Origin of the sequence: Enterobacter sp. 22499 (genome assembly GCF_052044815.1) — a bacterium.
Lineage (GTDB): Bacteria > Pseudomonadota > Gammaproteobacteria > Enterobacterales > Enterobacteriaceae > Enterobacter > Enterobacter bugandensis.
This window is the reverse complement of the sequence record NZ_JBQENR010000001.1, coordinates 847,037-903,788: the sequence shown is the minus strand read 5'-3', so window position 1 is coordinate 903,788 and position 56,752 is coordinate 847,037. Positions and strand designations below refer to the sequence as shown.

At 55.5% G+C, this 56,752-nt stretch carries 52 protein-coding genes, 2 tRNA genes and 1 pseudogene (2 of these 55 cut by a window edge); 20 read left to right on the top strand and 35 right to left on the bottom strand.

All coding sequences use genetic code 11. The features are described 5' to 3' along the window. The 4 genes from ACTJI7_RS04510 to pncB all read right to left on the bottom strand — a co-directional run. Positions 1-665: the 5' portion of an amino acid aminotransferase gene (locus ACTJI7_RS04510; protein WP_126345203.1), read on the bottom strand. The gene continues 526 nt to the left of window position 1, outside the view; 665 of the gene's 1,191 nt are visible here — the first part of the coding sequence; it begins with the start codon at positions 663-665; the stop codon falls past the left edge of the window. Positions 666-849: 184 nt separating this feature from the next. Beyond that, a complete protein-coding gene (locus tag ACTJI7_RS04505) occupies positions 850-1,956 on the bottom strand; it encodes a porin (RefSeq protein ID WP_028012583.1) in 1,107 nt (368 codons plus the stop codon). Between the two features lie 605 nt (positions 1,957-2,561). After that, positions 2,562-3,962: an asparagine--tRNA ligase gene (asnS, locus tag ACTJI7_RS04500; RefSeq protein ID WP_028012584.1), complete on the bottom strand. Its 1,401-nt coding sequence runs from the start codon at positions 3,960-3,962 to the stop codon at positions 2,562-2,564. A gap of 167 nt (positions 3,963-4,129) precedes the next feature. Further along, positions 4,130-5,332, bottom strand: a complete 1,203-nt coding sequence (gene pncB / locus ACTJI7_RS04495) for a nicotinate phosphoribosyltransferase (RefSeq protein ID WP_045630030.1) — start codon at positions 5,330-5,332, stop codon at positions 4,130-4,132. Positions 5,333-5,586: 254 nt separating this feature from the next. Here pncB and pepN point away from each other — a divergent pair, with 254 nt between their 5' ends. Further along, complete coding sequence (gene pepN, locus ACTJI7_RS04490; RefSeq protein WP_048960456.1) at positions 5,587-8,199, top strand: aminopeptidase N; 2,613 nt, start codon at positions 5,587-5,589, stop codon at positions 8,197-8,199. Positions 8,200-8,299: 100 nt separating this feature from the next. On the opposite strand, the gene ssuB is transcribed toward pepN, so the two are convergent. The 5 genes from ssuB to ssuE are packed head-to-tail and all read right to left on the bottom strand — an operon-like array spanning position 8,300 to position 12,540. After that, a complete protein-coding gene (ssuB, locus tag ACTJI7_RS04485) occupies positions 8,300-9,070 on the bottom strand; it encodes an aliphatic sulfonates ABC transporter ATP-binding protein (RefSeq protein ID WP_041910612.1) in 771 nt (256 codons plus the stop codon). Next, a complete protein-coding gene (ssuC, locus tag ACTJI7_RS04480; RefSeq protein WP_028012588.1) occupies positions 9,067-9,858 on the bottom strand; it encodes an aliphatic sulfonate ABC transporter permease SsuC in 792 nt (263 codons plus the stop codon). Before ssuC ends, ssuB begins: the two co-directional genes overlap by 4 nt. A 9-nt stretch (positions 9,859-9,867) precedes the next feature. Next, positions 9,868-11,013 (bottom strand): FMNH2-dependent alkanesulfonate monooxygenase, encoded by a 1,146-nt coding sequence (ssuD, locus tag ACTJI7_RS04475; RefSeq protein WP_028012589.1) that lies wholly within the window; start codon positions 11,011-11,013, stop codon positions 9,868-9,870. Beyond that, positions 11,010-11,972, bottom strand: a complete 963-nt coding sequence (locus tag ACTJI7_RS04470) for a sulfonate ABC transporter substrate-binding protein (protein WP_063154547.1) — start codon at positions 11,970-11,972, stop codon at positions 11,010-11,012. The genes ssuD and ACTJI7_RS04470 overlap by 4 nt, the downstream gene beginning before the upstream one ends. After that, positions 11,965-12,540 (bottom strand): NADPH-dependent FMN reductase, encoded by a 576-nt coding sequence (gene ssuE, locus ACTJI7_RS04465; protein ID WP_028012591.1) that lies wholly within the window; start codon positions 12,538-12,540, stop codon positions 11,965-11,967. Before ssuE ends, ACTJI7_RS04470 begins: the two co-directional genes overlap by 8 nt. A gap of 249 nt (positions 12,541-12,789) precedes the next feature. Here ssuE and pyrD point away from each other — a divergent pair, with 249 nt between their 5' ends. Then, positions 12,790-13,800: a quinone-dependent dihydroorotate dehydrogenase gene (pyrD, locus tag ACTJI7_RS04460; protein ID WP_045261711.1), complete on the top strand. Its 1,011-nt coding sequence runs from the start codon at positions 12,790-12,792 to the stop codon at positions 13,798-13,800. A 165-nt stretch (positions 13,801-13,965) separates the two neighbouring features. Further along, a complete protein-coding gene (gene zapC, locus ACTJI7_RS04455; protein WP_028012593.1) occupies positions 13,966-14,508 on the top strand; it encodes a cell division protein ZapC in 543 nt (180 codons plus the stop codon). Here the strand turns inward: zapC and ACTJI7_RS04450 are convergent. Beyond that, on the bottom strand, positions 14,505-15,614 hold the full coding sequence (locus ACTJI7_RS04450; protein WP_063154545.1) for a YcbX family protein: 1,110 nt from the start codon (positions 15,612-15,614) through the stop codon (positions 14,505-14,507). The genes zapC and ACTJI7_RS04450 overlap by 4 nt on opposite strands. Before the next feature lie 98 nt (positions 15,615-15,712). Between ACTJI7_RS04450 and rlmKL the strand changes: the two genes are divergently transcribed. From rlmKL to rmf, 6 genes are all read left to right on the top strand, one after another. Continuing rightward, positions 15,713-17,821, top strand: a complete 2,109-nt coding sequence (gene rlmKL / locus ACTJI7_RS04445) for a bifunctional 23S rRNA (guanine(2069)-N(7))-methyltransferase RlmK/23S rRNA (guanine(2445)-N(2))-methyltransferase RlmL (protein WP_440669765.1) — start codon at positions 15,713-15,715, stop codon at positions 17,819-17,821. Positions 17,822-17,833: 12 nt separating this feature from the next. After that, positions 17,834-19,741, top strand: a complete 1,908-nt coding sequence (locus ACTJI7_RS04440; RefSeq protein WP_028012596.1) for an ABC transporter ATP-binding protein — start codon at positions 17,834-17,836, stop codon at positions 19,739-19,741. Between the two features lie 12 nt (positions 19,742-19,753). Further along, positions 19,754-21,007, top strand: a complete 1,254-nt coding sequence (pqiA, locus tag ACTJI7_RS04435; protein ID WP_440669763.1) for a membrane integrity-associated transporter subunit PqiA — start codon at positions 19,754-19,756, stop codon at positions 21,005-21,007. 4 nt (positions 21,008-21,011) lie between these two features. Next, a complete protein-coding gene (gene pqiB, locus ACTJI7_RS04430; protein ID WP_028012598.1) occupies positions 21,012-22,652 on the top strand; it encodes an intermembrane transport protein PqiB in 1,641 nt (546 codons plus the stop codon). Beyond that, the gene (gene pqiC / locus ACTJI7_RS04425) at positions 22,649-23,215 is read left to right on the top strand and encodes a membrane integrity-associated transporter subunit PqiC (RefSeq protein WP_028012599.1); all 567 of its coding nucleotides are present in this window, start codon (positions 22,649-22,651) and stop codon (positions 23,213-23,215) included. The genes pqiB and pqiC overlap by 4 nt, the downstream gene beginning before the upstream one ends. A gap of 256 nt (positions 23,216-23,471) precedes the next feature. Further along, positions 23,472-23,639, top strand: a complete 168-nt coding sequence (rmf, locus tag ACTJI7_RS04420) for a ribosome modulation factor (protein ID WP_013097261.1) — start codon at positions 23,472-23,474, stop codon at positions 23,637-23,639. Between the two features lie 71 nt (positions 23,640-23,710). On the opposite strand, the gene fabA is transcribed toward rmf, so the two are convergent. Both fabA and ACTJI7_RS04410 read right to left on the bottom strand, forming a co-directional pair. Further along, positions 23,711-24,229 carry a bifunctional 3-hydroxydecanoyl-ACP dehydratase/trans-2-decenoyl-ACP isomerase gene (gene fabA, locus ACTJI7_RS04415; protein WP_000227926.1) on the bottom strand — a complete coding sequence of 173 codons (519 nt, stop codon included), beginning with the start codon at positions 24,227-24,229 and terminating at the stop codon, positions 23,711-23,713. A 68-nt stretch (positions 24,230-24,297) separates the two neighbouring features. Beyond that, positions 24,298-26,058 carry an AAA family ATPase gene (locus ACTJI7_RS04410; RefSeq protein WP_440669760.1) on the bottom strand — a complete coding sequence of 587 codons (1,761 nt, stop codon included), beginning with the start codon at positions 26,056-26,058 and terminating at the stop codon, positions 24,298-24,300. Between the two features lie 185 nt (positions 26,059-26,243). On the opposite strand from ACTJI7_RS04410, the gene matP reads away from it, so the two are divergent. Further along, positions 26,244-26,696: a macrodomain Ter protein MatP gene (matP, locus tag ACTJI7_RS04405; RefSeq protein ID WP_023332611.1), complete on the top strand. Its 453-nt coding sequence runs from the start codon at positions 26,244-26,246 to the stop codon at positions 26,694-26,696. A gap of 63 nt (positions 26,697-26,759) precedes the next feature. Here matP and ompA read toward each other — a convergent pair whose 3' ends face one another. Together ompA and sulA are read right to left on the bottom strand one after the other, a co-directional pair. Beyond that, positions 26,760-27,815, bottom strand: a complete 1,056-nt coding sequence (gene ompA / locus ACTJI7_RS04400; protein WP_108780329.1) for a porin OmpA — start codon at positions 27,813-27,815, stop codon at positions 26,760-26,762. 354 nt (positions 27,816-28,169) lie between these two features. Continuing rightward, the gene (gene sulA / locus ACTJI7_RS04395; RefSeq protein ID WP_041910604.1) at positions 28,170-28,679 is read right to left on the bottom strand and encodes an SOS-induced cell division inhibitor SulA; all 510 of its coding nucleotides are present in this window, start codon (positions 28,677-28,679) and stop codon (positions 28,170-28,172) included. A 217-nt stretch (positions 28,680-28,896) separates the two neighbouring features. On the opposite strand from sulA, the gene ACTJI7_RS04390 reads away from it, so the two are divergent. Next, positions 28,897-29,523, top strand: a complete 627-nt coding sequence (locus ACTJI7_RS04390) for a TfoX/Sxy family DNA transformation protein (protein ID WP_041910603.1) — start codon at positions 28,897-28,899, stop codon at positions 29,521-29,523. Here the strand turns inward: ACTJI7_RS04390 and yccS are convergent. Continuing rightward, entirely contained in the window at positions 29,480-31,642 is a 2,163-nt protein-coding gene (gene yccS, locus ACTJI7_RS04385) for a YccS family putative transporter (RefSeq protein WP_045261705.1), read from the bottom strand. The genes ACTJI7_RS04390 and yccS overlap by 44 nt on opposite strands. A gap of 19 nt (positions 31,643-31,661) precedes the next feature. Further along, complete coding sequence (locus tag ACTJI7_RS04380) at positions 31,662-32,108, bottom strand: YccF domain-containing protein (RefSeq protein WP_041910601.1); 447 nt, start codon at positions 32,106-32,108, stop codon at positions 31,662-31,664. A gap of 123 nt (positions 32,109-32,231) precedes the next feature. On the opposite strand from ACTJI7_RS04380, the gene helD reads away from it, so the two are divergent. Further along, the gene (gene helD / locus ACTJI7_RS04375; RefSeq protein ID WP_045261704.1) at positions 32,232-34,286 is read left to right on the top strand and encodes a DNA helicase IV; all 2,055 of its coding nucleotides are present in this window, start codon (positions 32,232-32,234) and stop codon (positions 34,284-34,286) included. A 60-nt stretch (positions 34,287-34,346) separates the two neighbouring features. Here the strand turns inward: helD and mgsA are convergent, their stop codons facing one another. After that, positions 34,347-34,805, bottom strand: coding sequence for a methylglyoxal synthase (mgsA, locus tag ACTJI7_RS04370; RefSeq protein ID WP_041912035.1), 459 nt, complete (start codon positions 34,803-34,805; stop codon positions 34,347-34,349). A gap of 80 nt (positions 34,806-34,885) precedes the next feature. Then, positions 34,886-35,548, bottom strand: a complete 663-nt coding sequence (gene csgI, locus ACTJI7_RS04365; RefSeq protein ID WP_041910599.1) for a curli synthesis inhibitor — start codon at positions 35,546-35,548, stop codon at positions 34,886-34,888. A gap of 173 nt (positions 35,549-35,721) precedes the next feature. Between csgI and ACTJI7_RS04360 the strand changes: the two genes are divergently transcribed. Next, positions 35,722-36,135 carry a CoA-binding protein gene (locus tag ACTJI7_RS04360; RefSeq protein WP_049136534.1) on the top strand — a complete coding sequence of 138 codons (414 nt, stop codon included), beginning with the start codon at positions 35,722-35,724 and terminating at the stop codon, positions 36,133-36,135. Between the two features lie 38 nt (positions 36,136-36,173). On the opposite strand, the gene hspQ is transcribed toward ACTJI7_RS04360, so the two are convergent. Both hspQ and rlmI read right to left on the bottom strand, forming a co-directional pair. Next, positions 36,174-36,491, bottom strand: a complete 318-nt coding sequence (hspQ, locus tag ACTJI7_RS04355; protein WP_008499919.1) for a heat shock protein HspQ — start codon at positions 36,489-36,491, stop codon at positions 36,174-36,176. A gap of 60 nt (positions 36,492-36,551) precedes the next feature. Then, positions 36,552-37,742: a 23S rRNA (cytosine(1962)-C(5))-methyltransferase RlmI gene (gene rlmI, locus ACTJI7_RS04350; protein WP_047364236.1), complete on the bottom strand. Its 1,191-nt coding sequence runs from the start codon at positions 37,740-37,742 to the stop codon at positions 36,552-36,554. 22 nt (positions 37,743-37,764) lie between these two features. Between rlmI and ACTJI7_RS04345 the strand changes: the two are divergent. Further along, positions 37,765-37,996: pseudogene (locus tag ACTJI7_RS04345) on the top strand (helix-turn-helix transcriptional regulator); the annotation flags it as partial. Positions 37,997-38,007: 11 nt separating this feature from the next. Then, positions 38,008-38,289, top strand: coding sequence for an acylphosphatase (gene yccX / locus ACTJI7_RS04340; protein WP_028012610.1), 282 nt, complete (start codon positions 38,008-38,010; stop codon positions 38,287-38,289). Here yccX and tusE read toward each other — a convergent pair. The 6 genes from tusE to ACTJI7_RS04310 form a co-directional block, all read right to left on the bottom strand. Continuing rightward, on the bottom strand, positions 38,286-38,615 hold the full coding sequence (gene tusE, locus ACTJI7_RS04335) for a sulfurtransferase TusE (RefSeq protein WP_028012611.1): 330 nt from the start codon (positions 38,613-38,615) through the stop codon (positions 38,286-38,288). The genes yccX and tusE overlap by 4 nt on opposite strands. 69 nt (positions 38,616-38,684) lie before the next feature. Continuing rightward, on the bottom strand, positions 38,685-39,236 hold the full coding sequence (locus ACTJI7_RS04330) for a LuxR C-terminal-related transcriptional regulator (protein ID WP_063154542.1): 552 nt from the start codon (positions 39,234-39,236) through the stop codon (positions 38,685-38,687). 10 nt (positions 39,237-39,246) lie between these two features. Next, entirely contained in the window at positions 39,247-40,404 is a 1,158-nt protein-coding gene (locus tag ACTJI7_RS04325) for a CfaE/CblD family pilus tip adhesin (RefSeq protein ID WP_063154540.1), read from the bottom strand. Position 40,405: 1 nt separating this feature from the next. Beyond that, a complete protein-coding gene (locus ACTJI7_RS04320) occupies positions 40,406-43,123 on the bottom strand; it encodes a TcfC E-set like domain-containing protein (protein WP_063154538.1) in 2,718 nt (905 codons plus the stop codon). A gap of 72 nt (positions 43,124-43,195) precedes the next feature. Continuing rightward, entirely contained in the window at positions 43,196-43,702 is a 507-nt protein-coding gene (locus ACTJI7_RS04315) for a CS1 type fimbrial major subunit (protein WP_028012615.1), read from the bottom strand. A 75-nt stretch (positions 43,703-43,777) separates the two neighbouring features. Next, the gene (locus tag ACTJI7_RS04310) at positions 43,778-44,563 is read right to left on the bottom strand and encodes a fimbrial protein (protein ID WP_237764629.1); all 786 of its coding nucleotides are present in this window, start codon (positions 44,561-44,563) and stop codon (positions 43,778-43,780) included. A 265-nt stretch (positions 44,564-44,828) separates the two neighbouring features. On the opposite strand from ACTJI7_RS04310, the gene ACTJI7_RS04305 reads away from it, so the two are divergent. Beyond that, on the top strand, positions 44,829-45,590 hold the full coding sequence (locus ACTJI7_RS04305; protein ID WP_063154537.1) for a winged helix-turn-helix domain-containing protein: 762 nt from the start codon (positions 44,829-44,831) through the stop codon (positions 45,588-45,590). Further along, positions 45,587-46,063: a hypothetical protein gene (locus ACTJI7_RS04300; RefSeq protein ID WP_063154535.1), complete on the top strand. Its 477-nt coding sequence runs from the start codon at positions 45,587-45,589 to the stop codon at positions 46,061-46,063. Before ACTJI7_RS04305 ends, ACTJI7_RS04300 begins: the two co-directional genes overlap by 4 nt. 56 nt (positions 46,064-46,119) lie before the next feature. Here ACTJI7_RS04300 and yccA read toward each other — a convergent pair whose 3' ends face one another. Beyond that, complete coding sequence (yccA, locus tag ACTJI7_RS04295) at positions 46,120-46,779, bottom strand: FtsH protease modulator YccA (protein WP_013097244.1); 660 nt, start codon at positions 46,777-46,779, stop codon at positions 46,120-46,122. 269 nt (positions 46,780-47,048) lie between these two features. Between yccA and ACTJI7_RS04290 the strand changes: the two genes are divergently transcribed. Together ACTJI7_RS04290 and ACTJI7_RS04285 are read left to right on the top strand one after the other, a co-directional pair. Beyond that, a complete protein-coding gene (locus tag ACTJI7_RS04290; protein ID WP_182034691.1) occupies positions 47,049-48,677 on the top strand; it encodes an ABC transporter substrate-binding protein in 1,629 nt (542 codons plus the stop codon). A 144-nt stretch (positions 48,678-48,821) separates the two neighbouring features. Next, positions 48,822-48,909: transfer RNA gene (locus ACTJI7_RS04285), tRNA-Ser, on the top strand. A gap of 67 nt (positions 48,910-48,976) precedes the next feature. Here ACTJI7_RS04285 and ACTJI7_RS04280 read toward each other — a convergent pair. From ACTJI7_RS04280 to ACTJI7_RS04260, 5 genes are all read right to left on the bottom strand, one after another. After that, on the bottom strand, positions 48,977-49,813 hold the full coding sequence (locus ACTJI7_RS04280) for an alpha/beta fold hydrolase (protein WP_440669754.1): 837 nt from the start codon (positions 49,811-49,813) through the stop codon (positions 48,977-48,979). Positions 49,814-50,038: 225 nt separating this feature from the next. After that, positions 50,039-50,257, bottom strand: coding sequence for an acyl carrier protein (locus tag ACTJI7_RS04275; RefSeq protein ID WP_028012621.1), 219 nt, complete (start codon positions 50,255-50,257; stop codon positions 50,039-50,041). A 17-nt stretch (positions 50,258-50,274) separates the two neighbouring features. Continuing rightward, positions 50,275-51,708 carry an AMP-binding protein gene (locus ACTJI7_RS04270; protein ID WP_126817640.1) on the bottom strand — a complete coding sequence of 478 codons (1,434 nt, stop codon included), beginning with the start codon at positions 51,706-51,708 and terminating at the stop codon, positions 50,275-50,277. Continuing rightward, positions 51,705-52,823 carry an MBOAT family O-acyltransferase gene (locus tag ACTJI7_RS04265; protein WP_045630046.1) on the bottom strand — a complete coding sequence of 373 codons (1,119 nt, stop codon included), beginning with the start codon at positions 52,821-52,823 and terminating at the stop codon, positions 51,705-51,707. The genes ACTJI7_RS04270 and ACTJI7_RS04265 overlap by 4 nt, the downstream gene beginning before the upstream one ends. Before the next feature lie 128 nt (positions 52,824-52,951). Continuing rightward, positions 52,952-54,088 (bottom strand): D-alanyl-lipoteichoic acid biosynthesis protein DltD, encoded by a 1,137-nt coding sequence (locus tag ACTJI7_RS04260; protein ID WP_440669752.1) that lies wholly within the window; start codon positions 54,086-54,088, stop codon positions 52,952-52,954. 279 nt (positions 54,089-54,367) lie between these two features. Here ACTJI7_RS04260 and ACTJI7_RS04255 point away from each other — a divergent pair. After that, a tRNA-Ser gene (locus tag ACTJI7_RS04255) sits at positions 54,368-54,455 on the top strand. 44 nt (positions 54,456-54,499) lie between these two features. Here ACTJI7_RS04255 and ACTJI7_RS04250 read toward each other — a convergent pair. The 3 genes in view from ACTJI7_RS04250 to hpxO are tightly spaced (at most 15 nt apart) and all read right to left on the bottom strand, a layout consistent with a single transcriptional unit that may run on beyond the window. After that, positions 54,500-55,435 (bottom strand): PDR/VanB family oxidoreductase, encoded by a 936-nt coding sequence (locus ACTJI7_RS04250; protein WP_440669750.1) that lies wholly within the window; start codon positions 55,433-55,435, stop codon positions 54,500-54,502. Between the two features lie 11 nt (positions 55,436-55,446). Then, complete coding sequence (gene hpxD / locus ACTJI7_RS04245; RefSeq protein WP_440669748.1) at positions 55,447-56,481, bottom strand: molybdenum cofactor-independent xanthine hydroxylase subunit HpxD; 1,035 nt, start codon at positions 56,479-56,481, stop codon at positions 55,447-55,449. A gap of 15 nt (positions 56,482-56,496) precedes the next feature. Beyond that, positions 56,497-56,752: the final stretch of an FAD-dependent urate hydroxylase HpxO gene (gene hpxO, locus ACTJI7_RS04240; protein WP_236307364.1), read on the bottom strand. 899 nt of this gene lie beyond the right edge of the window; 256 of the gene's 1,155 nt are visible here — the last part of the coding sequence; its start codon lies beyond the right edge, outside the window; it ends in the stop codon at positions 56,497-56,499.

Sequence of the window (56,752 nt, the reverse complement as noted above, 5' to 3'; positions counted from 1 at the left end):
TCCAGGCCGCGGGCGAAGCCCTGGTAAGCAAAGTCAAACAGCGGCAGCCAGCCTTTTTCTACGGACAGCTTCGCCAGGTGTTCCCACTGCTCAAGCGTTGGATCGATACCGGTTGGGTTGTGGCAGCAGCCGTGGAACAGCACCACGTCACCCACCTGCGCTTCGCTCAGGCTTGAGAGCAGGCCGTCAAAGTCGAGAGCGTGGTTTGCCGCATCGTAGTAAGCATATTCGCGCACTTCCAGGCCCGCAGAGTTAAAGACGCTCTTGTGGTTCGGCCAGCTTGGATTGCTCACCCATACGCGCTTAACAGAGGTGTTTTTCGCAAGGAAATCCGCCGCCACGCGCAGCGCGCCGGTACCGCCAGGGGTCTGTGCTGTGCGGGCACGTTTGTCACTCACAATTGCGCTGCCTTTACCGAACAGCAGCTCCTGGGTGCAGCGACCAAATTCAGGGATACCATCAATACCGAGGTAGTTTTTGGTGGTTTCATTTTCCAGCAGATACTGCTCAGCTTTCTTAACGCTGGTCAGTACCGGAGTTTTGCCGGTTTCATCTTTATATACACCAATACCCAGGTTGATTTTGCCAGGGCGGTCGTCGGCACGAAACAGATCGGCCAGGCCCAGAATAGGGTCGGCAGGAGCGGCGGTAATGTTCTCAAACATGACGAAGTTCCATTGTGATTACAGAAGTGAAATCCGCTATCAGGTTAACGGTAGATTTACAAAATGCCAACCGTTTGCGACGAAAAGCGTGCGGCTTTTCAAAAGTCGCCATTATTTTCTGTCAGGCATAAAAAAACAGGGCCGAAGCCCTGTTCATTATGCATATAACAAAGTGGTGTTCTGATTAGAACTGGTAGGTTACACCCACAGCAGCCATATCGTCGTTGCCGTTCAGACCGCCAACAGCTTTCGCGTAGTCGGTGTCTTTATCCAGCAGGTTGATGTAGTAGTCAGCCCACACGTTGAAGTTTTTGTTGAAGTAGTAAGTGGTACCAACCTGGATGAATTTAGCCAGGTCTGCATCGCCACCGCTGAAGCCGCCGACGGCAGCCAGGTCTTTACCTTTGGTCTGCACGTAGGAGATTGCTGGACGCAGGCCGAAGTCGAACTGGTACTGAGCAACCACTTCGAAGTTCTGAGTTTTGTTAGCAAAACCTGCATCACCGCTAGAACCGGTACGGGTGGTGTTACGGGTTTCTGCATAGGTAGTTGCCAGGTAGAGGTTGTTAGCGTCGTATTTCAGACCCACGCCCCATGCTTCAGCTTTATCACCCTGGCCATCAGCTTTCTGGTTCAGAGTACGGTTAGCGTTGCTGTAAGATGCGATTGCACCGAAGCCTTCGCCGAAGTCGTAACCCAGGGAGTAACCTACGCCGTCACCGTTAGAGGTTTTAACGTCAGCACGGTCGTTTTTACCCTGGTACTGAACGCCCAGGCTCAGGCCGTCAACCAGACCGAAGAAATCGCTGTTACGGTAGGTCAGCAGGCCGGTGCTGCGGCTGGTCATGAAGTTATCAACGTAGTTACCGCCCCAGGTCATCCCGGAGAAGGACGGTGCCATATCGGTGTAAGATTCTACGTCGTAAACGATACCGTAGTTACGACCGTAGTCGATGCTGCCAGCGTCGCCCGCTTTCAGGCCCGCAAAGGCCAGACGGTTTTTGTTAGCCTGAGCGGTGTTCTCAGCCTGGTTAGCCATGAAGCGGTATTCCCACTGGCCGTAACCGGTCAGCTGGTCGTTGATCTGAGTTTCGCCTTTGAAACCGATCTGCGCGTAGGTAGCGTCGTTGTTGTTAGTGTCATCGCCAGAGGTCACGAAATCGTGCTCGGCGTTAACTTTCCCGTAGAAGTCCAGTTTGTTGCCGTTCTTGTTATAGATTTCTGCAGCGTTAGCTGCACCGGCTACCAGCAGGGCAGGGATTACCACTGCCAGAATATTGCGCTTCATCATTATTTATTACCCTCATTGGTTTTTTTATGACACTCGCCACTGCCGTCAATAAATTCTGTCAATAAATATTTCCGGAACTATTGATGAGAGTTAGGTGTCTTTATGTATCTGACAGGCATCTTTCCATTCACCGAAGCGTTTCGCTAGCCTGAAAGTGCTACAATTCTCAAGATTAAGTTACATAAAGAAAATATGTGTAACTAAATGTGTATTTTTGGGAACTTTGTGAACCATCTCAAATTTCAGAACCCCCTGGCGAATTAAGCATCGGTTTGTTTCCTATATATATGAATTCCTTATGTTTAATTTGGATAAAGGCAATTCCTATAAACGAATGTTAAACGACTCGTTTTTTCTTATGACCCAATAAAGACTTCTGGATGGCTGAAAAATTGGTTGAAATTTGTGCTATTACTTCAGAATGTAATAATCGCAATAAGAATGAGGTTAATTTTTTGTGGCTGGATATTTCGCGGAAACAAAACGTAACAGGTAGCGGTTGTGACGGGGTAGTGGTTTAAAAACGCTGACTTTACGCTGACAAAAACTGACAGGGCAGAATAAAATAATGGCCAGCAAATGCTGGCCATTGTCCGTTGCGTTGCTTAGAAGCTGGCGTTGCGTGGTGTACGCGGGAACGGAATTACGTCACGCACGTTCTGAACACCAGTAACGTAGGCGATCAGACGCTCGAAGCCCAGACCGAACCCAGCGTGCGGAACGGTGCCATAACGGCGCAGATCGCGATACCAGCTATAGTCCGCAGGGTTGAGCCCCATCTCTGCCATGCGCGCGTCAAGCACGTCCAGACGTTCTTCACGCTGAGAACCACCAATGATTTCACCGATGCCCGGCGCCAGTACGTCCATCGCTGCCACGGTTTTCCCGTCTTCGTTAAGGCGCATATAGAAGGCCTTAATGTCTTTCGGGTAGTTTTTAACGACAACCGGCGCTTTGAAATGTTTCTCGGCGAGATAGCGTTCGTGCTCAGACGCCAGGTCTACGCCCCAGTAAACCGGGTTCTCAAACTTCTCACCGCATTTCTCGAGGATTGCTACCGCGTCGGTATAGTCCACCTGCGCAAAGTCGGCAGAGACGAAACGCTCCAGACGCGCTACAGCATCGCTGTCTACGCGTTCGGCGAAGAACTTCATGTCGTCAGGACGCTCTTCCAGCACCGCTTTGAAGACGTACTTCAGCATCGCTTCTGCGAGACCTGCAACGTCATTCAGATCGGCAAACGCCACTTCCGGCTCCAGCATCCAGAACTCCGCCAGGTGGCGGCTGGTGTTGGAGTTTTCGGCGCGGAAGGTTGGGCCGAAGGTATAGATCTTAGACAGCGCACAGGCGTAGGTTTCGCCGTTGAGCTGGCCGGATACCGTCAGGAAGGCTTCTTTACCAAAGAAGTCTTTGTCGTAGTCGACTTTACCTTCCGGCGTGCGCGGCAGGTTTTCCATGTCCAGCGTCGAGACGCGGAACATTTCGCCTGCGCCTTCCGTATCGGACGCGGTGATCAGCGGGGTAGACACCCAGAAATACCCCTGCTCATCGAAGAAGCGATGCAGCGCCTGGGCCAGCGTATGGCGCACGCGAGCCACCGCACCAATCAGGTTGGTACGCGGACGCAGGTGTGCGACTTCACGCAGGTATTCAATGCTGTGACGTTTTGCCGCCATCGGGTAGGTGTCCGGATCTTCAACCCAGCCGGTCACTTCAATGGCAGAAGCCTGGATCTCGAAACTCTGGCCCTGGCCCGGGGATGCCACAACCACACCGGTGACGATAACGGAACAACCCGTCGTCAGGCGCAGAACGTCATCATTGTAATTGGGCAGAGAATTATTAATGACGGCCTGTACAGGATCAAAGCAGGAACCGTCATAGACGGCAAGGAAGGAGATGCCAGCTTTAGAATCTCGGCGAGTACGCACCCATCCGCGCACGGTGACCTCCTGGTCAACGGCGACACGGCCCTGGAGTACGTCGGCTACAGGCACAACGCTCATAATATTCTCTCTGTTAATAGTCGGAAAAAATAAACACTTGTCCACCCCAAGACGGGGGGATATCTATGTTACCTGCCAACCGCTATCAGACAAGTAAATTTCGCAGTCAAAAGAGAAGAATTGAGAAATAAATAAGGGAAGGGAGCCCTGAAGGCTCCCGTAAGCGCTTAACTGGCTTTTTTGATCTGGGGGAGATCGAACGCTTTGCGCAATGCGCGAACAAACGCTTTGTCATGGCAGATGGTTTTACCCGGGCTGTCAGAGAGCTTAGCCACCGGCTTGCCGTTACATTCCACCAGCTTTATCACGATATTCAGAGGTTTTACCTGAGGAATGTCGCAGGTCAACCGGGTACCGATCCCGAAGCCCAGATTAATTCTGGCATTGAAATGACGATACAGTTCGACGGCTTTCGCCAGGTCGAGATTATCGGAGAAGACCAGTACCTTGCTCATCGGGTCAATGCCGAGTTTTTGGTAATGGGCAATCGCCTTTTCGCCCCATTCAACCGGATCCCCTGAGTCGTGGCGTAACCCCTGGTAACGCTCAGCGAACTCGGGACCAAAGTCGCGCAGGAAGGCATCCATCGTAATACAGTCGGTCAGGGCGATCCCGAGTTGATTCGGGTACTCTTCAAGCCACGCAGCCAGCGCCGCACGCTGGCTGTTAGCCAGGTCCGGGCTAATTTGCTGATGCGCCTGGAACCACTCGTGCGCCTGAGTGCCCATTGGCGTCAGGTTGAGGCGACGCGCCAAATCGTAGTTGCTGGTACCCACGAACCACGGCTCCTGCTGCAGACGTTCAACGATAGCCTGCTGAACCTCGCGAGAGAAGCGGCGACGGGTACCGAAATCCATCAGGCGGAAGCGGGACATATCCAGCCCTTCGGTCAGCGTAGAGAATGCCTCAAGTTTGTTCTCCAGCGAGGCGACCGCCTGTTCGACGCCCGTTTCAGGCGAACGGTAGCGGTGAGCCAGCTCGCTGATGACGGCCAAAAGCGGCACTTCCCACATGATCACTTCCCGCCACGGACCTTCAAGACGAATATCCAGCTTGCCGTTCTCGTTGGTCACGGTGACCTGTTCAGGCTTATAGCGGAAGTCGCGCAGCCAGTTCAGATAGTCCGCTTTAAAGAAAGGCAGGCCAGAAAGCCACTGATATTCGTCATCGGTGAGCGCCAGATGCTGCATCGCATCGACCTGTTCACGAATGGAATCTGCGTAGATACCGAGCAAGTCGTCACCACGGCAGCGGAATTCCGCCGCGACGTGAACGTCATAGTAATGGTGGAAAACGGCTTGCTGCATATGCAGTTTATACGCGTCGGTATCCAGCAACGTATGCAGAACCGGAGAAGCGAATTGAGTCATAGGTGCGCTGTAGCATCCTCTCACGGGAGCGTTTAGTACAATAAACAACTCCGGAGTATACCTTGTTTAGTGATTTATTGAACCCCGATCACAACATAAGCACACTTTATGGTCGAGAGCATTTCGTGCCCCGTGTTATACAAATGTAGCGAAAAAGGTGTTTAAGCCTGAAAAGATGAACATTCTGCATAGCGCGTTTTACGCAACAGGAATATATTGAAACGTTACTCGACAAACGATGCATAAGGTTTTCTATGACACAACAGCCACAAGCCAAATACCGCCACGACTACCGTGCGCCGGAATACCTGATTAGCGATATCGACCTGACTTTTGACCTGGATGCCACAAAAACCGTTGTGACGGCGGTAAGCCAGGTGACGCGCCACAGCGCGACTGCCGTACCGCTGCGTCTGGATGGCGAAGACCTGACGCTGGTCTCCCTGCACATTAACGATGAAGCCTGGTCAGATTATAAAGAAGAAGGCAACCAGCTGGTCATCGACAACCTGCCGGAACGCTTTACGCTGCGCATCGTGAATGAAATCAGCCCTGCCGCCAACACGGCGCTGGAAGGGCTCTACCAGTCAGGCGTGGCCCTGTGTACCCAGTGTGAAGCCGAAGGTTTCCGCCACATTACCTGGTACCTGGACCGCCCGGACGTGCTGGCGCGTTTTACCACCAAAATCATTGCCGATAAAACCCTCTATCCGTTCCTGCTCTCCAACGGTAACCGCGTGGGTGAGGGCGAGCTGGAAAATGGCCGTCACTGGGTGCAGTGGCAGGATCCGTTCCCGAAACCGTGCTACCTGTTTGCGCTGGTGGCGGGTGATTTCGACGTGCTGCGCGATACCTTCAAAACCCGCTCTGGCCGCGAAGTGGCGCTGGAGCTGTTCGTTGACCGCGGCAACCTTGACCGCGCGCCGTGGGCGATGACTTCACTCATTAACTCCATGAAGTGGGATGAAGAGCGTTTCGGCCTCGAATACGATCTCGACATCTATATGATCGTCGCCGTCGACTTCTTCAACATGGGCGCGATGGAGAATAAAGGCCTTAACATCTTTAACTCCAAGTACGTGCTGGCGCGTACCGATACCGCCACCGATAAAGACTACCTCGATATCGAACGCGTTATCGGCCACGAGTATTTCCATAACTGGACCGGTAACCGCGTCACCTGCCGCGACTGGTTCCAGCTGAGCCTGAAAGAGGGGCTAACCGTCTTCCGCGATCAGGAGTTCAGCTCCGATCTGGGCTCGCGGGCGGTCAACCGCATCAACAACGTGCGCACCATGCGCGGCCTGCAGTTTGCGGAAGATGCCAGCCCAATGGCGCACCCGATCCGTCCGGATAAAGTCATTGAGATGAATAACTTTTACACCCTGACGGTGTACGAGAAGGGCGCTGAAATTATCCGCATGATCCACACCCTGCTGGGTGAAGAGAATTTCCAGAAAGGGATGCAGCTTTACTTCGAACGTCACGACGGCAGCGCGGCTACCTGCGACGACTTCGTGCAGGCGATGGAAGACGCGTCCAACGTTGATCTTTCTCACTTCCGCCGCTGGTACAGCCAGGCCGGAACCCCGATTGTCACCGTTAAGGACGACTACAACCCGGAAACCGAGCAGTACACTCTGACCATCAGCCAGCGCACGCCGCCAACTGCCGAGCAGGAAGAAAAATATCCGCTGCACATTCCGTTCAGCATTGAGCTGTACGACAACGAAGGCAACGTCATCCCGCTACAGAAGGGCGGCCACCCGGTGCACCACGTGCTGAACGTGACCCAGGCAGAGCAGACCTTTATCTTCGATAACGTCTACTTCCAGCCGGTGCCTGCGCTGCTGTGCGAGTTCTCCGCGCCGGTGAAGCTGGAGTACAAGTGGAGCGACCAGCAGCTGACGTTCCTGATGCGTCACGCCCGCAACGATTTCTCCCGCTGGGACGCGGCGCAGAGCCTGCTGGCAACCTACATCAAGCTTAACGTGAACCGCTACCAGCAGGGCCAGCCGCTGACGCTGCCGGTGCATGTGGCAGACGCGTTCCGCGCCATCCTGCTGGATGAGAAGATTGACCCGGCGCTGGCGGCTGAAATTTTGACGCTGCCGTCCGCGACTGAAATTGCGGAGCTGTTCGACATCATCGACCCGATTGCCATCGTGGCGGTGCGCGAAGCGCTGACCCGCACGCTGGCGACCGAACTGGCGGATGAATTCCTGGCGCTATACAACGCTAACAAGCTTGACGCGTATCGCGTGGAGCATGCGGATATCGGCAAGCGTACCCTGCGCAATACCTGCCTGCGCTATCTTGCGTTTGGTGAGGCCGAACTGGCGAACGCGCTGGTGAGCAAGCAGTATCACGAAGCGGATAACATGACTGATGCGCTCGCGGCCCTGGCGGCAAGCGTTGCCGCTGAACTGCCGTGCCGCGATGCGCTGATGCAGGAGTATGACGACAAGTGGCACCAGGATGGTCTGGTGATGGACAAGTGGTTTATTCTGCAGGCGACCAGCCCGGCGGCCGATGCGCTTAGCAAGGTTCGCAGCCTGCTTAAGCACCGTTCGTTCACCATGAGCAACCCGAACCGCGTTCGCTCGCTGATTGGCGCATTTGCCAGCAGTAACCCGGCCGCGTTCCACGCCGAAGACGGCAGCGGATACCAGTTTATGGTGGAAATGCTGACCGAGCTGAACAGCCGTAACCCGCAGGTTGCATCACGTCTGATTGAGCCGCTGATCCGCCTGAAACGCTATGATGCGCAGCGCCAGGCGAAGATGCGCGCCGCGCTTGAGCAACTGAAAGGGCTGGAAAATCTGTCTGGCGATCTGTACGAGAAGATTGCTAAGGCGCTGGCCTGATGTAAAAAAGCCCGGTGGCGCTACGCTTACCGGGCCTACGTGGGCGCGCGGGGCATCGGTTTTCTCCCTCTCCCTGTGGGAGAGGGCCGGGGTGAGGGCATCAGGCATTGGCCTTTATCCGCTGAATCTCCGCTTCCCCACGTTTCATCACCCGATCCAGCACTTCGGCTTCCAGCTCCGCCAGTCTCGCCGAGCCCACGCGACGAGGGCGCGGGATGTCCACCGTCAGATCCAAACCGATTTTCCCGTTTTCTATAAGCAATACCCGGTCCGCCATCGCCACGGCTTCGCTCACGTCATGCGTCACCAGCAGTACCGTAAAGCCGTGCGCCTGCCAGAGGGATTCAATCAGATCCTGCATTTCTATCCGCGTCAGGGCATCAAGAGCGCCGAGCGGCTCATCAAGCAGCAGCAGACCGGGACGGTGAATCAACGCTCGCGCCAGCGCCACGCGCTGCTTCTGGCCGCCCGACAGCGCCGCAGGCCATTCACCTGCACGGTTTTCCAGCCCGACGGCGGCCAGCGCCTGACGGGCTTCATCCCGCCAGTTGCCTTTGAGCCCCAGCCCGACGTTATCAATCACCGTTTTCCACGGCAGCAGGCGCGCATCCTGAAACATCATGCGCGTATCGTCCTGAATATTGGCCAGCGGCGTGGTTCCTGCCAGAATCTCTCCTCCGTTGGGGGCCTCCAGCCCGGCTAAAAGACGCAGGAGTGTGCTTTTTCCGCCGCCGCTGCGCCCGACTACAGCCACAAACTGGCCGGCGGGAATGTGCAGATCCAGCCCGTTAAGAATGGTGTTTTCGCCGTAGCGTTTGGTTACGCCGTTGAGCAGCAGCGGCGTGCCCTGATTTAGTCGTGCGGTATTCATGCTTTCGCCTCCTGAAGGGTATAGGCCGGGTTCCAGCGCAGCCAGCTGCGCTCCAGCCACTGTGCGCTGACGTCGGCGAGTTTGCCGAGCAGTGCATACAGAATGATGGCGACCACCACCACGTCCGTTTGCAGGAATTCGCGGGCGTTCATCGCCAGGTAGCCAATACCGGAGTTGGCTGAGATGGTTTCCGCCACAATCAGCGTCAGCCACATCAGACCGAGCGCAAAGCGCACCCCGACCATAATGGAGGGCAGGGCGCCCGGCAGAATCACGTGAGCAAAGAGGGAAAAACCCGATAAGCCGTAGCTGCGCGCCATCTCCACCAGACCGCGATCGATATTGCGGATGCCGTGCCAGGTGTTGATGTATATCGGGAACAGCGTGCCCAGCGCCACGAGGAAGATTTTGGCGCTCTCATCGATCCCAAACCACAAAATGACTAGCGGGATCAGCGCCAGATGCGGCACGTTGCGCAGCATCTGGATGGAGGTATCCAGCAGCCTTTCCCCCCAGCGTGAAAGGCCGCTGATCAGACCCAGCACCAGACCGATGCTGCCGCCGATGGAAAACCCAATCACCGCGCGCCAGGAGCTGATCGCCAGATGTTGCCACAGCTCTCCGCTGACGCTCAGCGACCAGAACGCTTCGATAACGCCCTCCGGAGAGGGCAAAATGCGGCTCGACAGCCAGCCGGTGGTCGACGCGAGCTGCCAGAGCGCCACGATGCCGACGGGCAAAAACCACGGGGCGGCGCGCAGCAGCCATTTTTGTGAGGTGGCAGACATGGTCACTCCTTAGCTCTGTGCGGCTTTGCGCGGAATAAACTCGTTTGCCACGGCTTCGCCCTGCAGCTGGAGCCGCTGCGGCTGCGGAATTTCCGGAACGGCGACATCCAGATGCGGGAATAACAGCTCGCCCACCCTGTAGGCCTCTTCCAGGTGCGGATAGCCGGAGAGAATAAAGCTGTCGATGCCCAGGTCAGCGTATTCATTAATACGTGCAGCCACGGTTGGCCCGTCGCCGACCAGCGCCGTGCCCGCGCCGCCGCGTACCAGACCCACGCCCGCCCACAGGTTCGGGCTGATTTCCAGGTTCTCGCGCTTGCCGTTGTGCAGAGAGGCCATGCGGTGCTGCCCGACGGAGTCGGTTTTGGCAAACGCAGCCTGCGCCTTCGCAATGGTCTCATCGTCCAGATGGGAGATCAGACGGTCTGCCGCCTGCCAGGCTTCTTCATTGGTTTCGCGCACAATCACGTGCAGGCGAATCCCGAAGCGCACTTTGCGGCCATGGGCGGCGGCTTTGGCGCGGACCTGGGCAATTTTCTCTTTCACCAGCTCGGGCGGCTCGCCCCAGGTCAGATAGAGATCGACCTGCTCGGCGGCCAGATCCTGGGCCACATCCGACGATCCGCCAAAATAGAGCGGAGGGCGCGGCTGCTGCACCGGCGGGAAGTAGAGCTTCGCGTCGCGAACGTGAATATGCTTACCTTCAAAGGTGACGGTTTCGCCTTCCAGCAGGCGTCGCCAGACGCGGGTAAATTCGGCGGAGGCTTCATAGCGCTCGGTATGGTCGAGGAACACGCCGTCACCCGCCAGCTCCTGCGGATCGCTGCCCGTCACCAGGTTAAACAGAGCGCGGCCGTTGGAGAGCCTGTCCAGCGTTGCTGCCTGACGCGCCGCCACGGTGGGTGAAACGACGCTCGGGCGCAATGCAACAAGGAATTTAAGGCGCTGGGTGACCGGGATCATCGACGCGGCCACCAGCCAGGCATCCTCGCACGAGCGTCCGGTCGGGATCAGCACGCCGGTAAAACCGATTCGGTCCGCCGCCTGGGCAATCTGCTGAAGATAGCCATGGTCAACCGGGCGCGAGCCCTCTTCTGTACCAAGATAGTGTCCATCACCGTGGGTGGGTAAAAACCAGAAAAGATTCAGACTCATGATTTAGCTCCTTCTTTGCCAGCGGGCTGCCAGATGCGTTCGCGAATATCGACCTGTTTTGGTACCAGGCGGTTTTGATAGAAGAGGTCAGCAGTCTGTTGCTGAAGCGCGGCGACGTGCGCGTCGACAGGCGCAATGGTGGTGGGCGGACGGTGACTGAGGTAGCTCGCGATCACCGGCTCAGGTAAGCCCATGGTTTTTGCCAGCAGGGCGATGCTCGCCTGACGCTGGCTCTGGGTCAGGGCATCTGCCTGCGTAAAGGTATCCAGTACGCCCTGAATAAACGCGCCGTTTTTTTCGGCGTAAGGGCGTGAGGCGAGGTAGAACGAACCGGTTTGCTTCAGCGTGGTACCGTCTTTCAGCACCCGTACGCCACCCTGCAGTAATGCCGCAGAGTAGTACGGATCCCAGATAGCCCAGGCATCAACGTTCTTCTGCTGGAACGCGGCGCGTGCATCGGCGGGCGTCAGGTAAACGGGCTGAATGTCGGTGAACTTGAGCCCGGCTTCCTGTAAGGCGCGCAGCAGCAGGTTGTGCGAGCTGGAACCTTTCTGGAAAGCGACCTTGTGCCCTTTAAGGTCGGAGACGCTTTTAATGTCACTGTTTTCAGGTACCAGGATGACTTCGGCTTTCGGCTTAGCGGGTTCTACACCGACGTATACCAGGTCTGCCCCGGCAGCCTGAGCGAAAATAGGCGGGATGTCGCCCGTACTGCCCAGATCGATACTGCCGACGTTCAGGGCTTCAAGCATCTGCGGCCCTGCTGGGAACTCCACCCATGAGAATTTGGTGTCCGGGAAGCGTTTTTCCAGCAGCTGGTGGCTTTTTGCCAGCACCATACTGACGCTGCCTTTTTGGTAGCCAATCCGTAAACTGTCCGGTGCGGTTTCTGCGGCATGTGCCAGCGCGGTAAACGCCATCAGGCCAGCCAGTCCGAGGCGGGTTAAGGTTTTAAACATGTGCGACTCCCTGCGGCGGATTAAAAGAAGGAACCTGGATATCCCGGCGATGCAGCGCGTGCCAGAAAGTTTCCAGCGAAGCATCAAGGCGCGTTTGCAGATTCGGCGTGAAGTGCGGCTTATGCTGGTAGTCAATGACCTGCGAATCATCCGCGAAAACGCCGTGAAGGATCTCCTGCGCCTTCAGGGCGTTCAGCACCGGCTTCAGGGCGTAATCCACCGCCAGTAAATGGGCCACCGTGCCGCCCGTTGCCAGCGGCAGAACCACTTTGCCGTCCAGTGCGCGCTCGGGGAGAAGATCGAGCAGCGTTTTCAGCGCGCCCGAAAAAGAGGCTTTATAAATCGGGGTCGCAACGATGAGGCCGTCCGCTTCCTTGAGCTGCTCAGTGAGGGTTTTCAGCGCGGGGCTGTCGAAGCGGGCATACAGCAAATCTTCAGGTTCGAAGTTATGCAGATTCCAGTGGCACACTTCCACGTCCAGGGCATTGAGCTTGTCGCGGGCATATTCCAGCAGGGCGCTGGAACGCGAAGGGAATCGTGGACTTCCGGCCAGGGTAATGACGCGCATACTTCCTCCTTATAACTAATTGTTTGCTTTTGCCTAACATTCATAACAATTTTCAGGAGTGTGACACCGCGCGGTTATTCCACTAAATGATTTATCCGCAATTAAACTGCGAAAAACTGCATAAGAAAGAGAGTGGGAGGTAAACGATTGCGTTTTACGCCGATTTTTTTGCCGCAGGTCAATTCCCTTTCGTGACGGGATCGCCCATAATCCCCTCCCGGTTTGCACACCGGGAATCCAGGAGAGTTCATGTACTACCCCTTCGTTCGTAAAGCCCTTTTCCAGCTCGACCCCGAGCGCGCTCATGAATTTACATTCCAGCAATTACGTCGTATTACAGGAACGCCTCTGGCGGCCCTGGTGCGTCAAAACGTGCCGGAAAAGCCTGTGCAGTGCATGGGGCTGACCTTTAAAAATCCGCTGGGTCTGGCGGCCGGTCTGGACAAAAATGGCGAGTGCATTGATGCCCTGGGCGCGATGGGCTTTGGCTCCATCGAAATTGGTACCGTCACGCCGCGCCCGCAGCCGGGAAATGACAAGCCGCGCCTGTTCCGCCTGGTCGAAGCCGAAGGGTTGATCAACCGCATGGGCTTTAATAACCTCGGCGTTGATCATCTGGTAGAGAACGTGAAGAAAGCCCATTTTGATGGGGTGTTAGGCATCAATATTGGCAAAAATAAAGATACGCCGGTTGAGCAGGGTAAAGATGACTACCTGATTTGTATGGAAAAAGTCTACGCCTATGCCGGGTATATCGCGGTGAATATTTCCTCACCCAATACCCCGGGGCTGCGCTCCTTACAATATGGCGAAGCGCTGGACGATCTTCTGAGTGCCATTAAAAATAAACAAAATGAACTCCAGGCGATCCACCATAAATATGTTCCGGTCGCGGTGAAGATCGCGCCGGATCTTTCTGTCGAAGAATTGATCCAGGTTGCCGACAGTTTGGTTCGCCATAATATTGACGGGGTGATTGCAACGAATACCACGCTCGATCGTTCGCTCGTTCAGGGAATGAAAAACTGTGACGAAGCGGGTGGGTTAAGTGGCCGTCCGGTACAATTAAAAAGCACCGAAATTATTCGCGCGCTGTCTGCGGAATTAAAAGGCCGTTTACCGATTATTGGCGTCGGCGGTATCGACTCGGTGATTGCTGCGCGCGAGAAGATGGCGGCCGGTGCGTCACTGGTGCAAATCTATTCCGGCTTTATTTTTAAAGGGCCGCCTTTGATTAAAGAAATCGTTACGCATATCTAATCTTTTTTCTTAATCAGACAACCAGGGCTTTATTTCCAGCCCTGGTTGTTTTATATTCCGTCACTGTTGCTTATTTAGACATTATCGTCTTTTATTACTAGTGTTATAAACGAAGCGGCGAACAGGACATTTTTAGTACAGGACGTTTGGGGACGGGAGAGACACATGCGAATTAAACCTGACGATAACTGGCGCTGGTATTTTTGCGACGAGCATGACCGTATGATGCTCGATTTAGCCAATGGCATGTTGTTTCGTTCTCGTTTTGCCCGCCGAATGTTAACCCCGGACGCGTTTTCTCCATCGGGCTTTTGCGTTGACGATGCGGCGCTTTATTTCTCCTTTGAAGAAAAATGCCGCGACCTGATGCTCTCTAAAGAGCAGCGTGCCGAACTGGTATTAAATGCGCTGGTGGCTATCCGTTTCCTGAAACCGCAAATGCCGAAAAGCTGGCATTTCCTGCCTCACGGCATGGACTGGACGCCAGCAACGGGCGATGCGGCCAGCGTTAACCTGAGCGATACCGCCGAAGAGGTGAGTTTGTTAGTGGTTGAGCCGGGCGAAAATGCCGCACTCTGTCTGCTGGCGCAGCCCGGCGTGACGATTGCCGGGCGCGTAATGCAGTTAGGTGATGCGATCAAAGTCATGAATGACAGGCTGAAGCCACAGCTGCGCGTCGATGCCTTCAGCCTCGAACAAGCGGTTTAAGCTTCCAGTTGTACCGACGTTTTCGGTACGCAGCTACAGCACAGGATTGTGCCGTCATTTCCAATTGCAGATTTTTTCAGCGCACTCACTTCTCCCTCCAGCAGCTTGATGCGGCAGCATCCGCAAATTCCCGCGCGGCAGGAATACGGTACGCGAATACCGGCTTGCTCCAGCTGCTCCAGTAAAACCTGCTGATTGTTGCCACGAATAACCTTGCCCTGCCAGTGAATATCCACTGCAGTGGCGACATTCGTCTCAACCTCGACCATTTCTTCTTCCTGGCCTGAGCCGTACACTCGCGCCGGCCCGCGGGCGAGAATTTCAACTTCATCACCTACGCGAATCGCGCCGCTGGATCGCGGGATCAGGTTCTGGCCGAAATCGACATCGCCGATGTCCTTCGCGGTACGGAACGATTGCAGCGTTTTCAGCGGCTCGCCGGAAGGATGCTTTTGGCCTTTCTCAGGGCTTACCGTGGTGAAAATGCAGCGACTGCAGGGTTTGACGACATCAAAGATGACGCTGCCGATGCGGATGACTTTCCAGGTATCTTCATCCCAGGCGTCCGCTCCGGTCACGACCAGATTTGGGCGGAACTGTTCCATCTGTACGCTGGCTTTACAGCGATTCTGTAAATCACGCAGAGACGCTTCGTTGGTGAGCAGGAACGGGAAGCCATCCGCGAAGGAGAGGGGAACGGCATCGTGGCGCTTTACGCGACGCGTCAGTTCCGGCCCAACCCACCGCAGCTGCACGTCGCGGGAGAAGAAGCCGCTCAGCCAGCGGTTAATTTCATCCGGGGCGATGCGCGCGGTGAAATGGTTGCCCCATACTTCCGTTGGCGCGTCGACAGCCGCAAAATCCGCAAAGCGAATCACCGCGCTGGAACCGTCCGGCGCGGTCAGATGCAAACCGTCATGAAGTGGGGAAGGGGTAAAACGAACCATCTGAGGGAACTGGCGTGCGGTGATAAACGTACCGTCAGGCTCGGTGACCATAAAAATACGATCGAAGGCGAACCCGCTCATGTCTGCCAGCGCGTGAGTGACGCCGATGCCGCGCATGGATTTCACCGGATGAATAAAAAGCCTGGATAACGTCGCCACTGCACACTCCCTCGAATGAAAATAAGCCTTCAACTTTATGACATACACGCCATATTAGCTATAATGCGCGACAATTTTCTAAGAGTAAAAGTGACGATATGAATTCTCTGTTTGCCAGTACGGCCCGTGGGCTGGAAGAGCTGTTAAAAACTGAACTGGAAGCCCTGGGCGCGCAAGAGTGCCAGGTGGTTCAGGGTGGTGTCCATTTTGAGGGCGACACGCGGCTTATTTACCAGAGCCTGATGTGGAGCCGCCTGGCGTCGCGCATCATGCTGCCGATGAAGGAATGCAAGGTCTATAGCGACCTGGATCTCTACACCGGCGTACAGATGATCGACTGGACAGAGATCTTCACGCCTAACGCCACCTTCGCGGTGCATTTCAACGGCGTGAACGACGAGATCCGCAACAGCCAGTACGGCGCCCTGCGCGTAAAAGACGCCATTGTGGACTGCTTCACGCGTAAAAATAAGGAACGTCCGAACGTCGATCGCGAAAACCCGGACCTGCGTATCAACGTCTGGCTGAACGGCGACACGGCGAGCATCTCCCTCGATCTGAGCGGCGCGGGTCTGCACCTGCGCGGCTACCGCGATCGCACCGGTATGGCACCAATCAAAGAAACCTTGGCCGCCGCCATCGTGATGCGCTCCGGCTGGCAGCCGGGCACGCCGCTGCTTGACCCAATGTGTGGCTCCGGTACGCTGCTGATTGAGGCCGCAATGCTGGCAACCGACCGTGCGCCAGGGCTGCACCGCTGCCACTGGGGCTTCAAAGGCTGGGCGCAGCACGACGAAGCGCTCTGGAAAGAGGTTAAAGACGACGCGCAGACCCGCGCGCGTAAGGGGCTGGCGGAGTATACCTCTCACTTCTACGGTTCGGATAGCGACCCGCGCGTAATAGAACGCGCGCGCAGCAACGCCCGTCGCGCCGGTATCGGCGAGCTGGTCACCTTCGAGGTGAAAGACGTGGCGAACCTGACCAACCCGCTGCCGAAAGGCCCGTACGGGACCGTAATCAGCAACCCGCCATACGGCGAGCGTCTCGACAGCGAACCGGCGCTGATTGCCCTGCACAGCCTGCTGGGCCGCAATATGAAGGACTACTTCGGCGGCTGGAATCTGTCTCTGTTCAGCGCCTCGCCGGAGCTGCTGAGCTGCCTGCAGCTGCGTGCCGACCGCCAGTTTAAGGCGAAAAACGGCCCGCTGGACTGCGTGCAGAAAAACTACCATCTGGCAGAGAAAGCGGCGGACAGCAAGCCAACCGGCGTGGCAGAGGATTACGCCAACCGCCTGCGCAAAAACCTGAAGAAATTTGAAAAATGGGCGAAGCAGGAAGGGATCGAGTGCTATCGCCTGTACGACGCCGACCTGCCGGAGTACAACGTGGCGGTTGACCGCTATGCGGACTGGGTGGTGATTCAGGAATATGCTCCGCCGAAAACCATCGATGCGCAAAAAGCGCGCCAGCGCATGCTGGACGTCATTGCGGCCACCATTGCCGTGCTGGGGATTGCGCCCAACAAGCTGGTGCTGAAAACCCGCGAGCGTCAGAAGGGTAAAAACCAGTACCAGAAGATGGGCGAAAAGGGCGACTTTATCGAAGTGGGCGAATATAACGCTCGCCTGTGGGTGAACCTGACCGACTATCTTGATACCGGCCTGTTCCTCGACCACCGCATTGCCCGCCGCATGCTCGGCCAGATGAGCAAGGGCAAAGATTTCCTCAACCTGTTCTCCTACACCGGCAGCGCCAGCGTGCATGCCGGTCTCGGCGGCGCGCGCAGCACTACCACGGTGGATATGTCCCGCACTTATCTCGAGTGGGCCGAGCGTAACCTGCGTCTGAACGGCTTAACCGGACGTCAGCATCGCCTGATGCAGGCCGACGTGCTGGGCTGGCTGCGCGATACCGACGAGCAGTTCGACCTGATCTTTATCGATCCGCCGACCTTCTCTAACTCCAAGCGCATGGAGGATAGCTTTGACGTTCAACGCGATCACCTGCGCCTGATGACCGACCTGAAGCGCCTGCTGCGTAAAGGCGGCACCATTATGTTCTCGAACAACAAACGCGGCTTCCGTATGGATCATGACGGCCTGGCAGCCCTGGGACTGAAAGCACAAGAAATCAGTCAAAAAACGCTGTCTCAGGACTTCGCCCGTAACCGTCAAATTCATAACTGCTGGTTGATTACCGCGGTCTGAAAGGAAAAATAAATGTCATTAATTAGTATGCACGGCGCGTGGCTCTCTTTCAGCGACTCACCGCTTCTCGATAATGCAGAGCTGCATATCGAAGATAACGAGCGCGTCTGTCTGGTGGGCCGTAACGGCGCGGGTAAATCCACGCTGATGAAAATCCTCAACCGCGAGCAGGGGCTGGATGACGGCCGCATCGTATACGAGCAGGATCTGATCGTCTCCCGCCTCCAGCAGGATCCGCCGCGTCATGTGACCGGCAGCGTGTACGATTTCGTGGCGGAAGGCATCTCCGAGCAGGCGGAGTACCTGAAGCGCTATCACGAGATTTCGCATCTGGTGATGACCGACCCGAGCGACAAGAATCTCAACGAACTGGCGAAAGTGCAGGAGATGCTCGATCACCACGGTTTGTGGCAGCTGGAAAACCGCATTAACGAGGTGCTGGCGCAGCTCGGGCTGGAACCCGACATGGAGCTGTCGGCGCTCTCCGGCGGCTGGCTGCGTAAAGCGGCGCTGGGGCGCGCGCTGGTCAGCGGCCCTAAGGTACTGCTGCTGGACGAACCAACCAACCACCTGGACATCGAAGCGATTGACTGGCTGGAAGGTTTCCTGAAAACCTTCAGCGGCACCATCATCTTCATCTCGCACGACCGTTCGTTTATTCGCAATATGGCGACGCGCATTGTCGACCTCGACCGCGGCAAGCTGGTCACCTATCCCGGCGATTACGACACCTATCTGCTGGAGAAAGAAGAAAACCTGCGCGTGGAAGAGCTGCAGAACGCCGAGTTCGACCGCAAGCTGGCGCAGGAGGAAGTCTGGATCCGCCAGGGCATCAAAGCCCGCCGTACCCGTAACGAAGGCCGCGTGCGTGCCCTGAAGGCGATGCGTCGCGAGCGCAGCGAGCGCCGCGAAGTCATGGGCAGCGCCAAAATGCAGGTGGAAGAGGCGTCCCGCTCCGGCAAGATTGTCTTCGAAATGGAAAACGTTAACTACCAGGTTGACGGCAAGGTGCTGGTGAAAGATTTCTCTGCGCAGGTTCAGCGCGGGGACAAAATTGCGCTCATCGGCCCGAACGGCTGCGGCAAAACCACGCTGCTGAAGCTGATGCTGGGCCAGCTGCAGGCCGACAGCGGCCGCATTCACTGTGGCACCAAGCTGGAAGTGGCCTACTTCGACCAGCACCGCGCGGAGCTGGATCCGGACCGCACGGTGATGGACAACCTCGCCGAAGGTAAACAGGAAGTGATGGTAAACGGCAAGCCGCGTCACGTTCTGGGCTACCTGCAGGACTTCCTGTTCCACCCGAAACGCGCCATGACACCGGTGCGCGCGCTGTCCGGCGGGGAGCGTAACCGTCTTCTGCTGGCCCGTCTGTTCCTGAAGCCAAGTAATCTGTTGATCCTCGATGAACCGACGAACGATTTGGATGTCGAAACGCTGGAATTACTCGAAGAGCTGATCGATGGGTATCAGGGAACCGTGATGCTGGTTAGCCACGATCGTCAGTTCGTGGATAACACCGTGACCGAGTGCTGGATCTTCGAAGGTGAAGGGCGAATTGGCCAGTACGTGGGCGGTTATCACGACGCAAAAGGGCAGCAGTCGCAGTCTCTGGCGCAGAAACAGTCGAAGTCCAGAACAAGTTCTGAACCTGCTGTAACAAAAGCAGAAACTGTCAAGAAAACCTCGGCTAAACTAAGCTATAACCTGCAGCGCGAACTGGAGGGGCTACCTCAGCGTCTTGAAGAGCTGGAGGCCGCGCTTGAGGAGCTGCAAGCGCAGGTTGCTGATGCGTCCTTCTTTACCCAATCGCATGACTATACTCAGAAAGTACTGGCTGAAATGTCCGCGGCTGAAAAAGCCCTGGAAGAAGCATTTGAGCGCTGGGAGTACCTTGAGTCTCTGAAAAACGGCGCATAACAGGGATTAAATATGTGTGACCAGCACCATGCCGACAGGCATATATTATGCTCGCAATGCGATATGCTCGTGGCGTTGCCAGAGCTTGGTCACGGACATAAAGCCCAGTGTCCACGCTGTGGCGCGACGTTGACAACCGAGTGGGACGCGCCGCGGCAGCGTCCCACCGCTTACGCGCTGGCAGCACTGTTCATGCTGCTGCTCTCCAATCTCTTCCCCTTTGTCTATATGAAGGTGGGCGGGATGACAAGCCAGGTGGATCTGCTTGAAATCCCGGGCGTGATGTTCTCGGAAGATTACGCCAGCCTCGGCACCTTTTTTCTGCTATTCGTCCAGATAGTCCCGGCGTTTTGCCTGGTCATCATCCTGCTGCTGGTTAACCGCGTCAGGATGCCGTCACCGCTGAAAATCCGGCTCGCGGGCATCCTTTTTCAGCTCAAAAGCTGGGGGATGGCCGAGATCTTTCTCGCAGGGATACTGGTCAGTTTCGTGAAGCTGATGGCGTACGGCGACGTGGGGATAGGCAGCAGCTTTATTCCCTGGTGTCTGTACTGTGTCCTGCAGCTGCGTGCTTTCCAGTGCGTGGACAGGCGCTGGGCCTGGGACGATATCGCCCCGGCACCGACGCTCGCGCAGACGGTGAAGGTCGGCGTGCCGGGTATCCGCCAGGGGCTGCGTTCTTGTCCGTGCTGTACCGCCGTGCTGCCCGCCGATCTTGAGGTTTGTCCGCGCTGCGAAACGAAGGGCCATGTTCGCCGTAAAAATAGCCTGCAGTGGACGATGGCACTGCTGGTCACGTCCGTCATGCTGTATCTGCCCGCTAATATTCTGCCGATTATGATCACCGATTTGCTCGGCGATAAAATGCCCTCGACGATCCTCGCCGGGGTCATACTGCTGTGGAGCGAAGGATCCTATCCTGTCGCCGGCGTGATTTTCATCGCCAGTATCATGGTGCCCACTTTAAAAATGATCGCCATTGCCTGGCTCTGTTGGGATGCAAAAGGCCACGGAAAACGCGACAGCGAACGCATGCATCTGATTTACGAAGTGGTCGAATTTGTCGGTCGTTGGTCAATGATCGACGTGTTTGTGATTGCCGTTCTCTCTGCGCTGGTGCGGATGGGCGGTTTGATGAGTATTTATCCCGCGATGGGGGCTTTAATGTTTGCACTGGTGGTGATTATGACCATGTTTGCGGCCATGACCTTCGACCCTCGTTTATCGTGGGATCGTGAGCCTGAATCAAGCCATGAGGAAGAGTAAGAGCATGGAAAATAAGAGTGGAGAGGCGAAAGTGCAGAAGGTCAAAAACTGGTCGCCGGTGTGGATTTTCCCCATCGTGACCGCGCTGATCGGTGCATGGATCCTGTTTTATCACTACAGCCATCAGGGACCGGAAGTGACGCTGATTACCACCAATGCCGAAGGAATTGAGGGCGGTAAAACGACCATCAAAAGCCGCAGCGTGGATGTGGGCGTGGTGGAAAGCGCAACCCTGACCGACGATTTAACCCATGTGGAGATTAAGGCGCGTCTTAATGCCGGCATGGAAAAACTCCTGCACGGCGATTCTGTTTTCTGGGTGGTTAAACCGCAGGTGGGACGTGAAGGGATCAGCGGCTTAGGAACGCTGCTCTCAGGTGCCTACATCGAACTGCAGCCGGGTGCAAAAGGCAGCCAGCCGGCGCAGTACCAGCTTCTGGATTCACCGCCGTTAGCACCGCCTGATGCAAAAGGTATCCGCGTGATCCTCGACAGTAAAAAAGCGGGCCAGCTCACGGCGGGCGACCCGGTACTTTTCCGCGGCTATCGCGTGGGTTCGGTGGAGAAGAGCACCTTCGATCCTCAGAAAAGATCCATCAGCTATCAGTTGTTCATCAATGCGCCTAACGATCGTCTGGTTACCAGCAACGTCCGTTTCTGGAAAGACAGCGGCATCGCGGTGGATCTGACCTCGGCGGGCATGCGAGTAGAAATGGGCTCGCTGACAACACTGTTTGGCGGCGGCGTGAGTTTTGACGTACCCGAAGGTCTGGACCTGGGGCAGCCGGTTGCGGAGAACACCGCTTTCCGCCTGTTCGACGATCAAAAAAGCATTCAGGATGCACTCTATACCGATCACATCGACTACCTGATGTTCTTTAAGGATTCTGTTCGCGGCCTGCAGCCTGGGGCGCCCGTTGAGTTCCGCGGTATTCGTCTGGGGACGGTGGGACAAGTGCCTTACTTTGTTCCAGGCCTTAAGCAGATGCTTGATGATGATTACCGTATTCCGGTGCTGATCCGCATTGAGCCTGAGCGCCTGATCAACCAGATTGGTGAGAATCAGGATATCGGCGAGCACATCACCGACCTGATGAATCGCGGTCTGCGCGGCTCGCTGAAAACCGGTAACCTGGTGACCGGCGCACTGTATGTCGATATGGACTTCTATCCAAAAGCGCCGCCGATTACCGGTATGCGTGAATTTGGTGGTTACAAGATCATCCCAACGGTAAGCAGCGGTCTGGCCCAGATCCAGCAGCGTCTCATGGAAACGCTGGATAAAATTAACAATCTGCCTCTGAACCCAATGATTGAGGCGGCGACAGGTTCGTTACATCAAAGCCAGGCGACAATGCAGCGCCTGCAGACCACGCTGGATAACATCAACAAGATTACTGCAAACCAGAGTATGCAACAGCTGCCGCAGGATATGCAGAAAACGCTGCGCGAGCTGAACCGCAGTATGCAGGGCTTCCAGCCTGGCTCGGCGGCTTACAACAAGATGGTGGCAGATATGCAGCGTCTCGATCAGGTCTTGCGTGAACTGCAGCCGGTTCTGAAAACGCTCAACGAGAAGAGCAACGCGCTGGTGTTCGAAGCGAAAGATAAAAAGGATCCTGAGCCGAAGAGGGCGAAACAATGAAAAAATGGCTAGCGATTGCAGGAGCGATGGTACTCACGGCCTGTAGCTCCGGGAGCGAAACGAAAAGCTACTACCAGCTGCCTCTGGTGACGCAGGCGGTTACGCAAAGTTCCGCCTCACAGGGTAACCGTCTGCTGTGGGTTGAGCAGGTCGCCGTTCCGGATTACCTGGCCGGCAACGGGGTGGTCTATCAGACCAGCGATGTACAGTACGTTATCGCCAACAACAACCTGTGGGCCAGCCCGCTGGACCAGCAGTTACGCAATACGTTGGTGGCGAATCTGGGCAGCCAGCTTCCGGGCTGGGTTGTTGCCTCCCAGCCTTTGGGAAGCGATCAGGACACGCTGAACGTCACGGTAACGGGCTTCCACGGCCGTTATGACGGTGCCGTTGTCATCAGCGGCGAGTGGCTGTTGAATCATCAGGGACAGCTGATTAAGCGTCCTTTCCATCTGGAGCTGAAGCAGCAGAAGGATGGCTATGATGAAATGGTGAAAGTGCTGGCTCAGGGTTGGGCGCAGGAGTCAGCCAGTATCGCCAGGGAAATTTCCCGACTGCCATAAGTAAAATTCATCGTCAAAAACCGCAATCGGCCTGGTGCTGATTGCGGTTTTTTTTTCGTTTTTGCGTCAGGTTGTTACTTGTGCCGGGTCACATTTTTTGTACAAATGATCTTCTGGCTAGCTCACAAATATGACACCCGTATGAATTTTGAACATTGACGCTGGGACTAATTCGGGGTATTCGTTATCTGTGCCTGCGCATCTGGCGCGGACACTGTTTTCTTTCCACCAGACAAAAGAATGAGGGAAACGAGGCATGAAGAGACAGAAACGAGATCGCCTGGAACGGGCTCATCAACGTGGTTATCAGGCCGGCATCGCTGGACGTTCGAAAGAAATGTGTCCTTATCAGACGATAAATCAAAGGTCACAATGGCTTGGAGGCTGGCGAGAAGCCATCGGCGACAGGGCACTTATAGCCTGATAACGTCTCTTTAAAAAAAGAAACCTCCGCACTGCGGAGGTTTCGCCTTTCCGGGGTCGCTTAAAGCGATATCAGAACGCGGAAGTGTCCTGGAACAGACCCACTTTCAGGTCGTTCGCGGTATAGATCAGGCGACCGTCTACCAGCACTTCGCCATCCGCCAGGCCCATAATCAGGCGACGGTTAACGATGCGCTTGAAGTGAATACGATAGGTGACTTTCTTCGCCGTAGGCAGAACCTGGCCAGTGAATTTCACTTCGCCCACGCCCAGCGCGCGGCCTTTACCTTCACCACCCAGCCAGCCCAGATAGAAGCCAACCAGCTGCCACATGGCATCCAGGCCCAGGCAGCCAGGCATTACCGGATCGCCAATAAAGTGGCAACCGAAGAACCAGAGGTCCGGGTTGATATCGAGTTCTGCTTCTACGTAACCCTTATCGAAGTTGCCGCCGGTTTCGGTCATTTTCACGACACGGTCCATCATCAGCATGTTCGGGGCCGGTAACTGTGGGCCTTTCGCGCCAAACAGTTCTCCGCGACCAGAGGCAAGAAGATCTTCTTTTGTATAGGATTCGCGTTTATCTACCATGTTCTCAGTAAGCCTTATTTTAGTGAAGGACGCAGGATAGCTAACACGTGTACGCTGAACAAGTCCGATCAGTTCGAACTGAACCAGCCCAGCCAGCGTAACGGCCATGGATAACGATGGCGAGCATCCTGCTGCGTCGCCTGAGCAATGCGCTCCTGGATAGTCTGCATCAAAGTTGTCTGACCTTCGCCATCCCAAACCAGGTTTGTCAGTAAGGGTAGTGCATCCTCAATCCCTTCGATGGCCCAGATGGCGAATTGTTCCTGTTCAACCGCGTCCAGAATATCCTGGCACAGGCTGAGATGGCGTACGTTAGGCGCCGGAATAATCACACCCTGTTTGCCGTTTAAACCGCGCTGCTGACAGACAGAGAAGAAGCCTTCAATTTTTTCATTCAGACCGCCAACGGGCTGAGCACGACCAAATTGATCGACCGAACCGGTAATAGCAATGTTCTGGTTGATCGGCACGTCCGCCAGGGCGCTGATTAAGGCGCACAGCTCCGCCATTGAGGCACTATCGCCATCCACTTCGCTGTAGGACTGCTCAAACGTCAGCGAGGCGGAGAAGGGGATTTGCTGCTCAAGCTGCAGCTCAGACATCAAAAATGCCTGCATGATCATCATGCCTTTGGCGTGAATGTTGCCGCCCAGTTCGGCCTTGCGTTCAATATCGGTAAACTCGCCGTCGCCAATATGCACAACGCAGCTGATTCGCGAGGGTTCACCGAACGCGCGCGGATGGCCAGGAAACTCGATCACCGAGAGGGCGTTGATCTGCCCAACGCGTTCGCCTTCTGTCTCGACCAGAATTTGTTCCAGCAGAATTTCATCCTGCATGCGGTCAGCAAGATAGCCTTCGCGCCACTCTCGCTGCGCCAGCATCTGCGTGAGCTGTTCGCCAGTAAACGCACCGTTACCGCTGATCGTACCGACTTCACGCAGCTGCTTGCAGATCCAGAGCGGGCAGAGCGGCAAGGTTTCCTGGTCACCGGTATAGCGAACGGCTTCGCGGATTAAACCCGGCCACGCGTCGGCGGCAGGCGCTGGCAATGCAAAACGTTCCGCCACGGCCATCACCCACTGACACCACTGCGCCATGTCGTCCGCATCGGCAATCTGAATGTTGTCTTCGTATTCGCTGTAAACTGCCTGTTCGGCCAGTTCCGGCTCCATCTCCTGGAAGTCCGCCAGCGATTCGCGGTCACCCATCAGCACGACGGTCAGCGACAGCGGCATTGACGGCACGGAGACAGGAAGAGGACGAGACTCGTCGTAACCGACCCAGTCAAAGCGCTGTTGGGTCACAACGGTTTTCAGACGCATCCACAGCAGCGGCTGCGAGAGCAAAGTGCGCAGAGAGATGATGAGCACGCCGCCGTTTGCACGATGCACCAGCCCCGGCTGCAGGGAAAGCTCGCCGTTAAACTGGCGCAGACAGCCAAACAGCTGTTCAGCCTCGACCCAATTAGCGGTAATTACCTCGCCGTTAGTAGCAAAACGACCGTCGGCCTGGTCCGCCGGTCCGAAGGTAATATTATGCCCCGCGATACGATACTGGCCGCCAAATACCGTGGTGGTGTCTGGCCGCAGCTGGCGCGTGGCATCCCCAAGCAGCGTCAGATATTCCGCTTCTTCCGGGGCTTTCAGCAGCATGAAGGGCGATGTCGCCCACGGGCTTAACGTCTGCTCCAGCGCATAATGTAAGCGTGGTTGCGTATCGCTAAGGATGAATTCGTGTTCTTTTGCGAGATCGGGCTGTGCAAACAGTTCCTGATAGCTCTCGGCATCCGGAACAAGGTCACGCCATGCTAGTTTCGTAATGGTCAAAGTTGATGTTTTTTAGTCAGATGTAAAAGCGTGGAGTATACCGTAAGCGGGGGGCTCTACCCAAGCAGGATTGGTATTTCAGCAGGCGGATTGGCTGTAGTCACTCACAGGATATGATTTCTTTTCAGCAGATTGCTAAAAAACTGATATTCTGAACAGAGTTACGTGGTAACACTGAGATCGCAATGAAATATCAACAACTGGAAAATCTCGAAAGCGGCTGGAAATGGAAGTACCTGGTCAAAAAGCACCGTGAAGGGGAGCTGATCACCTGCTACATCGAAGCCAGCGCTGCGCAAGAAGCCGTGGATATTTTGCTGACCCTCGAAAATGAACCGGTACAGGTCAATGGCTGGATTGAGAAGCACATTAATCCTGCGTTGTTAAACCGGATGAAGCAAACTATCCGCGCGCGACGTAAACGGCATTTTAATGCTGAGCATCAGCATACCCGGAAAAAATCCATCGACCTGGAGTTCGTGGTCTGGCAGCGTCTGGCCGGGCTGGCACAACGGCGTGGTAAGACCCTGTCGGAAACCATCGTGCAGCTGATTGAGGATGCCGAACATAAAGAGAAGTACGCCAACCAGATGTCGTCGCTGAAAAACGACCTTCAGGCGTTGTTGGGCAAAAAATAGATTTTAGTTTTCTTCAGACAATAAAAAACCCCGCATGGCGGGGTTTTTTTATAAGACGATAACTTATGCCGCTGGCTGAGTTACAACGTCTTTAACGCCTTTAACTTCGATCTCTACGCGACGATCTGGTGCCAGGCAGTCGATCAGTGCAGCGCGAGCTTTAACGTTGTCACAGGTGTTGCCAGTAACTGGGTTAGATTCGCCCATACCACGTGGGGAGATCTTGTTAGCTGGGATACCTTTAGAGATCAGGTAATCAACAACAGACTGAGCACGTTTCTCAGACAGTTTCTGGTTGTAAGCGTCAGAACCGATGCGGTCGGTGAAGCCCAGAACCACTACAGAACCGTCTTTAGGATCCAGGTTGCTCAGCTGGGTGTACAGCTGATCCAGTGCCTGCTGACCTTCTGGTTTCAGGGTCGCTTTGTTGAAGTTGAACAGAACGTCAGACTTCAGAGTGAAGTGCTTGGTCTGTACTTCTGGAGCTGGAGCCGGCGCTGGAGCAACAACTGGTGCTGCATCTTCCTGCTGGCCGAAACGGTAGGAAACACCTACGCTCAGCATGCCGTTGTCTGGACGAACGCCAACGGTAGCACCGTCACCGATGTTGTTAACCCACTGGTATTCCAGACGGGTAGCGATGTCACGGGTCATAGCCCACTCAACGCCACCAGCGAATACTGGGGAAACGCCAGTGTCATGGTCGTCGCCAGCGATGTTGTTGCTGGAGTCTGCACGCCATACCATGCCGCCCAGACGGGTGTACACGTCCAGATCGTCAGTTACTGGGTAACCCAGTTTAGCGGTCAGCTGAACGCCCTGAGCTTTGAAAGCGCCATTGATGGTGTCGCCTTTGTATGGCATACGACCTAACCAGTCGTAACCCATTTCAAAGCCAACATACGGGTTAACCTGATAGCCACCGAACGCACCTGCACCAAGCTGGCTCTCGTGAGTAGGGCCATCGTTGTTCAGGCTGCTGTTGTACCAGCCAGTGTCATGGAACTGAGACCAGCCCAGTTTACCACCTGCATACCAGGTATTATCTTTCGGAGCGGCCTGCGCTACGGTAGCGAAGCCAGCCAGTGCCACTGCAATCGCGATAGCTGTCTTTTTCATTTTTTGCGCCTCGTTATCATCCAAAATTCGCCATGAAGGTCTCAAGAGAGAATCACGGTTAAATCCTTCACCGGGGGGCGTGGTCAAATATAAATCTACCGATATCTTCGGCTTAGGCCGAGCACCCCTGGCGATGTAAAGTCTACAACGTAGCTGAAAACTTACAAGTGTGAAGTCTGTCAGGCATATGAAAAAAAAAGTTCCGTATACCTATTATTTAACATTTTTAGAACGAATTTTGTGCAATAAAATTAAGGAGAACCGCACCAGACAAGCCTTGCCGCAATTTTGAGGCCGGGAACTAAAACCGCATCCTGCGGTCAAAAAAAATTCCAGGAAAAATCTTAATTTCACTCAATGATACAAATTTGAGTGAATTTTTAGCCCAGAAAGTTGTCCTCTGCGATAAGAATCTGGACGAACCGGGCGCATGATAAACCCGATCGCATTCCCTTCTTCAGCCGCTTCGGTCAGACGAAAATGTTCCTCTTCCGTCAATTCTTCCGGTAACCACCCGATCACCACGCTGTAATTTCCGGTGCGTAACGCGCGAATCATCGATTCGACGGTATCGCAGGGAGAAAGCTGGTTGATCTGCATAACCTTTGCCAGCGGCAGGCCTGCAGACTGCACCCATTGGCGGCTCAGTTTTTGCTGTGGCGTCAGCCAGAGCTGCCAGCGTGATTGCTGACCAAGCTGCTGTAATAACGGAAGCAGCAGGAGTTGGGTCAACAGAGGCTGGTCTTCACGGTAAACCACTTCACTAATAAGCCCCGTCGAAGCACCCCCAACGGTGTTCTGCGCGACAGTGCCCGCGGTAGAGGAGAGAGAAGTTGAGCGATTTGCATAGCCTGAAGTGTACATATTCATTCCAGCCCTGTAGTTACTGTATGGATATACAGTAACCCCTGTATGCATAAAGATCAACCTCATTTTCGGAAAGCGACTCGCAAAATTCATTCAATGTTGATGCCCTTCGAAAAATCATCTTGCTCAACGACGCTAAGTTGCCTATTTTCCTGCTAACGGATCCGCTAGTAAGAAATTTCGTTGTTACTTTATGATTTTGAAGGGAAATATCATGAAAAAGATATCTTATGAACGGATTTATAAATCCCAGGAATACCTGTCACCACTGGGTGAAATTCATCATCGCGCGCTGTTCGGCGGCTATACCCTGGCAGTGGATGATGCGGTTTTTGCCATGGTGTCAGAAGGTGAGCTCTACCTCCGTGCCTGTGAAGAAAGTGCGAAATACTGTGTGAAAAATGCTGCGTCTTTTTTGACCCTGATGAAGCGGGGCCGTCCGGTGCTTCTCAACTATTACCGGGTGGATGACGGGCTATGGCAGGACAGGGAGCGTCTGCTTCAGCTCTCCACTTTCGCACTTAATGCGGCAAGAAAAGAGCGTTACCAGCGGCATCAGCGCAATCGACTTAAGGACCTGCCAAACCTGACCTTTCAGCTGGAAGTGTTGCTCTTTGAAGCGGGCATCACCAACGAAGAAACGCTGCGGGCGCTTGGCGCAAGGGAGAGCTGGCTGAAGATGCGGGCGAAAAATAAAGCGCTGAGTATCAAAGTGCTATTCGCGCTGGAAGGGGCGATCGAGGGGCTGCATGAGGCGGCACTCCCGGCCGGCATTCGCCGGGAGTTGACGGAGTGGTTTAATGCGCTGCCTGAGCCACTGGAGAATCACTCCTCCAGGTAGCGATTTGCTGTTGCAGCCGGCAAATTTCTGGCAGCAGGGCGATGAGCAGGCCAATCTGCTGTAACACCAGAGGCGCTTTGCTGTCGTTTCCGGGCTCAAGATGCGCAATACGTTGGGTAAGTTCATCCAGCGCCTGTCTCACGCGCGGTTCATCGGCTGGCCGGTGATGCAGTGCATCATCGACATAACAGACCGCGTCATCCAGCAGATTGAGGATGCCCGGGTTGGTGAGTTTTTCGCGGTGGGCGCCCAGCGTGGAAATATAGCTGGTGAAGGTATGGTTCAGGCAGAGCAGCCGGAAAGCCGTCTCACGAATCTCGGCCGTGGCGCGAGGCTCCGTTGACATGTTAGAGACCACCGAGGCCAGTTCCGCATCGCTGTTGTGCGCATCGCGGCGCGCTATCCGGTAAGCCAGGCGGTTATCGCGGCCCTGATGATACTGCTCAAGGATGGCGTCCAGGTATCGGCAGTTGGCGTTCATAGCCCTGTCTAACACGCGCGGTAGATTACGGAAACGCCAGTCCGGCCAGATAAAGCTGACGGCGGCCCAGGCGATAGCGCAGCCAATCAGGGTATCGAGTACGCGGGGCAGGGCGACCTCGAACCCTTCACCCAGCAGGTTAAAGCAGAGCAGAACCAGCAGCGTGATGAACATTGTGGCATGGGCGTACTGCACGTTGCGAAACGCGAAGAACAACACGCCGGTGATCACGATCAGGATCAGCTGTCCTTCAATGGACGGCACGAAATAGAGCACCGGAAGGCCAATGGCGACGCCGACCAGGGTGCCGATAATACGCAATGCCAGGCGGTGTCGGGTGGCGTTATAGTTCGGCTGACAGACAAACAGGCTGGTCAGCAGGATCCAGTAGCCGTGGTGCAAACCGGTTATCTGGATAAAAGCATACCCCACGCATAAGACCAGGGACATTCGCACCGCGTGACGAAACAGCGCCGACTCCGGCGTGAAGTTGCGGCTCAGCCTTAGCCACATATCGCTCACGCTGTGCACGCTGTCATCTGCAAGCTGGTTATCCATCTCGCTGCCCGGCAGTGCCATCGCCTGCTCGGACTCAATCGTCGCCAACTGAGCATCAATCGCCCGCAGGTTGTTGAGCAGAAAACCCAGCGCTTTGATCTGTTCCGGTGACGTTCCGCTGGCCTGCACGCGGTCGAGCGCCGCATCAAGATGGCTAAACACGCGTTCGAAGCGGGAGTCGTGCTGATAGGGCGTGCGCAAAAGAATGGAGCGCGCGAGCTGCTGGCATGCTTGTGACTGCATGGACAGCAGGCGCTGAAAGCGGAACATGACGTCGCTGTAGCGGAACTTCTCGCGCAGAGCGGCATACTGAACGTGCGAGGAGCTGGCGCGCTCATGAATGTCCTGAGCGGCAAAATAGTAGTGCAAGGTTCTGCGCGTGCCGCGCTGGCCGCGATCCCCGCGCAGACGGGTAAGCAGCGAGGCTTTCGTCTGGTTAAGGGTGGCGACCAGCTGGCCGTTTGCCAGCGCCAGATCGTAAAGCGGCGCCTGGCTTTCTTCCTCAATATCCGGGTCGAACAGCCGGGATTTCAGTTCCAGATAATGGGCTAGCTGCTCATAGCTGCGGGCAAGGTTATCCTGCAGAGGACGAACCGGGAAAATTAGGTGGCCGGTTAACGTCAGCAGGTTATACCAGATGGCGCCCAACAGCAGCAGCACAGGCTGCTGATACCACTGGTCGTACAGGGAAACGCCCAGCATGGTGTAGATAGCGATCAGCAGGGCCCCAAAGGCGATAGTGGCATAGCGCTGCCCCAGACCGCCCAGCAAAATAAACCCGCTGGTGGAGAGTGTAAGGCCAAGGGCAAACAGCCACGGCCAGGGGAAAAGTAACTCAACGGACGCGGAGGCGATAAAAAAACAGACGAGCGTAATGACCAGATTCCGCAAACGCCCGGCCAGGCGATCGTCCAGATCCGCCAGCGCTCCGGCCACCACCCCCAGCGTGAGGGGGATGGTGAGCTTGACATCATTCAGCCACCACGGCAGGGCAGCCGTGCCGCAAAGCGCGATAAATATCCTGACGTTGTAGAGCCAGGCGCTGTTCCAGGTATAACGGCGAAGCAGTGGACTTAGCATAAACGCGGCCAGTCCTTATTTACTGAAAACGACGACGTGCGTTCGCTTCACGCGCCGCCTGGGCCACTTCGACCGGAACCACCCTGCGCCCGACGGGCCAAAGGGCGATGGCGGCGATCTTAAAGTTCGCGAGCCCGACCGGAATACCAATTATTGAGATGCACTGCGCAATACCGGCAAAAATATGCATGATGCACAGCCACCAGCCGAAGAAAATCAACCACAGAATGTTCAGCAAAGTTCCCCCCGTATTCATCAGGGCGCTTTTGCTCTCCGGGTTCAGCTCGTTAACGTGGATAGCTTCGTTACCGTAGGGGATGAACGAGAGTTTCGTGATTTCCCAGCAGGAACGGGTCAGGGGAAGCGTGAAAATCAGGACGATGCTCACCAGCGTGGCAAAAAGCCAGGAAAGGGTGGTGGCAAAACCGCCCAGCACAAAATTCAACACATTCAGAACGGTACGCATAAACCCTCACTTCCTTTCGATAAAATTAACGCCCAATGATTGTAACGTTTTTTTAGGCTGGAGCACCTTAAAACTGGCAGTTAAACTGTCAGGTAAATTATCTCTTCGTGGATTTGGCGGGACATGGAACTGAAAGCAACTTCTTTAGGCAAACGCCTGGCGCAACACCCCTATGACAGAGTTGTTCTGCTCAACGCCGGGGTTAAAGTCTCCGGAGAACGCCACGAATACCTTATTCCGTTTAATCAGCTTCTGGCTATTCACTGCAAGCGCGGGCTGGTGTGGGGCGAGCTCGAGTTCGTTCTGCCTGACGACAAAGTCGTGCGCCTTCACGGTACCGAGTGGGCGGAAACCCAGCGTTTCCACCATCACCTGAACGCGCTCTGGCAGCAGTGGAGCCACGACATGAGCGTGATTGCCGCTCAGGTGCTGCAGCAGGTGCTGGACGATATCGCGCAAAGCAACGCGCAGCAAACGTGGCTGACGCGCCAGCAGACCGCCGGTCTGCAGCAAAAGATTCGACAGGCACTTTCGGCTCTGCCGCTCTCCGTGACGCGTCTTGATGAGTTCGACAATTGTCGCGATGCCTGGCGTCAGTGCCAGGCCTGGCTGAACGATATGGATAAAAGCCGGCTGGCGCATAACCAGGCCTGGACGGACGCCATGCTCACCCAATACGCCGACTTTTTCAGTACGGTGGAGTCTTCACCGCTCAACCCTGCTCAGGCGCGCGCGGTGGTGAACGGCGAGCAGTCGCTGCTGGTGCTGGCGGGGGCCGGAAGCGGTAAAACGTCGGTGCTGGTGGCGCGTGCGGGCTGGCTTCTCACCACCGGGGAGGCCGTTGCCGATCAGATCCTGCTTCTGGCTTTTGGCCGTAAGGCGGCACAGGAGATGGACGAACGCATCCAGGAACGGCTGCACACCCGGGATATTACCGCCAGAACCTTCCATGCCCTCGCGCTACATATCATTCAGCAGGGCAGTAAAAAAGTGCCTGCCATCAGTAAACTGGAAAACGACGCGCAGGCGCGACAGGCGTTGTTTATTAAAACGTGGCGTCAGCAGTGCAGTGAGAAAAAGGCGCAGGCGAAAGGGTGGCGTCAATGGCTGGAAGAGGAACTCAACTGGGAGGTGCCGGAGGGCAGCTTCTGGCAGGATGAAAAACTGGCGCGTCGGCTCGGCTCGCGTCTTGACCGCTGGGTCAGCCTGATGCGGATGCACGGCGGCTCGCAGGCAGAGATGATTGAAAGCGCGCCGGAGGCGATCCGCGATCTGTTTTCAAAACGGGTCAAGCTGATGGCTCCGCTATTGAAAGCCTGGAAAACCGCGCTGAAAGAGGAAAATGCCGTTGATTTCTCCGGTCTTATCCATCAGGCGATCGTCATTCTGGAGAAGGGGCGCTTTGTCAGCCCGTGGAAGCATATTCTGGTGGATGAGTTCCAGGATATCTCACCCCAGCGTGCGGCACTGCTCTCGGCGCTGCGGGCGCAAAATAAACATACCTCGCTGTTCGCGGTGGGGGACGACTGGCAGGCCATCTACCGTTTCAGCGGGGCGCAGCTCTCGCTGACGACCGCCTTCCACCACTATTTTGGCGAAGGCGACCGTAGCGATCTGGACACGACCTACCGCTTCAATTCACGGATTGGTGAGATCGCCAACCGCTTTATCCAGCAGAACCCGCACCAGCTGGCCAAGCCGCTAAACAGCCTGCGGGCAGGGGATAAAAAAGCGGTCACCCTGCTGGCGGATGACCAGCTGGAGCCGCTGCTGGACAAGCTCAGCGGCTATGCGAAACCCGATGAACGTATCCTGGTGCTGGCGCGTTATCATCACCTTAAGCCTGCTGCGCTGGAAAAAGCCGCTACCCGCTGGCCGAAACTGCAGCTTGAATTTATGACCATTCACGCCAGCAAAGGGCAGCAGGCCGATTATGTGATTGTGGTGGGGCTGAAGGAGGGCAGCGACGGATTCCCGGCTCCGGCCCGCGAGTCGGTCATGGAAGAGGCCCTGCTGCCGGTGCCGGAAGACTTCCCGGATGCCGAAGAACGGCGTTTGCTGTACGTGGCCATCACCCGCGCGCGTCACCGCGTGTGGCTGCTGTTCAATAAAGAGGAGCCATCCGTGTTTGTCGATATTCTGAAGAGTATTGACGTGCCGGTGGCGAGAAAGCCATAACGGCGTCAGGCAAGATTTCCAGGCCGGGTAAGGCGTAGCCGCCACCCGGCAAAAAAAAAGCTACTTCAGTCTCTCGGAAAGATAGCGCTGATAGTCCGGAATAAGGATCTCAACCGGCGAGTTAAACTGCGGTGATTCAATGATGAAATCCGCCGTTGACAGGTTCGTCGCCACCGGAATATTCCACACCGTTGCCAGACGCAGCAGCGCTTTGACATCCGGATCGTGCGGAACCGCATTCAGCGGATCCCAGAAGAAGATCAGCACATCAATTTTCCCTTCGGAAATCTGCGCCCCGACCTGCTGATCGCCGCCCATCGGGCCGCTCAGCATCGCATTCACCTCCAGACCCGTTTCGCGCTGGATCAGGTTACCGGTAGTGCCGGTCGCCGAGAGGGCATGCTTTTCCAGCAGCGGCTGATGGCGGCGAACCCAGTTAAGCAGCATTTGTTTACAGTGATCGTGCGCCACCAGCGCAATATGTTTGCGTTCAGGCAGCGTGCGTGTTGTCAGTTCCATAATCATATCCATCAGGTTAACTGACTACACGATGACGGGAACCGTCTGACGCTGCAAGAGAAAGGCGTAAAAAATGTGGCTTAAGATGAAGGTTGTTGCTTTGCCCACTGTAAAAACCGGGCCCGCGTGTCGGGATCGGCCTGCTGGAACCAGAATTTAAGGCGCTGTTCCGTCAGGCTCTGGGACTGCGGCGGAATGACGTCCAGTTCCGAGACGCCGGATAGCAGCGTACTGTCGTCCGCCATCATGGTGGCAAACTGCGGAAGGGAGGCGCGTTTGCCGGCTTTGTTATAGACCTGCGTTGCGGCCTCGTAGTCCGGGCTTTTTGTGGCGCTGGTCAACGCCAGAATATCCAGCTTGACCGGGATCGGCATTGCATTCCCGTCCAGCAGCTCAACGCGCGGCGAGGCGTCGAAGGCCGCTGATTCCTTCTCCGTTTCAAGGCGAGGCAGGGTAATGTTCACCTGGCTGATTTGCCGGGTATTAAAGCTGACAATCAGCGGCGGAGAGATGTACATCCGCTGCTCATGGTTAGTCAGGCCGATCGCTTTTTCGACCCGGAACACCAGCTGATGCGGCCCGTTATCTAACTCAATGCTGTCAGCCCCGCGCAATAACGAGCTGGAAACCTTTTTCCCGTCCAGAACCAGAAGATCAATGTCGCCAGAAAGCCGAAGCGTGGTGGCAAAAACGCAAACCGGCATCGCTAACGCAATCAGAGCAGTGGCAAAACCGGTTTTCATAGAAGGCTCCTGTCAGAGATACTGTCGCCGCATTAATGTATCTAAATCTTTCGATAATCACGTTTACTAACATATAGACATATTTTGCCGTTTTGCCCTCATACATCTGTATGGGATGGATGGTTGAGATGTGCGCTTTGGCGTACACTTTTAGAAAAGCCAGGAGAAAAACCATGAAAGAGAACGATATTGCCGAGATTCTGACATCCACGCGTACCATTGCGCTGGTGGGCGCGAGCGATAAACCCGATCGTCCCAGCTATCGGGTGATGAAATACCTTCTCGATCAGGGCTATAACGTCATCCCGGTGTCGCCAAAAGTGGCGGGGAAAACCTTACTGGGCCAGCAGGGTTATGCCACGCTCGCTGACGTGCCGGAAAAAATTGATATGGTCGATGTCTTCCGTAATTCCGAGGCGGCGTGGGAAGTAGCGCAGGACGCGATTGCCGTCGGGGCGAAAACATTGTGGATGCAGCTGGGCGTGATTAACGAGCAGGCTGCCGTGCTGGCGCGGGATGCGGGATTGAAGGTGGTTATGGATCGCTGTCCGGCAATCGATATCCCCCGTCTGGGGCTGGCGAAGTAATAAAAAAAAAGCCCGTTCATCGGGCTTTTTTTACACGCTTAGTTCCGCAGGCGCGGAGCCTGTAACTGTTTGCGGATAGTCTGAGCAAGTTCATCCATCGTGGGTTGTTCCGGATGCTCTTCCTGCAGCTCGCTACTTAGCTGCGCTTCGGCAAGGTAGGTATGTACGGGTTGTCCGTCGTCACCTTCCATCACCACATGGTACCAGGGTGCAGCGCGAAGCTCTGCGTTCACCGCCAGTTCGTCCGCTGACGGTTCATCAAGGGAATACTCCGGGTCGATATCCACGACCACACCCAAATACCCAAGCAAAGTGTGGCGGACCTGCTGGCCGATACCGAATTTGCTGGCAATCATAGTCACCTCCCGGGAAATACGACTTACACATTAAGTGCGGGCAATATTTCTCTTTTCAAGTTACATGACGCGACAGGCAAACCCTTTCAGATACAGTCCTTCCGGGTAGGTAGCAATCACGGGGTGATCGGCTGCCTGACGGAACTGCTCTATAAATTGTACATCACGACCAGCATCTATTGCGGCATCGGCGATGATTTTTTGGAATAAATCGGTGGTCATCAGCCCGGAGCAGGAGAAGGTGAGCAGCACCCCGCCCGGGTTCAGCAGCTGGATGGCCAGCATGTTGATATCCTTATACCCACGGCAGGCGCCCATCAGCTGGCTTTTGTTTTCCACAAACTTTGGCGGATCCATCACGATGACGTCGAACTTCTCGCCCTGATCGCGATATTTACGCAGCAGCTTGAAGACGTCGTCGCGTATAAATTCGGCTTTGCTCAAGTCCAGTTTGTTCAGCTCGACGTTCTGTTTTGCCACGTCCAGCGCTTCCTGCGAGGTATCCACGCTGACCACCTGGGCACAACCGCCCATCAGCGCCGAAACGGCAAAACCGCCGGTGTAGGAGAAGCAGTTCAGCACGCGTTTGTCGGCAACGTACTGACGCGTAGCCAGGCGGCTGTCGCGCTGGTCAAGGTAGTAACCCGTTTTGTGCCCGCCCTGAATATCCACCAGCAGCTTCATACCGTGCTCTTCAATTGGCAGCAGGGCAGGCGGCAGTTCACCCGTGACCGGGCCCTGCGTCAGCTCCATGCCCTCTTTTTTGCGCACCGCCACGTCGCTGCGGTCGTAAATAGCGCATTCCGGGAACAGGGTTTGCAGGGCGCTAATCAGCGCGGCACGCTGATACTCCGCCCCTGCGCTGAGGAGCTGCAGCACCAGGAAGTTGCCGAAGCGATCGATGGTCACGCCCGGCAGGCCGTCGGACTCACCGGCAATCAGGCGATAGCTGTCCAGCCCGTCGCGCTTTGCCAGCCAGTCACGCCACTGCTGCGCCTGCTGCAGGCGGCGGACGAAGAAGTCGATGTCGATGGTTTCGTCTTTATCGAAGGTCCAGACGCGCGCGCGGATCTGGGAGGCTGGCGAGTAAGCGCCTCGCGCTAACCATTTCCCCTGATGGTCAACAATATCAATGGTTTCACCGAGGCTGGCTTTGCCTTCCATACGGGCAACCGCGCCGGAAAAGACCCAGGGATGACGGCGCAGTAATGACTTCTCGCGCCCTTTGGCTAACACTAAACGTACACTCATAATTTGCTGTTCTGTCGATTTCAGGGAAATGGCGCGTAGAGTAGCACATTCAGCCAGGCGCAATCATCTGCGGATGTCGTTGAGCGTTTCGGCAGATCGTGGAGGAGGTGAGAATGGCCGTGGCGCTGTCACAGTTACAGTCGACTCGCTTACCGATCGGTGAAATCGCATTACAATGTGGGTATCTTTCCAGCTCTCGTTTCACCGCCCGTTTCCGGCAGCACTATGGCTGTTTACCGAAAACGCTACGTTAAGGAGAAGAAAAATGTCAAAAGTCTGCACCATTGCCTGGGTCCACGGCGTTGTTCAGGGCGTCGGGTTCCGCTACAGCACCCAGCGCGAAGCGATGACGCTTGGGCTAACGGGATATGCGCGAAATATGGACGACGGCAGCGTTGAGGTGGTCGCCTGCGGCGACGCGGAGCAGGTTGAAAAACTGATGGCGTGGCTGAAAGCAGGCGGGCCGCGCAGCGCCCGGGTTGATAAGGTCTTAACGGAACCGCATCAACCCGGCAGGGAATATGTGAACTTCGGTATTCGGTATTAAATACACTTCACCGGTTTAGGCAGGCCGGCAATTTTGGTGGCCTGTTTTGCCGGGCCCTTCGGGAACAGGCGATACAGATAGCGGCTGTTGCCTTTTTCTTCGCCAAATTTGTTGGCCATCGCTTTAACCAGCATGCGGATGGCCGGAGAGGTGTTGAATTCGAGATAAAACTCGCGCACAAAACGGACCACCTCCCAGTGTTCGGGGGAGAGGGCGATACCTTCGTTTTCGGCGATTTTCTCCGCCAGCGGCTCGCTCCATAGCGTGGTGTCTTTCAGATAGCCTTCGCTATCGGTCTCAATTTCCTGGCCTGCAAAAATGAACATAGTGCTCTGTCGATAAAGTAAAAAACGCCCCTAGTCTAGCAAATAAGGGGCGGCGTGAGAAACCTCGACCTACAGAAGAAGCTGGAGCAGATTGTTGGCATTAAGCTTTTTCAGCGCGTTGCATTTATACGTCGATACCTGTTTTTCGCTCATCTGCGTCATATGCGCGACATGCCGTACCGATTGTCCGTTCACCAGCCTGTCGAGCACGTTGAACTCCATGCCTGTCAGGCAACAATTCAGGGTGCGCATCCGGCGGGGCTCTCTGGCAAGCAGATACGCCGCATCCGCAACGGCAATCCGGTCATCAATGATATATAAGGTCAGCGTGGCAAACCGCTTTCGCAGATGGGTAGCCAGTGCCCAGCCTTTTTCATTGCATACCAGATACACCGTTCCTTCCCAGCGCCTGGCTTCCAGCTCCAGAAGAATGTCGACCAGCGCCAGATGCGTCCCCGCGACGGAAAAGCGGCAGCGAACAACGAGGGTGTCGCGGGCCAGCAGCGAACGGCACCACTTTACCGTACCGCTCTCAACCTGCGTCTGAGCGTTACGGCGCAGAAGGGCGTAGCGCAACCCTTCGGCATAAAAACGATTGTTGTCGAGGATGGCGTAACTCACAATGGCCTCTTTATAAGGTACTGGGCGTATAGATAACGCGTAGGGTGCCGGTGTAATCCCCGGCATTTTTGCTGCTGGCAGCAAACGCGGGCGTTTTCAGAATGATGGGGGCGGGGACACAAAGTACGCTCTCCCGTCCACCCGGCAGCACAACCTGACGCAGATATTGCGGGTCATTAGTGCCCTGCCAGATCAGCGTTTTGCCATTCGCCGCGGTTTCTGCTGCGCCCGTTACCGGGTTGATCACCGTAACCTGATAATCGAGCCGATCCCGTGCTTCGGTCTGGCTTCCACCGCGTCGTCTGACGGAAAACGCTCCCTCAGTACGGCCCGTGGCCGCTAAACCGTCATCCTCAAAGCGCAGATAGACGCGCGTGCTGGCGCTGTTTTTACCGTCATACAGGCACATATCCAGCGCGCTCTCGCCCTGGATTTCGCTGCCGCCGGGCCGCCCCGGAAAATTGGTCAGATTGAGGTTAACCAGCGGGGTTGAGTGGGGGAACGCCGGCAGATAAATCTGCTGGTTACCCGGATCGACCACCTCAATGCGTATCGTCGCCTGCCAGCGGGCTATGGTGAGGTAGCCCGGACATCCGACGTTGACATCGTTAAAGTTGCCCCCGCAGTCGGCGCTTCCCCATTCGCGCAGGTTCTGCTTCAGCGTTGCGGTCCAGATGCCCGGCTGGGCGAGCTTATCCAGTTCGCCTTTAACGATGTAAAAATCAAAATAGGGTTCCCGGTTCCAGGCCGAGAGATCGGCGGTACCGCCGCTGACAAAGCTGGCAAAGGTGAAAACTTTGTTGTTGATAAACATATGTTTTTCCCCATAGACCTTCACATCTGCTGTTTTATTTGTCGACGTGTGGGTAAAACGCAGCGTAATGGCGTAGGGGGCGGCCGGGTTCGCGGTAAACCAGACCGGCGCTGTCATACACGCTCCGTTCGTCGGGTCGGTGCGGGACTCGCAGGTCAGGGTGTTGCGTCCCCACTTTTGCGGGTCGATAGTGTCGTAACCGCTCGGTTCATGGACCCAGATATCAAAACGCGCAGGCGGCACCGCGCGATCGTAGCTAATCCCTACGCTGGAATTTCTTCCGGCAGGGACGCCCGCCAGCGTCTGACAGCTCCACAGCGTCAAAAAAAGTAAAATAAAGAGGTAGTTGTTCACATCATTTCCCTATGGTGAGGTGCTCTGCATTCATGGCCGTTGGCCCCGTAGGCACGTTCCGCCCGGCGAGCATCAGTTGCGCCTGGTGCTGGACCGAATCCGGCAGGGCGGAGAAAGTGAGTTCCCGACACGGGATAGACCCGACATAACGCACCACGTCGCGCATGCTTTTCACGCTCAGTTCACACTGATAAAACTGCTGCTGACGCACCAGATAAAGGTTGCGCAGCAGGGCGTCGCTCTGGGCGCTGAAACCGCCATTGCCGAGATCGTTCCAGCCGTTCACGTTCAGCGGTACGCCGCCCACGAACGGCGAATGATGTTCGTCAGTGAGCTGGCCGAGCCAGGTGTAGCGGGTGGTGGTTTGCACGTCCCGGCGAAGCATTTTGCCCGGCACCATAAAGAGCGTCCGGCTCCCGGAACCCTGCGTGATTTCACTGCTTGCGCCTGATGAGACGTTCAGCGACTCATTAACCGTCAGCGTTGTTGGCTGATAACCCGGCACCGCAAAAAGGGCACGGCTGTTGGCCGGGATATCCGCGGTGCCGCCGTTATCCAGCGAGACGGCGACGCGTGAATCCCGGGAATCCTCAGGCGTAGCCACGTTTACCGCAACGGCAGAAGCCGGGCGTCCATCGCCCCAGCGGCCAAGCCACAGCCCTGAGCGCGACAGGGCGAGGGTGGAGCTGTAGTTGCCGCTGCTGCTTAACGTATGGCGCCCATCCTGGCGGTCCCATGCGTCGCTCACCGTCAGGCTGGCGTTACCAAAACGTCCACCCTGGCGCGTATACGCCGAGGCATTGAGCGAATCGCTGTTGATCCCCGACGCGCTCAGCCCGTATTCATTCTCGCCGCGCGCGTCGGCATACCAGTTGTGCGCCACGTTGTAGCTCAGCTGGTTTTTCTGATGCTGCTGGTGCTGCCAGGTTGCACCAAGCGAGGTATAGCCTGACGCATCGCCCTGACGCTTATGCGCCAGTGAGAGGCTAATGCTCAGATAGCCGCCTTTGTCTTTTCCGTCGCGAGAGTGGTCGTTGCGCATAAACAGGTTAATGCTGCTGTTGATGTTCAGACCGCGCGCGCTAAAGGTATTACTCAGCCCGCCCTGCCAGGCCTGCGTGCGGGAGCGGGTCATATACACCGGCTCCCACGGCAGGCCGGCATCGTGACGATCGTCATGGTCAGGCAGTTCCCGGCGCGTAACGTAGCGCCCTTCGTTGCGGTTATCCGAATACCCCAGGTTGGCGTACCACGAGCCGACAGGCATGGAGAACATGATCGAGAGGCTACGATAACAGCCGTTGACGGCGTCAAAACCTGCGCTGCGGGTATCACAATTTTCTGCGGATAACGCGTTGCGGTAGAAGCTCAGCGAAAACCCGTCGTTATAGCTGATTTGCTGAATATTGCCGCGTTGGCCCTTGCTGCCGTAGAGGTAGCTAAAGCGTGTGCTTAATACCCCGTCGATCGGGCCCGCGTTAAAGCCGCGGCTCCAGTCGAGGGCATTTTCCAGGAAGTGCTGCCTTTTCATGACGGTTGCGCCGCTGGTCAGCGCCAGCGTCGGGGTGACGGGCAGGCGTATACCCGCCTGTGCGACCGGGCTGCGTTCATCATTGCGATCGTTATTAGCCGTTTCCCCTGCCTGCAAAAACCACTCGACGCGGTCGAATGGCGTAATGCCCGTACGGGTAAACGGAACCTGCTCGGTACGCGTCAGTCGGTTGTTTTCGTAAACTGACAGCGTCACGGTATAGCTTCCATCCGGAAACGCGCGGGTATCCAGAGTTTGTGCCCCGGCATTGAGGTAAAAGCTGGCCAGCAGCTCCTTGCCGCGGCGCGCGTCGATACGCGCATCGTGCGAAAGCAGCACCGTAATGGGCGTGCCCTTCGATTGCTGAATAGGGTTGATCCATGCCCGGGTCGAGCCCGTGCGCAGGCCACGAATTTTTCCCAGCGGCAGCTGGCTGAGGTTAATATTCCCCCCGGCGTTGCTGAACAGGTCGCGGGTATCCATCTCGCCTATCTGTAGATAATATTCACGCCATAAATCCTGGCGGAACCAGGCATTGTTAACGGTCATTTCCTGCTGCTGCTGATGACGCGAGCGTTGTCCCAGCCAGGTCCAGTCGAGGTTAAGATAGCCGTCCTGGGTCAGCGCCAGCGCCCCGTTGCCCTGAACGGTGGCAGACTGATAATCCCTGTCGGCAACGAAATTGATATTTTGCTGATGAATCAACGCGTTTTCGCTGTCCTGGGTGGGCTGATACCACTGGTTTTCCTCCGAGGGCTTTGGCAAAAAGCGCTTATCAAAAAACAGGTTTATGCGAGCATTGTTTTCGTCATAGATGATGGCCGCACGGCGGGTTTCGAGATAATCACACCCCGTCGCGGAGCCGTTGCTGCTGCAGGCCAGGTTGCCGTTACGGGCAAGCGGAACGGCCAACGCTGCGGAAACGGAGCCGATAAGGGCAGGATCGTCGTTAAACTGACGTTTGATGGCCGCGACCACGGTTTCAGGCGCGACAAAACTGACCGTTTCAAGATTGATATCGGTTTCGAAAAGGCCAAGCGACTCGCCGTATAAGCTCACCTCTGTCCACATGCGCTGCGTTTTCGCCAGGTCCTCGAATCCGGCCGGGACGGCCATCTCAGCGCAGGCGAGGTGGACAGATGCGGGTAATAAAGCAACAAAAAGGAGAGTATTTCTGTGAAACGCCATGAACGAGCCTCGACATCATCCTGACGTCAGAGGGCGGGCGCCCTCTGACGTTATTCCTTAGGTGCTATGGTGTTACGCACCGCCTTCCGTGGTGGTCGCCTGAGTCAGCATCAGGCTTACAACGCCGCTGTACTGGCCGGTTTTCAGAATGCCTTTGGTGGTCTGGGAAATGGTCAGAGGCAGAACCGCAGAACCGTTTTCAATGCTGCCCGGGAACAGTTCGGTTCCGGTAAATTCGGCATCGGTGGTGGAAAGGGTTTTATCACCCAGAAGAACCGTCATCGGTACAATCTGATCCCCATCCGTGTTGGTGAGCTTAGCTGCGCTAACGAGGCGTACTTTGACGTTACTGGTAGCGGAGTTGGACCATACCTTGGTGTTCAGGCGGTAGCTTTCCAGGCCCCGACCCGGCAGATACTGCATGTCGATGCTGGCTGGCAGCGGCGTGTTATCGGCCTGGGTCATATCCAGCTGTGAATCAACGCTGGCGTTGACGGTAATATCTTTCTGGATCGCCAGCGCGCTGGCAGATGTGGTCATCGCGGCAACGATCATCAGAGGTTTAATAAATTTACGCATTGATATCTCCATATTTTACAAATGAGCACCCTGGCTCTTTAAACAAACCACAAGGGTTTTTACAGTGACGTCGTGTTATTGCACGACGGGTAAGTCAGCTTCTTCAGCGGTTTTTTTCACCCAGTTGAAGTAGCGGAATTTGTATTTCTTGCCGTTTACCTGATTAAGCGTTTTTAATTTCCGCTCGGTATCCGGATAAATCGTGGCGTCTTCTTTAATCCATTTACAGACGTCCTCTGACTGACAAATACCGATCTCCCTGAGCGGCACGCGCAGGGTGCCGGCGTTGGTGACGGTCCCCCGTGCGGGATCGATATGCAGCGAAACGCGCTCCGTGGCAGGTGCCAGATGTACCAGCGCCCCCCAGATAACATTGACCCCAAGCTTTGCCGTCGCTGCCGTGCTTTCGGGCTGGCCGGGAATAATGCTGTCCGGCTGTTTCACCCCTTCAAAATAGACTCGCCAGGTGGTCTCTTTTTCCGGCGGCGTCAGTGAAACAAGGCGCACCACGCGCATTGCACCTGCAGCCAGGGCAAATTTATCGGGCGTCACCACGACGCCGCCTTCTTTCCACGAAGCAACGTCAATCTCTTTTTCCTGGGCCGTTCCGGGGTTAAGAATTTTCTTTTGCCTCACCCGAATGAACTGAATATCATCCGTTTTCGATGCCACTTTTATTTGCGCTGCGCCGGCGCTATCCACGTTAAGTTCCATTGGATAGACGCTCATATTGGCCCTTGTCATTTCTGAGAAAAATGACAGCGACAGCGCGGCGACATAAAACGCGGTTGTCATATTCACTTTTTGTTTCTGTTTCACATTCAGCCTGCCTGCTCTGAGTTCTTGTGCGGTTTTTAACACCAGGACACCGTCTGCTTTCGTATCGCTTCAGGGCAGGGAAACTTTAACCAGAACAGCAGGTTGTGAAAATTTGTATTAGTTAACCGCTGATATACAGTGATTTATCCTGATTTGCTGGGCTTAAAGTTGTATAGTTAAAAGAAAATGCCGCTACCCAGGATGGGAAGAAAATTCCTGTTGATGAAAAAAGAACCAGCTCAGGAAGCGATTTTCTTGCCGATGTCACAGGGATAAAAAAGCCTGCGGTAATAGCTGAGAGTGAAATATGTTTTTTATATGCAATAATTCGTTGTTATTTGATCCTGAAGCACATGCAATTAGTCTTGTTGGTCAACCGGAGTCTGTATTAACGCTCTCGGCGCCAGCCGTTCGCCTTTTACAGGAGTTTATTCGTCATAAAGGGCACGATCTGAGTCGGGAGGAATTAATTACGCGCGTCTGGGAGGAGTATGGCTTTACGCCGTCTGGAAATAACCTCAACAAAGCGGTCAGTGAATTACGCAAAGGCTTCCAGTCTCTTGGGGAACATCATAATTTCATTGTGACGATACCCCGGTATGGATTCCGTTTTGTTGCCGATGTGATTTGCCAGCCTGCGCAAATTGTTCAACCCGCTGAAGCACAGCCGAACTCTTCCGTCGTGCCGTCAGAGGCAAAACGTCAGCGTATTTCCCTTAAATGGGGCGCCGCGGCGGCGGTATTGTTAGCATCAGCACTGGGGTTAGGCTTGCTGTTTAACCAGCAGCAGAAGATCGCTATACCGATGACGCCAAAGCCCGTCGCGCAGAAAATAGCGGGCTGTAGCATCTGGCTTATTAACGATCATGGCCGGCCGCTGGTGCTCTCGAAACTGGCGGGGCTGCTGGAGGCGAATAATGTGGCGTGCGCGCGCGAAGCGTACAATATCTACTATTTCAGCGCCCGCTTTAACCTTGCAGTTGCGGATGAAGTGTTCATTGGTGCATGCCCGGTCAATAAAACCAGCCTGTGCAAAACCATTCGCTATAAAAGCGGGGCAGAAAAATGAAAATGAGACTTCTGTTTGCTGCGGGTGGGGCGCTTGCTGGCGGCGCGCTGGCGCTCTTTATTTATTCCGGGGGCATATATAAGCGTGATGCGCTGGCCTGCAGTACGGAATTTAACTTTACGCGTAACGAGGGAAAAGCGAATGAGGTCCGGGTCAATACCGTGGCCCAGTTCTATTTTCATCGGGACGGCACCGGCTTAACAACGTACAAAGGTGCAGCTATGGCTGAAGGCCGGGGCATGATCGTTGACAGGGATATGGATTTTACCTGGTCGCGACGGGATGATGATAACGTTATCGTGTTGAGCTACACCAAAACCTGGCGTCGGCATAATGACAATACCCCGGACGAAAAGTGGGGAGGCTTTGCGAGGCCGACAGCCCGCTATTACCTGACGATCTCCGAGCTTGCGCCCGCCGTGTGGCTGATACAGGACCGGCTCTATCCCACCTATATTTGCCGAGGTGACTAGAGCATAAAAAAAGGAGAATGCCTGAGGCATTCTCCTTTTTGTTTCAGCAGGTCTGCTTAATCGCGGCTGGCGAAGCCCAGGATGCTCAGCAGGCTGACGAAGATGTTGTACAGCGACACATACAGGCTCACGGTCGCGCGGATGTAGTTGGTCTCACCGCCGTGAATAATGTTGCTGGTTTCATACAGGATCGCGCCGGATGACAGCAGGATAAACACCGCGCTAATCGCCAGGTGCAGGGCAGGCAGCTGCAGGAAGATATTTGCCACCATACCAATCAGCACCACTACGATGCCCGCCATCAGCATACCGCCGAGGAAGGACATATCCTTGCGCGTGGTCAGCACGTAGGCCGAGCAGCAGAAGAACACCAGCGCGGTACCGCCCAGCGCCATGCCAATCACGTCACCCATACCAGCAGACAGATACGCGTTCAGGATCGGCCCCAGGATATACCCCAGGAAGCCGGTGAAGGCGAACGCGGAAAGAATACCGACCGGTTTATCAGCGGTTTTGTAGGTCAGGAACATCAGACCGTACATCCCCACCAGCGTCAGGATCAGGCCCGGAGATGGCAGCATCAGCACGGTGCTGGCGGTAGCGGTGATCGCTGAAAACGCCAGCGTCAGGCTGAGCATGAAATAGGTATTGCGCAGCACCTTGTGGGTGCTGAGTAGCGATGTGCGGTCGCGTGAGGAAGTAATTATACGATCCATGAGTCACTCTCTTATGACAGATGTAATTAACGGAAAGAATAGGAAACGGCGCGCCAGTCTCAAAGTGGTTTTACCCATCTTTACTCAGCACGTTAGCGCTGAAGGTGGGCATTTCTTCTGCAAAAGCATGTGTAACCAGTATGAACGGCGGTTTAAAAGTATTTACCAGATCAACCTCTTATAGGTTACTGAAAAATATTGCGTTATTGCCTTTCGGGCGCTAAGAGTTATCTCCGGATCGTCATAAAACAGACAATAAGGCGAAGGAAATGAAACCACAAACACGCACGCGCTTTACGCTCTCTTTACTCACCGCCGGGATCCTGTGCGCCAGCACGGCGACCTGGGCGGCTAACGTGCCAGCAGGAACAGCGCTGGCCGAAAAACAGGAACTGGTCAGAAACAATGGCAGCGAACCGGCCTCGCTCGACCCGCATAAAGTCGAAAGCGATATCGAATTCAATATTATCAGCGATTTATTCGAAGGGCTGGTGAGCGTCTCCCCGTCAGGGGAAATTCAACCCCGGCTGGCTGAAAAATGGGAGAACAAGGACAACACCGTCTGGACGTTCCACTTACGTCCGGGCATCACCTGGAGCGACGGGACGGCCATTACCGCAGAGGATGTGGTCTGGAGCTGGCAGCGCCTGGTTGATCCAAAAACCGTTTCACCGTACGCCAGCTATCCCGGCAACATGCATATCGTCAACGCGGCCGATATCGCTCAGGGGAAAAAATCCCCCGACACGCTGGGCGTAAAAGCAATTAACGATACCACGCTGGAAGTGACGCTCACCCAGCCCAACGCGGCGTTCCTGGCGATGCTGGCGCACCCGTCGCTGGTGCCGGTGGATAAAGTGCTGATTGGCCGTTTCGGCGAAAAGTGGACCAAACCGGAGCATTTCGTCAGCAGCGGAGCGTATAAGCTGTCCCAGTGGGTGGTCAACGAACGCATTGTGGCGGAGCGTAACCCGCGCTACTGGGATAATGCGCATACCGTTATTAACAAAGTCACCTATCTGCCGATCACCTCCGAGGCCTCGGATGTGAACCGCTATAAAGCGGGCGAAATTGATATTGTGTATACGGTACCCATTAACCAGTTTGCTCAATTGAAGAAAACGCTGGGCAGCCAGCTGGACGTCTCCCCGCAGCTGGCGACCTATTACTACGAATTCAACACCACCCGTCCGCCGTTCAACGATGCCCGCGTGCGCAAGGCGCTGAACATGGCGCTGGATAAAGACATCATCGCTGAGAAGGTGATGGGGCAGGGGCAGCGCCCGGCGTGGCTGATTAGCCAGCCGGACATCGGCGGGGTCAAGCTGCAGAATCCGGATTACGCCAGCTGGCCGCTGGACAAGCGTATTGCTGAGGCGAAAAAACTGCTCAACGAGGCCGGGTATAACGAAAGCCATCCTCTGAGCTTCAACCTGCTCTATAACACCTCTGAATCGCACCAGCGCATCGCGATTGCGGCCAGCTCTATGTGGAAGAAAAACCTCGGCGTAGACGCGAAGCTGCAAAATCAGGAGTGGAAAACCATGCTGGATACCATGCACACCCACAACTTTGACGCGGTGCGCTACGCCTGGATTGCCGACTACGACGACGCGGCGACCTTCCTGAACAACTTCCGTACCGGCGACAGTGAAAACACCAGCCAGTACAGCAACCCGGACTACGATCAAGCCTTGATCAACGCCGCAAAGGCCAAAACGCCTGCAGAGCGGGGTAAATTCTACCAGCAGGCAGAGGATCTGCTTGGGCGTGATGTGCCTGCCATTCCGGTTTATCACTACGTCCGTACGCACCTGGTGAAACCGTGGGTGGGTGGCTTTACGCCGGATAAGCTGGGGTACTATTTCACAAAAGATATGTACATCAAAAAGCACTAAGCGAGAGGGCTGGATTTTATGCTGAGAAAATCGCCGATGTGTTGTCAGTTCAACCGATTAAGCACATTTTGGCTAATTTTAAAGCGAACGATTGCAGCCACTCTTTACAGCATGCGGTGAGGTGTTTATAGTTCGCCTCACTCAGGAAGTGTGGCCGAGCGGTTGAAGGCACCGGTCTTGAAAACCGGCGACCCGAAAGGGTTCCAGAGTTCGAATCTCTGCGCTTCCGCCAGATATAAACCCCAGCTTACTCGTTAAGCTGGGGTTTTTCTTTTTGCGCGTATCAGAAAACCTGACGTCTATGAGCGGATAAAGGCCAGAATATCCGCATTAATGGTATCGGCGTGGGTGGTATGCATCCCGTGCGGGAAGCCCGGATAGATTTTCAGCACGCTATTCGCCAGCAGCTGGTCCTGCAGAAGGGCGGCATTCTTATAAGGCACGACCTGATCGTCATCCCCCTGCATCACCAGAACGGGAACCGTAATGGTTTTCAAATCCTCTGTCTGATCGGTTTCTGAAAACGCCTTAATTCCCTCATAGTGGGCCCTGGCGCTGCCGATCATGCCCTGACGCCACCAGTTCTGAATGGTGCCCTGTGAAACCTCGGCCCCCGCCCGGTTAAACCCATAAAAAGGACCGCTGGCGACGTCGAGGTAAAACTGGGCGCGATTCGCGGCCAGCGCTTTACGGAAGCCGTCGAAAACCTCAACAGGTGTCCCGCCAGGGTTGTTTTCTGTCTTCACCATCAACGGCGGAACGGAGCTCACGAGCACCGCTTTGGCAACGCGCCCCTGCGGCTGGCCGTACTTCGCAACATAGCGGGCCACCTGGCCACCGCCGGTAGAGTGGCCGACGTGCACCGCATTGTGCAGATCCAGGCTTTCAACCACGGCCGACGCGTCAGCCGCATAATGATCCATATCGTGCCCTTCGCTGACCTGGTCCGAACGCCCGTGACCACGGCGGTCGATTGCGATAACGCGATAGCCTTCCGCAAGGAAAAAGAGCATCTGGTTATCCCAGTCATCGGCACTCAATGGCCAGCCGTGATGGAAAACAATGGGCTGAGCCTCCTTCGGACCCCAGTCTTTGTAGTAAATATTGACGCCGTCTTTCGTTGTTACGAATGCCATACCGCAGACTCCTCTGTTAAAGACGCAACGATCGCTGGCTGAGCGCAGAGCGAACCATTATTGTCTTCATGATGTTGGCTTGTTTTGTTTCCCGTACCGACAGTACCCCTAAAGTGTAGGAGAAATAGTAAAACCGGTGGGTTTCATTCGTGTGAATGGTATCCAGAAGGGGAAAGCGAATGATGGGCTCTGGAGTGAGTCCCAGAGCCATCAGAGGAGGGGGCGTTAACGGTTCTCTTCAATATAACGGGCGAGATCGGCCGGGGTTTTCAGCACCGTCGCCACGTCGGTAGGCGGGATCATACAGCCGTAAACGTCCTGCACCTCCAGCACCATGTCGACTGCCAGAATGGAGTCGAGAATGTCGGATTCAATCAGCTCATCGTGAAAGCCAACCTTGCGGGATAACACTTTTTCAAACAGGGCGAGAATATCGTGTTCCATCATTTTTCCTGGGATAATTAATGTGTGCGGGCGTAAGCGTCCAGCAGCTTGCGGTCAATTTTGCCGTTAGGATTTAGCGGCAAAGCGTCTTTTACGATAATTTGTGAAGGCACCATGTAGTGGGGCACCACGTTTGCCAGCGAGGTTTTGATTGCATCCGGTGCCAGCTCCGTCACGCAGAACGCGGCGATGCGCAGCACGCTGCCGCAGGGTTTCATCAGCGGCATCACCACCGCTTCGCTGATGCCGGACATGGCCAGCAGGCGGTTTTCAATCTCGCCGATCTCGATGCGGTAGCCATTCAGCTTGACCTGGCTGTCGTTGCGGCCCTGGCAGTAGATGAGCCCGTCTTCATAACCCAGATCGCCGGTCCGGTAGCCGCGGAACGCATCATTTTCCCGACGCAGCAGTTTAGCCGCGTTCTCCTGCGGCAGGCCGAGGTAGCCGCGCATGACGTTTTTGCCCCAGATAATCAGCTCGCCCTCGGCGGAAATTTCCATTCTGCTGTCCGGCATCATCACGCCCACCGGCAGCACCGCGCTGTCGCTGTTAAGGATCTCATCCGTGATCTCAACCACGGTTGTCGCAATGGTCGCTTCCGTTGGGCCATAGGAGTTGATGATTTTGGCCTGCGGGAAACGGCGGCGGAGCTGTTTCACCAGCGCTTTATTGAGCACTTCACCAATGAAGATAAAGACGCTGAGTGCAGGCAAATACTCGCTGTTAAAGTGCGGAGAAAGCAGTTGCTGGTAGGCAAAAGAGGGGGTGGAAACCCAGGCGGAGACCGCGTTGCTTTGCAGTCGCTCGAGCCAGTTCTCTTTCTGGATATCCTCTTTGGCATTCAGCACGATGTGGCCTCCCATCGCCAGGTTCGCCAGCAGAGGGATCAGGGAGAGGTCAAAGCTGAACACCGCGTGGTTCATCAGCACCGGTTTTTCCGGCAGCGAAAAGTCCTGGCTGACCCACTTCATGAAGTGCCATACGCTTTCACGTCCAATCTGCACGCCTTTCGGTTTTCCGGTGCTTCCTGAGGTAAACATGATATAGGCCAGATCCTGCTCCTCCAGCACCTTGCCCGCCTCGCCGGTGGCGATGAACTGCCGCGTCGCCACGTCGTAGTAGTAAGGAGCGCCGGTCAGGTTGCAGATCTCGCGAAGCCGCTCCTGAGGGTAGATGCAGTCCACCGGGATGTACGGAATGTTGTGCAGCAGGCAGCTATATATGGCCACGGCGAACTCGGCCTGCTGATGGCCGTACAGCACGATCGGCGTACCGTCTGCGGGCTGGCAGCGTCGATAACGCTCTGCCCAGTTCGTCACGGCAGAGGAAAGCTGGAGCCAGCTTAAGGTTTCGTCGCTGCCGCTGATGGCCAGCTGCTGCGGGGAGGCGGGATCGCGCAGTGCCGCACGCAAGAAATCCTGCAGTTCCTGAAGATCGGAGTGATTTTTCATAGAGGTGACATTCCACTGAAGATGTAAAGGGATCCTGCGGCGCTTCCCAGCGTCAGAATTCGTCCCAAAAACGCAACGGCCGGATACTGCAATCCGCGGTGTAACGTTGGGCTGCGTTTGGCTGACCACAGCAGCATGTTGTGCGCGACGGAAATCGCGCCAAACAGCGCGCCGCTGATGACGTAATGGCGTTCCAGGCCATTCCACGCCCCCATGCAGAACAGGGTGCAAAAAATACCGATATTTTGCGCCAGCGTTTTGTTCTGGCGGAAAAAGTTAAACTTCATCAGGTTCATATAGACGGGCATAAAGACCACGTCGCGCAGCCATTCGGACAGGCTGATGTGGAAGCGGCGCCAGAAATCCTGCGGGTTCTTTGCAAGAAGCGGCATGTTGAAGTTTGCCGGAATATTCAGCCCAAACAGCCGGCCCGCGCCGATGGCCATATTGCTGTAGCCCGCGAAATCAAAGTACAGATAGGCGCTGTAGGCAATCGACATCACCACGCCCACGGTCAGGGTAAACGGCTTATGGCTCCAGGGCTGCACGACGAGCGAATCGATCAGCATGGCAAACAGGAACTTCTGAATGATGCCGGTAATAATTTGCTCCAGCGCCGTTAAAAACTGTTCGCGGTTCAGGACAAATGCCGGCTTATTCACATCGCTCATCCATGTCCGCCAGCGATACATCGGGCCGGCCAGAATAATAAAGGGCATAAAGAGATAGCAGAAATAGTGCAGGAAATTTTGGCCCTCTTTTTTACTGCGATACAGCAGTACATCCACAGCGCGGAAGGTCATAAAAGAGAGACCGATTGTGCCGAGGTGATAATTAAAATGTAATTTCACCAGAACCAGGGGCAGCAGCGTTAAAACGACCGCCTGCCAGGTTTTTAATCTGCCTTTTTCTTTTAACGTGGCGACAAGATAAAACCAGCAAAAGACGGCCACGGGAACACTGTAATTGCCCTGAAAAATATAACCCCAGCCTAATGCTGTCACCACGGATAAGGAAACTAGCCAGGTCAGACGGTGGCGTAAAACACGATTAACCATTGCAAACGCCAGCGCGGATGAAAATAAACAGACAAAAAACATTCCTGAGCTGTACATCATTTCGCCTCAGAATTTTTGATATTCAAAATGCAGCTGCATACTCATGCTGTCATCGACAGCGGTCCATGCAACGACGGTGATCGCCAGCAGTAAATAAAGGCAAAAAAGACGGATCGCGATTTTCATTATTTAAAACTCTGTGCAATAAAGCGAAGCATTGGCACCCAGGCCAGTTCGGTAGGGTGCAGACGATCCCAGTTCCAGCCGTTCTGATACGGCATGGCGTACATATCCAAATACGGGATCTGGTTCTCTTTCAGAATGGTTTGAATCTGCTTATCGAACGGGCGGAAGGTGTCGGTATTGTAAAGCGCCCAGGGGTTAACCGGGTCGACGATAGCAATCACCTGCACGTGATGCGCTTTCAAAAGCTGAACGGTTTTCCTGAACGCGGCGAACTGCCCCGGCACCACCGGCGTGTCATCCCACTGCTGCGGCTTACCGTCCTCGTCGTAAATCGTTTTGTCCATCCACAGCGTGGCCGCGCTCTGATGGCGCTTTTTATTCAACTCGCGGGCATTCTCCAGCGCTTTATCCCAGTCAGGGGAAAGACGGGCGGTTGGCTGCTGAGGCCAGGGCTGCGCCGTCTGTGGCCTGATGTTGAGCAGCGACAGCCAGTCGTTTTTAATCAGGGTGCAGAAGTTTGCAAACTGAAAACTCAGCTCGTTCCACATCAGCGCCGGATGCCAGCCATACACACGCATTTGCCCGAAGGTTAAATGGCTTATCTCTTTCGCTTCAATATGCTTCAGGTAATTAACCAGGAACGGGCGCGCCTGCGGATCCTTCATCAGGGGATTAAAAATCGAGCCCGGAAAATTATCCGCATAGATAGCGGGCGGCAGGCCTTTTGAATAAAAGCCGTCAGGCGCCAGAAGCAGCACCACTTTGCTGTTTGCATTAAGGCTATGTTTAAAACGCGAGAGAAGTAAAAATTGCGTTTCGTCATCGACAAACGCATCGCCATAGGCCACGACGGGCTGGTGCAATTGCTTATTAAAATAATTAAATACGGCGTAATGTTCCTCTTCTGAGGTGGCGACCTCAGACGCACCAAGGAAGAAAATAGCATTCCCTTCTAAAGCATGGGAAATAGTGGCTATTTTTTCCGCCTGTTCTTTTGTCGTCCCTGCCATGGACTTGATCAGCGGCTGGAATTTTAGCGGCGGATCAAAGCTTGTCACCAGCGGGTGAAAACTCAGGACTAAAATGGCCAAAACGGCCATCAGGATATGTAAGCAAAACGTATTTTTGATTTTCATCATCAACCAGTAAGGCGCTATGACAGTAATGCGTTAAAACCCGCATTACCCGGATTTATTACCATTACAAAACACATGGCCGTCTATTTTTTTTGGCATTCTATACCACGGTGATTTAAAAGGATGAGCGTTGCTGTGTAACGGTATGTACAAGGGGGGATGGGGGGAGGGCAGGTAAGCGTCCGGGTGACTTTTTGCGCAGTCAAACGCCTGCAGGCAAAAATAGAAAAATTCCTGCTTTACAAGGCGCTAATAGATGTTTATAGTGCGCCTCACTTTGGAAGCGTGGCCGAGCGGTTGAAGGCACCGGTCTTGAAAACCGGCGACCCGAAAGGGTTCTAGAGTTCGAATCTCTACGCTTCCGCCAAATTCGAAAACCCTGCGATAGCAATATCGCAGGGTTTTTTCGTTTTACAGCGCAATTACCAGCTCCCCGGAGTGACTCCGCGAACAGCAGAGCGCTACCTGCTGGTCAGCCGCGCTTTTTTCTGCCTCCGACTGCACGCTATCCCTGTGGTCCACCACGCCGACAATCACCGGCGTCAGGCAGGCGCCGCAGATCCCCATTTCGCAGGACAGCGGCACGTCCACCCCGTTTTCCTGTAATACCTGAGCGATGGTCTTATCCGCAGGCACCGGCCAGCGCTCGCCGGTAGAGGCAAGTTTGACCGTAAAGATCTCACCTGCGACGCCGCTTGTGACAGGGGGAGCGGGCTGAAACGCCTCGCTGTGGATATGGGCGTCATCCCATCCCTTCGCCGCCGCCACATCGCGCGCTTTCTCCATAAACCCCGCAGGTCCGCACACCCACGCGTGCAGCCCCGCTTCAGGCGCGGGGAAATGCTCCGCCAGCGTGGTTCGTGGGGTGGTGGTATGAATAATGCAGTCACCGCACTGCGAGAGTTCGCGCGCAAACGCCGCGTTTTCCCGGTTTCTGACGTAATAGTGCAGCGTAAACGGCGTTCCGGTCGCTTTCAGCTGCAATGCCATCGCATACAGCGGCGTAATGCCAATCCCTGCTGCCAGCAGCAATACCCGCTCAGCCTGATGCAGCGGAAACAGATTGCGCGGGGCCGAGATTGAAAGCCTCTGGCCCGGACGCAGCGTTTCGTGAACGTAGCGCGACCCGCCGCGCGAGGCGGCTTCTCGCCCCACGCAGATAAGATAGCTCTCGTCGCCACATGCCCCGGTCAAAGAGTACTGGCGGACCACGCCGCAGGGCAGGTGGACATCAATGTGCGCGCCGGGTTGCCACGCCGGTAGCGCGTCGCCGTTTTCGGTCACCAGCCTGACGGCGAGGCTTTTATCCCCCTCGCGCCACAGCCCGTCAACGATCACGTTCAGCATATTGGCCTCCGTCATACCAGGAAAAATTCGCCAAAGCCCATTTTTTTCAGTCCACGGCGGTAGGCAATCGAACTCTTATCTGCCGGAATATGGGCTTCCAGAGTGAGATCCAGCGGCAGACTTTCCGGGCGCTGGGTTTCGACCATCAGGCGATCCTCTTCAAAAATGCGCAGGTTAAAGGCATGCACGTCCTCCACCGGAATATGCAGATCAAAGTTGCGCGCGATGGGCGCGAACATGCGGGTCACCCGTGACGAGACGGGCGAGGCGGCGTTCATAATCACCAGCCGCGATTCACCCGGAAAATGAATCGTCAGGGTGGCGGTAAACGGCAGATGCATTTCAAAATGGCGCAGCCACTGGAACCCTTCTGGCGCCTGCACGGGTGAACTGGCGGGATAGTTGCTCACGGAACTCCAGTAATCGGCCACGAAACCGAAGGGCGTCTCCTGCGGCTGATAGATAGGGACAAGCTGATTATTGGGATCGGCAAAGGTATCGGTATGGATCCACGCAAAGTGGGCAACATCCAGAAACCCTTCCACCTGGCGCCCGGCGAAGCCGTTAACCTCAAACGCCGGGCAGTTGATCTGCTGAAATCCGTCGTCGCTCCAGTGCGGCATGGTGGGCAGCGGCACGGGATTGTCCGGGTCAAACGCCAGGCAGGTCCAGATCAGGCCGAAGCGCTCTTCCACCGCGTAGTTAATCAGGTTCAGCTTCGCCGGAACGGGCTGGTCGGGGCTGGACGGAATGCGGTTGCAGCGGCCGTCTTCACCAAAGCGTAAGCCGTGGTAGGGGCAGATAATCCCGTGATCGTCGTGAAAGCCGAGCGTCAGCGGCACGCCGCGGTGCGGACACACGTCCCGGGCAACCACGACCTGGTCGTTAATTCGGTAAATCACCAGCTGTTCATCCAGCACGGTGGCCTTGACGGGGGCCGGGCCGACGTCGCAGGCGCGCGCAACCGGATGCCAGCATTTCGCCAGGCGCAGCCAGTCCTCTGGCTCAAACGTGCAGTGGGCGGGTGGTGTCGGTTCTCTTTTCATCGTTGTCCCTCTTGTTTAGCCTAACGGGCCGCCCTGAATGGTCTCGCACAGACCGTTGATAATGCGTTCCCCGGTCTCCTCTTTGAGTTCCTGATACCAGGCCTGCGTCAACGCCATATCTTTCCCGTGGGTGACGTCGCAGCGTTTACGCGCTTTCAGCACCAGGTCACGCACCCGGTCGCAGCGCAGGGCTTCGTACTGCCGCAGCGCCAGCGTAATGTTGTGGTTTTCACGCAGGCATTCGCCCAGCACCACGGCGTCCTCTATGGCC

Bases quoted from the DNA above. Each gene is read 5' to 3' on its own strand.
- ACTJI7_RS04505 (WP_028012583.1), bottom strand. From the start codon at position 1,956: ATGATGAAGCGCAATATTCTGGCAGTGGTAATCCCTGCCCTGCTGGTA.
- asnS (WP_028012584.1), bottom strand. From the start codon at position 3,962: ATGAGCGTTGTGCCTGTAGCCGACGTACTCCAGGGCCGTGTCGCCGTT.
- pncB (WP_045630030.1), bottom strand. From the start codon at position 5,332: ATGACTCAATTCGCTTCTCCGGTTCTGCATACGTTGCTGGATACCGAC.
- pepN (WP_048960456.1), top strand. From the start codon at position 5,587: ATGACACAACAGCCACAAGCCAAATACCGCCACGACTACCGTGCGCCG.
- ssuB (WP_041910612.1), bottom strand. From the start codon at position 9,070: ATGAATACCGCACGACTAAATCAGGGCACGCCGCTGCTGCTCAACGGC.
- ssuC (WP_028012588.1), bottom strand. From the start codon at position 9,858: ATGTCTGCCACCTCACAAAAATGGCTGCTGCGCGCCGCCCCGTGGTTT.
- ssuD (WP_028012589.1), bottom strand. From the start codon at position 11,013: ATGAGTCTGAATCTTTTCTGGTTTTTACCCACCCACGGTGATGGACAC.
- ACTJI7_RS04470 (WP_063154547.1), bottom strand. From the start codon at position 11,972: ATGTTTAAAACCTTAACCCGCCTCGGACTGGCTGGCCTGATGGCGTTT.
- ssuE (WP_028012591.1), bottom strand. From the start codon at position 12,540: ATGCGCGTCATTACCCTGGCCGGAAGTCCACGATTCCCTTCGCGTTCC.
- pyrD (WP_045261711.1), top strand. From the start codon at position 12,790: ATGTACTACCCCTTCGTTCGTAAAGCCCTTTTCCAGCTCGACCCCGAG.
- zapC (WP_028012593.1), top strand. From the start codon at position 13,966: ATGCGAATTAAACCTGACGATAACTGGCGCTGGTATTTTTGCGACGAG.
- rlmKL (WP_440669765.1), top strand. From the start codon at position 15,713: ATGAATTCTCTGTTTGCCAGTACGGCCCGTGGGCTGGAAGAGCTGTTA.
- ACTJI7_RS04440 (WP_028012596.1), top strand. From the start codon at position 17,834: ATGTCATTAATTAGTATGCACGGCGCGTGGCTCTCTTTCAGCGACTCA.
- pqiA (WP_440669763.1), top strand. From the start codon at position 19,754: ATGTGTGACCAGCACCATGCCGACAGGCATATATTATGCTCGCAATGC.
- pqiB (WP_028012598.1), top strand. From the start codon at position 21,012: ATGGAAAATAAGAGTGGAGAGGCGAAAGTGCAGAAGGTCAAAAACTGG.
- pqiC (WP_028012599.1), top strand. From the start codon at position 22,649: ATGAAAAAATGGCTAGCGATTGCAGGAGCGATGGTACTCACGGCCTGT.
- rmf (WP_013097261.1), top strand. From the start codon at position 23,472: ATGAAGAGACAGAAACGAGATCGCCTGGAACGGGCTCATCAACGTGGT.
- fabA (WP_000227926.1), bottom strand. From the start codon at position 24,229: ATGGTAGATAAACGCGAATCCTATACAAAAGAAGATCTTCTTGCCTCT.
- matP (WP_023332611.1), top strand. From the start codon at position 26,244: ATGAAATATCAACAACTGGAAAATCTCGAAAGCGGCTGGAAATGGAAG.
- ompA (WP_108780329.1), bottom strand. From the start codon at position 27,815: ATGAAAAAGACAGCTATCGCGATTGCAGTGGCACTGGCTGGCTTCGCT.
- sulA (WP_041910604.1), bottom strand. From the start codon at position 28,679: ATGTACACTTCAGGCTATGCAAATCGCTCAACTTCTCTCTCCTCTACC.
- ACTJI7_RS04390 (WP_041910603.1), top strand. From the start codon at position 28,897: ATGAAAAAGATATCTTATGAACGGATTTATAAATCCCAGGAATACCTG.
- yccS (WP_045261705.1), bottom strand. From the start codon at position 31,642: ATGCTAAGTCCACTGCTTCGCCGTTATACCTGGAACAGCGCCTGGCTC.
- ACTJI7_RS04380 (WP_041910601.1), bottom strand. From the start codon at position 32,108: ATGCGTACCGTTCTGAATGTGTTGAATTTTGTGCTGGGCGGTTTTGCC.
- helD (WP_045261704.1), top strand. From the start codon at position 32,232: ATGGAACTGAAAGCAACTTCTTTAGGCAAACGCCTGGCGCAACACCCC.
- mgsA (WP_041912035.1), bottom strand. From the start codon at position 34,805: ATGGAACTGACAACACGCACGCTGCCTGAACGCAAACATATTGCGCTG.
- csgI (WP_041910599.1), bottom strand. From the start codon at position 35,548: ATGAAAACCGGTTTTGCCACTGCTCTGATTGCGTTAGCGATGCCGGTT.
- ACTJI7_RS04360 (WP_049136534.1), top strand. From the start codon at position 35,722: ATGAAAGAGAACGATATTGCCGAGATTCTGACATCCACGCGTACCATT.
- hspQ (WP_008499919.1), bottom strand. From the start codon at position 36,491: ATGATTGCCAGCAAATTCGGTATCGGCCAGCAGGTCCGCCACACTTTG.
- rlmI (WP_047364236.1), bottom strand. From the start codon at position 37,742: ATGAGTGTACGTTTAGTGTTAGCCAAAGGGCGCGAGAAGTCATTACTG.
- yccX (WP_028012610.1), top strand. From the start codon at position 38,008: ATGTCAAAAGTCTGCACCATTGCCTGGGTCCACGGCGTTGTTCAGGGC.
- tusE (WP_028012611.1), bottom strand. From the start codon at position 38,615: ATGTTCATTTTTGCAGGCCAGGAAATTGAGACCGATAGCGAAGGCTAT.
- ACTJI7_RS04320 (WP_063154538.1), bottom strand. From the start codon at position 43,123: ATGGCGTTTCACAGAAATACTCTCCTTTTTGTTGCTTTATTACCCGCA.
- ACTJI7_RS04315 (WP_028012615.1), bottom strand. From the start codon at position 43,702: ATGCGTAAATTTATTAAACCTCTGATGATCGTTGCCGCGATGACCACA.
- ACTJI7_RS04305 (WP_063154537.1), top strand. From the start codon at position 44,829: ATGTTTTTTATATGCAATAATTCGTTGTTATTTGATCCTGAAGCACAT.
- ACTJI7_RS04300 (WP_063154535.1), top strand. From the start codon at position 45,587: ATGAAAATGAGACTTCTGTTTGCTGCGGGTGGGGCGCTTGCTGGCGGC.
- yccA (WP_013097244.1), bottom strand. From the start codon at position 46,779: ATGGATCGTATAATTACTTCCTCACGCGACCGCACATCGCTACTCAGC.
- ACTJI7_RS04290 (WP_182034691.1), top strand. From the start codon at position 47,049: ATGAAACCACAAACACGCACGCGCTTTACGCTCTCTTTACTCACCGCC.
- ACTJI7_RS04280 (WP_440669754.1), bottom strand. From the start codon at position 49,813: ATGGCATTCGTAACAACGAAAGACGGCGTCAATATTTACTACAAAGAC.
- ACTJI7_RS04275 (WP_028012621.1), bottom strand. From the start codon at position 50,257: ATGGAACACGATATTCTCGCCCTGTTTGAAAAAGTGTTATCCCGCAAG.
- ACTJI7_RS04270 (WP_126817640.1), bottom strand. From the start codon at position 51,708: ATGAAAAATCACTCCGATCTTCAGGAACTGCAGGATTTCTTGCGTGCG.
- ACTJI7_RS04265 (WP_045630046.1), bottom strand. From the start codon at position 52,823: ATGTACAGCTCAGGAATGTTTTTTGTCTGTTTATTTTCATCCGCGCTG.
- ACTJI7_RS04260 (WP_440669752.1), bottom strand. From the start codon at position 54,088: ATGAAAATCAAAAATACGTTTTGCTTACATATCCTGATGGCCGTTTTG.
- ACTJI7_RS04250 (WP_440669750.1), bottom strand. From the start codon at position 55,435: ATGCTGAACGTGATCGTTGACGGGCTGTGGCGCGAGGGGGATAAAAGC.
- hpxD (WP_440669748.1), bottom strand. From the start codon at position 56,481: ATGAAAAGAGAACCGACACCACCCGCCCACTGCACGTTTGAGCCAGAG.